This window comes from Actinomadura miaoliensis (assembly GCF_039536785.1).
GTDB lineage: Bacteria > Actinomycetota > Actinomycetes > Streptosporangiales > Streptosporangiaceae > Spirillospora > Spirillospora miaoliensis.
The window spans coordinates 172,563-230,233 of the sequence record NZ_BAAAZG010000052.1; the positions used below are offsets into that span (position 1 = coordinate 172,563).

Annotated in this window: 45 protein-coding genes (2 of these 45 cut by a window edge); 21 read left to right on the forward strand and 24 right to left on the reverse strand. The window is 71.5% G+C overall.

Features of this window, described 5'->3' with window-relative positions; translation table 11 throughout:
• The 4 genes from ABD811_RS33520 to ABD811_RS33535 all read left to right on the forward strand — a co-directional run.
• Positions 1 to 319: the end of an MFS transporter gene (locus ABD811_RS33520; protein ID WP_344955805.1), read on the forward strand. It extends 950 nt beyond the left edge of the window; the window shows 319 of its 1,269 coding nt (coding positions 951–1,269); its start codon lies off the left edge, out of view; its stop codon occupies positions 317 to 319.
• On the forward strand, positions 316 to 1,353 hold the full coding sequence (locus ABD811_RS33525) for a 2,3-butanediol dehydrogenase (RefSeq protein WP_344955806.1): 1,038 nt from the start codon (positions 316 to 318) through the stop codon (positions 1,351 to 1,353). Before ABD811_RS33520 ends, ABD811_RS33525 begins: the two co-directional genes overlap by 4 nt.
• 80 nt (positions 1,354 to 1,433) lie before the next feature.
• A complete protein-coding gene (locus tag ABD811_RS33530; RefSeq protein ID WP_344955808.1) occupies positions 1,434 to 2,393 on the forward strand; it encodes a helix-turn-helix domain-containing protein in 960 nt (319 codons plus the stop codon).
• A 51-nt stretch (positions 2,394 to 2,444) separates the two neighbouring features.
• Complete coding sequence (locus ABD811_RS33535) at positions 2,445 to 4,559, forward strand: sensor histidine kinase (RefSeq protein WP_344955810.1); 2,115 nt, start codon at positions 2,445 to 2,447, stop codon at positions 4,557 to 4,559.
• A gap of 10 nt (positions 4,560 to 4,569) precedes the next feature.
• Here the strand turns inward: ABD811_RS33535 and ABD811_RS33540 are convergent, their stop codons facing one another.
• Positions 4,570 to 5,175 carry a response regulator transcription factor gene (locus ABD811_RS33540; protein ID WP_344955812.1) on the reverse strand — a complete coding sequence of 202 codons (606 nt, stop codon included), beginning with the start codon at positions 5,173 to 5,175 and terminating at the stop codon, positions 4,570 to 4,572.
• An 86-nt stretch (positions 5,176 to 5,261) separates the two neighbouring features.
• Here ABD811_RS33540 and ABD811_RS33545 point away from each other — a divergent pair, with 86 nt between their 5' ends.
• Together ABD811_RS33545 and ABD811_RS33550 are read left to right on the forward strand one after the other, a co-directional pair.
• Entirely contained in the window at positions 5,262 to 5,993 is a 732-nt protein-coding gene (locus ABD811_RS33545) for an ABC transporter ATP-binding protein (RefSeq protein ID WP_344955813.1), read from the forward strand.
• A complete protein-coding gene (locus ABD811_RS33550) occupies positions 5,993 to 8,395 on the forward strand; it encodes an ABC transporter permease (protein WP_344955815.1) in 2,403 nt (800 codons plus the stop codon). Before ABD811_RS33545 ends, ABD811_RS33550 begins: the two co-directional genes overlap by 1 nt.
• Before the next feature lie 113 nt (positions 8,396 to 8,508).
• On the opposite strand, the gene ABD811_RS33555 is transcribed toward ABD811_RS33550, so the two are convergent.
• The 17 genes from ABD811_RS33555 to ABD811_RS33635 all read right to left on the reverse strand — a co-directional run bounded on the left by ABD811_RS33555 (position 8,509) and on the right by ABD811_RS33635 (position 29,106).
• The gene (locus ABD811_RS33555) at positions 8,509 to 9,405 is read right to left on the reverse strand and encodes a hypothetical protein (RefSeq protein WP_344955817.1); all 897 of its coding nucleotides are present in this window, start codon (positions 9,403 to 9,405) and stop codon (positions 8,509 to 8,511) included.
• 188 nt (positions 9,406 to 9,593) lie between these two features.
• Positions 9,594 to 10,487 (reverse strand): hypothetical protein, encoded by an 894-nt coding sequence (locus ABD811_RS33560; RefSeq protein ID WP_344955818.1) that lies wholly within the window; start codon positions 10,485 to 10,487, stop codon positions 9,594 to 9,596.
• Positions 10,487 to 11,962: an IPT/TIG domain-containing protein gene (locus tag ABD811_RS33565; protein WP_344955821.1), complete on the reverse strand. Its 1,476-nt coding sequence runs from the start codon at positions 11,960 to 11,962 to the stop codon at positions 10,487 to 10,489. The genes ABD811_RS33560 and ABD811_RS33565 overlap by 1 nt, the downstream gene beginning before the upstream one ends.
• Positions 11,959 to 14,046 (reverse strand): hypothetical protein, encoded by a 2,088-nt coding sequence (locus tag ABD811_RS33570; protein ID WP_344955823.1) that lies wholly within the window; start codon positions 14,044 to 14,046, stop codon positions 11,959 to 11,961. Before ABD811_RS33570 ends, ABD811_RS33565 begins: the two co-directional genes overlap by 4 nt.
• The gene (locus ABD811_RS33575; RefSeq protein ID WP_344955824.1) at positions 14,046 to 15,638 is read right to left on the reverse strand and encodes a baseplate J/gp47 family protein; all 1,593 of its coding nucleotides are present in this window, start codon (positions 15,636 to 15,638) and stop codon (positions 14,046 to 14,048) included. The genes ABD811_RS33570 and ABD811_RS33575 overlap by 1 nt, the downstream gene beginning before the upstream one ends.
• Positions 15,639 to 15,646: 8 nt before the next feature.
• On the reverse strand, positions 15,647 to 16,036 hold the full coding sequence (locus tag ABD811_RS33580) for a GPW/gp25 family protein (protein ID WP_344955826.1): 390 nt from the start codon (positions 16,034 to 16,036) through the stop codon (positions 15,647 to 15,649).
• A complete protein-coding gene (locus ABD811_RS33585; RefSeq protein ID WP_344955828.1) occupies positions 16,033 to 16,419 on the reverse strand; it encodes a hypothetical protein in 387 nt (128 codons plus the stop codon). The genes ABD811_RS33580 and ABD811_RS33585 overlap by 4 nt, the downstream gene beginning before the upstream one ends.
• Before the next feature lie 6 nt (positions 16,420 to 16,425).
• Positions 16,426 to 17,217: a phage baseplate assembly protein V gene (locus ABD811_RS33590; protein ID WP_344955830.1), complete on the reverse strand. Its 792-nt coding sequence runs from the start codon at positions 17,215 to 17,217 to the stop codon at positions 16,426 to 16,428.
• A 3-nt stretch (positions 17,218 to 17,220) separates the two neighbouring features.
• The gene (locus tag ABD811_RS33595; protein WP_344955832.1) at positions 17,221 to 18,351 is read right to left on the reverse strand and encodes a phage late control D family protein; all 1,131 of its coding nucleotides are present in this window, start codon (positions 18,349 to 18,351) and stop codon (positions 17,221 to 17,223) included.
• Positions 18,352 to 18,361: 10 nt separating this feature from the next.
• Positions 18,362 to 18,907 carry a hypothetical protein gene (locus ABD811_RS33600; protein ID WP_344955833.1) on the reverse strand — a complete coding sequence of 182 codons (546 nt, stop codon included), beginning with the start codon at positions 18,905 to 18,907 and terminating at the stop codon, positions 18,362 to 18,364.
• A gap of 2 nt (positions 18,908 to 18,909) precedes the next feature.
• Positions 18,910 to 19,545, reverse strand: coding sequence for a hypothetical protein (locus ABD811_RS33605; RefSeq protein WP_344955835.1), 636 nt, complete (start codon positions 19,543 to 19,545; stop codon positions 18,910 to 18,912).
• 71 nt (positions 19,546 to 19,616) lie between these two features.
• Entirely contained in the window at positions 19,617 to 21,575 is a 1,959-nt protein-coding gene (locus ABD811_RS33610) for an eCIS core domain-containing protein (RefSeq protein ID WP_344955837.1), read from the reverse strand.
• Positions 21,575 to 23,755 carry an ATP-binding protein gene (locus ABD811_RS33615; protein WP_344955839.1) on the reverse strand — a complete coding sequence of 727 codons (2,181 nt, stop codon included), beginning with the start codon at positions 23,753 to 23,755 and terminating at the stop codon, positions 21,575 to 21,577. Before ABD811_RS33615 ends, ABD811_RS33610 begins: the two co-directional genes overlap by 1 nt.
• Positions 23,752 to 24,588 carry a Pvc16 family protein gene (locus ABD811_RS33620; protein ID WP_344955841.1) on the reverse strand — a complete coding sequence of 279 codons (837 nt, stop codon included), beginning with the start codon at positions 24,586 to 24,588 and terminating at the stop codon, positions 23,752 to 23,754. Before ABD811_RS33620 ends, ABD811_RS33615 begins: the two co-directional genes overlap by 4 nt.
• A gap of 1,149 nt (positions 24,589 to 25,737) precedes the next feature.
• Positions 25,738 to 26,631, reverse strand: a complete 894-nt coding sequence (locus ABD811_RS33625; RefSeq protein ID WP_344955843.1) for a T4 family baseplate hub assembly chaperone — start codon at positions 26,629 to 26,631, stop codon at positions 25,738 to 25,740.
• Positions 26,632 to 26,638: 7 nt separating this feature from the next.
• On the reverse strand, positions 26,639 to 27,139 hold the full coding sequence (locus ABD811_RS33630) for a phage tail protein (RefSeq protein WP_344955844.1): 501 nt from the start codon (positions 27,137 to 27,139) through the stop codon (positions 26,639 to 26,641).
• A 20-nt stretch (positions 27,140 to 27,159) separates the two neighbouring features.
• Positions 27,160 to 29,106 (reverse strand): phage tail sheath family protein, encoded by a 1,947-nt coding sequence (locus ABD811_RS33635; protein ID WP_344955846.1) that lies wholly within the window; start codon positions 29,104 to 29,106, stop codon positions 27,160 to 27,162.
• A gap of 299 nt (positions 29,107 to 29,405) precedes the next feature.
• On the opposite strand from ABD811_RS33635, the gene ABD811_RS33640 reads away from it, so the two are divergent.
• From ABD811_RS33640 to ABD811_RS33670, 7 genes are all read left to right on the forward strand, one after another.
• Positions 29,406 to 30,413 (forward strand): pirin family protein, encoded by a 1,008-nt coding sequence (locus ABD811_RS33640; RefSeq protein ID WP_344955849.1) that lies wholly within the window; start codon positions 29,406 to 29,408, stop codon positions 30,411 to 30,413.
• The gene (locus ABD811_RS33645) at positions 30,410 to 30,745 is read left to right on the forward strand and encodes a GNAT family N-acetyltransferase (RefSeq protein ID WP_344955850.1); all 336 of its coding nucleotides are present in this window, start codon (positions 30,410 to 30,412) and stop codon (positions 30,743 to 30,745) included. Before ABD811_RS33640 ends, ABD811_RS33645 begins: the two co-directional genes overlap by 4 nt.
• Before the next feature lie 114 nt (positions 30,746 to 30,859).
• Positions 30,860 to 32,275, forward strand: coding sequence for a dihydrolipoyl dehydrogenase family protein (locus ABD811_RS33650; RefSeq protein ID WP_344955852.1), 1,416 nt, complete (start codon positions 30,860 to 30,862; stop codon positions 32,273 to 32,275).
• Positions 32,276 to 32,457: 182 nt separating this feature from the next.
• Complete coding sequence (locus ABD811_RS33655) at positions 32,458 to 33,339, forward strand: alpha/beta fold hydrolase (protein WP_344955854.1); 882 nt, start codon at positions 32,458 to 32,460, stop codon at positions 33,337 to 33,339.
• 608 nt (positions 33,340 to 33,947) lie between these two features.
• The gene (locus tag ABD811_RS33660; RefSeq protein ID WP_344955855.1) at positions 33,948 to 35,312 is read left to right on the forward strand and encodes a glycoside hydrolase family 10 protein; all 1,365 of its coding nucleotides are present in this window, start codon (positions 33,948 to 33,950) and stop codon (positions 35,310 to 35,312) included.
• A gap of 238 nt (positions 35,313 to 35,550) precedes the next feature.
• Positions 35,551 to 36,930, forward strand: coding sequence for a glycoside hydrolase family 43 protein (locus ABD811_RS33665; RefSeq protein ID WP_344955857.1), 1,380 nt, complete (start codon positions 35,551 to 35,553; stop codon positions 36,928 to 36,930).
• A gap of 135 nt (positions 36,931 to 37,065) precedes the next feature.
• Positions 37,066 to 38,319, forward strand: coding sequence for an MFS transporter (locus ABD811_RS33670; RefSeq protein ID WP_344955859.1), 1,254 nt, complete (start codon positions 37,066 to 37,068; stop codon positions 38,317 to 38,319).
• Between the two features lie 153 nt (positions 38,320 to 38,472).
• On the opposite strand, the gene ABD811_RS33675 is transcribed toward ABD811_RS33670, so the two are convergent.
• On the reverse strand, positions 38,473 to 39,396 hold the full coding sequence (locus ABD811_RS33675) for an SDR family NAD(P)-dependent oxidoreductase (RefSeq protein ID WP_344955861.1): 924 nt from the start codon (positions 39,394 to 39,396) through the stop codon (positions 38,473 to 38,475).
• 164 nt (positions 39,397 to 39,560) lie between these two features.
• Between ABD811_RS33675 and ABD811_RS33680 the strand changes: the two genes are divergently transcribed.
• From ABD811_RS33680 to ABD811_RS33690, 3 genes are all read left to right on the forward strand, one after another.
• Entirely contained in the window at positions 39,561 to 40,469 is a 909-nt protein-coding gene (locus ABD811_RS33680; RefSeq protein WP_344955862.1) for a LysR family transcriptional regulator, read from the forward strand.
• Positions 40,470 to 40,560: 91 nt separating this feature from the next.
• On the forward strand, positions 40,561 to 41,010 hold the full coding sequence (locus tag ABD811_RS33685; protein ID WP_344955864.1) for a group II truncated hemoglobin: 450 nt from the start codon (positions 40,561 to 40,563) through the stop codon (positions 41,008 to 41,010).
• A gap of 845 nt (positions 41,011 to 41,855) precedes the next feature.
• A complete protein-coding gene (locus ABD811_RS33690) occupies positions 41,856 to 44,003 on the forward strand; it encodes an ATP-binding protein (RefSeq protein WP_344955866.1) in 2,148 nt (715 codons plus the stop codon).
• A 582-nt stretch (positions 44,004 to 44,585) separates the two neighbouring features.
• Here the strand turns inward: ABD811_RS33690 and ABD811_RS33695 are convergent.
• On the reverse strand, positions 44,586 to 45,830 hold the full coding sequence (locus tag ABD811_RS33695; RefSeq protein ID WP_344955868.1) for a hypothetical protein: 1,245 nt from the start codon (positions 45,828 to 45,830) through the stop codon (positions 44,586 to 44,588).
• Between the two features lie 475 nt (positions 45,831 to 46,305).
• Between ABD811_RS33695 and ABD811_RS33700 the strand changes: the two genes are divergently transcribed.
• Positions 46,306 to 49,446 carry an AfsR/SARP family transcriptional regulator gene (locus ABD811_RS33700; protein ID WP_344955870.1) on the forward strand — a complete coding sequence of 1,047 codons (3,141 nt, stop codon included), beginning with the start codon at positions 46,306 to 46,308 and terminating at the stop codon, positions 49,444 to 49,446.
• 574 nt (positions 49,447 to 50,020) lie between these two features.
• On the opposite strand, the gene ABD811_RS33705 is transcribed toward ABD811_RS33700, so the two are convergent.
• Positions 50,021 to 50,857: an alpha/beta fold hydrolase gene (locus tag ABD811_RS33705; protein WP_344955871.1), complete on the reverse strand. Its 837-nt coding sequence runs from the start codon at positions 50,855 to 50,857 to the stop codon at positions 50,021 to 50,023.
• Positions 50,854 to 52,182, reverse strand: coding sequence for an FAD-dependent oxidoreductase (locus ABD811_RS33710; protein WP_344955873.1), 1,329 nt, complete (start codon positions 52,180 to 52,182; stop codon positions 50,854 to 50,856). The genes ABD811_RS33705 and ABD811_RS33710 overlap by 4 nt, the downstream gene beginning before the upstream one ends.
• Before the next feature lie 236 nt (positions 52,183 to 52,418).
• Between ABD811_RS33710 and ABD811_RS33715 the strand changes: the two genes are divergently transcribed.
• On the forward strand, positions 52,419 to 52,853 hold the full coding sequence (locus ABD811_RS33715; RefSeq protein ID WP_344955875.1) for a hypothetical protein: 435 nt from the start codon (positions 52,419 to 52,421) through the stop codon (positions 52,851 to 52,853).
• 129 nt (positions 52,854 to 52,982) lie between these two features.
• On the opposite strand, the gene ABD811_RS33720 is transcribed toward ABD811_RS33715, so the two are convergent.
• Both ABD811_RS33720 and ABD811_RS33725 read right to left on the reverse strand, forming a co-directional pair.
• Positions 52,983 to 53,585, reverse strand: a complete 603-nt coding sequence (locus ABD811_RS33720; RefSeq protein ID WP_344955876.1) for a superoxide dismutase — start codon at positions 53,583 to 53,585, stop codon at positions 52,983 to 52,985.
• A gap of 61 nt (positions 53,586 to 53,646) precedes the next feature.
• Positions 53,647 to 55,185 carry a penicillin-binding transpeptidase domain-containing protein gene (locus ABD811_RS33725; protein ID WP_344955878.1) on the reverse strand — a complete coding sequence of 513 codons (1,539 nt, stop codon included), beginning with the start codon at positions 55,183 to 55,185 and terminating at the stop codon, positions 53,647 to 53,649.
• Positions 55,186 to 55,367: 182 nt separating this feature from the next.
• On the opposite strand from ABD811_RS33725, the gene ABD811_RS33730 reads away from it, so the two are divergent.
• The 3 genes in view from ABD811_RS33730 to ABD811_RS33740 are tightly spaced (each overlapping or abutting the next) and all read left to right on the forward strand, a layout consistent with a single transcriptional unit that may run on beyond the window.
• Positions 55,368 to 55,862: a hypothetical protein gene (locus ABD811_RS33730; RefSeq protein WP_344955880.1), complete on the forward strand. Its 495-nt coding sequence runs from the start codon at positions 55,368 to 55,370 to the stop codon at positions 55,860 to 55,862.
• On the forward strand, positions 55,862 to 57,253 hold the full coding sequence (locus tag ABD811_RS33735; RefSeq protein WP_344955882.1) for a hypothetical protein: 1,392 nt from the start codon (positions 55,862 to 55,864) through the stop codon (positions 57,251 to 57,253). The genes ABD811_RS33730 and ABD811_RS33735 overlap by 1 nt, the downstream gene beginning before the upstream one ends.
• Positions 57,250 to 57,671, forward strand: partial view of a vWA domain-containing protein gene (locus tag ABD811_RS33740; protein WP_344955883.1) — the 5' end (the start) only. 976 nt of this gene lie beyond the right edge of the window; 422 of the gene's 1,398 nt are visible here — the first part of the coding sequence; its start codon is at positions 57,250 to 57,252; its stop codon lies off the right edge, out of view. Before ABD811_RS33735 ends, ABD811_RS33740 begins: the two co-directional genes overlap by 4 nt.

Sequence of the window (57,671 nt, forward strand, 5' to 3'; positions counted from 1 at the left end):
CCCGGTGCTGCTCGGCGCGCTGATGATCCTCACCTACACCGGGCTGGGCTGCTTCACGCTGTTCATGGCCACCATCCCGGCCGAGACCGTGCCGCGCGCCGCGCTCGCCACCGCGCTCGGCGTGATCATGGGCGTCGGGGAGCTGGCCGGAGGCTTCCTCGGCCCGCTGGTCGCGGGCTGGGCGTCCGACCAGTGGGGCCTGCGCACCGCGATGTTCATCGCGGCCGGGGGAGCGGTGATCGTGATGGCGCTGGCCGTGGGGCTGCGCGAGACCGCCCCCGCCGTCGTGCGGCGCGCCACCGCGAAGGCCGTGGCATGAAGGCGGCGGTCTGGTACGGCGCCCGGGACGTCCGGGTCGTGGACGTCCCGGCGCCCGTCCCCGGGCGGGACGAAGTGGCGATCAGTGTGGCCTACTGCGGGATCTGCGGCAGCGACCTGCACGAGTACGCCGACGGCCCGCACGCCATCCCGGTGCGGGCCCCGCACCCGGAGTCGGGCCGGATGGCCCCGCTGGTGCTCGGCCACGAGTTCTGCGGGACGGTGACGCGGGTCGGCCCGGACGTCAGGGGCCTGCGTGCGGGCGACCGGGTCGCCGTCGAGCCGCACTACCGGTGCGGCACGTGTCCGCGCTGCCTGGCGGGCGAGTACAACCTGTGCCGCCACTTCGGTTTCGCCGGGCTGATGGGCGACGGCGGCCTGGCGGAATCGGCCGTCGTGCCCGCCTACATGGTGCACCGGCTGCCCGCCGGGGTGTCCCTGGAGCAGGCCGCCGTGTTCGAGCCCGCGGCGGTCGCCCTGCACGCGTTGCGCAGGTCGGGGCTCCGGGAGGGGGAGACCGTCGCGGTCGTCGGGCTGGGACCGATCGGCCTGCTCATCGTCCAGCTCGCCGCCCTGCGCGGGGCGGGCCGGGTCGTCGCCGCGGACCCGTCCCCGCGGCGGCGTGCGCTGGCCCTCCGCCTGGGCGCCGCCGAAGTGGTGGACGACGCCGGCGGCGGCGCGCTGCGCGCGGCGGCGGGCGGCGAGGGCGTCGACGTGGCGTTCGAGGCGGTCGGCGCGGAGGCGACCCTGCGCGACTGCCTGGAGGCGACCCGCCGCGGCGGCCGGGTCACGCTCGTCGGCCTCGGCGGCACCCTCGCCATCGACGCGTTCGCGCTGGTCAACAACGAGCAGTCGATCATCGCCAGCGTCGGCTACCGCGGCGCCCACCCCGAGCTGATCAGGCTCGTCGCGGACGAGGGCGTGGACCTCACCGCCATCGTCACCGCCACCGTCCGGCTCCGCGACGTGGTCCGCGACGGCTTCGAGGCCCTGCTGACGACCAAGGAGGAGATCAAGGTGCTGGTGCGCCCATGACCGCCGGCTACCTGGCGGTGTGATGATCATCACAACGGGCTAGACTTCGCGGAACGTCCTGAACAGGGAGGAGTCTTACCGTGCCGGCGACCGCTCCCTCCGTGGTCTCCCAGGCGACGACCGAGGAGATCGCCCCCCGTGAACGCATCGCGTACTGGGAGGAGTACAACCGCAGGTCCCTGGTGGGCCTGTCGTGCACCTCCTACTCGGAACGGGGGCTGCTGGCCCGGCAGACCAACTTCGAGCTCGGCGGCGTGCGCCTGGCCGACATCAGCGGCAACGCCCACGCCATCGAACGCAGCCCCCAGGTCGCCCGCTCCACCCCCAAGGACTCCATCTTCGCGACGCTCCTGGTCAAGGGCGACGCGGTGTTCATGCACGAGAACGGCTGCCTGTCGGCCACGGCGGGCGAGCTCATCGTGTACGACACCCGTCGCCCCTACCTGTTCGGGTTCTCCGGCACGATGCGGCAGTTCCTGGTGGACATCCCCAGGGAACTGTTCGTCCAGCAATGCCTGTCCGGCGGCGTCGCCGCGCCGATGCTGTTCGGACGCGGCACCGCGCGCGAGGGGGAGCTGGTCATGACGCTGCGGTCCCTCCTCGCCGGGATGGTGGCGGGCACGCCCGGCGGCACCCGCGAGGACGTGCTCGAACTGATCAGGCTGCTGGGCCGGGAACGGTCCGGCGACCGGCCCGCGTCCGGCACCTACCAGGCCATGCGCATCGTCGCCGAGGACTACATCGAGCGCCACCTGCACGACCCGCGCCTGACCCCCGGCCAGGTCGCGGGCGTGCTGGGCGTCTCGGTCCGGCACCTCGGCCGCGTCTTCGAACCGACCGGCACCACACCGTCCCGCTACATCACCGACCGCCGCCTCCGGCGCGCCCACGAACAACTCACCGACGGCGACGCCCCCGGCACGACGATCGCCGACATCGCCTACAGGTGGGGCTTCTCCAGCCAGGCCCACTTCGCCCGCCTCTTCCGTGCCCGCTACGGCTGCACCCCCACCGAAGCCCGCACCCGCCTCCGCCCCTGACACCTTCGGTTCCGGGCCGCCAGCCGGGGGCGTGAGATCATCCGCTCCGGGGTGGGACGGCTGATCGGAGGGGGTTTGGGGGAGATCGGGGAGCTCGGGCCGCGGGCGGCGCACGTGGTCGTCGGAGCCGTGCTGGCGGGTCTCTCGGTCCTCTACGCGTTGACGGCGGTCGGGCGGCCGCTGCCGGAGGCCGTCCTCGCCGTGGCGTTGTGCGGGGGCGTGCTGCTGACGTGGTTGCGGCATGTGCTCAAAGGACGGGGCTGGACGCGGGCCGGCCTGGTCGTCCTGGCGGTGCTCGCATACGCGGCCGTCCTGTCGGCGGGTGTCTCCGTGGGGCTGCTCGGGATGCTCGGCGGGGCGCTGGTCGTCACGGGACGCTGGTGGGCGGCCGGGGCCGTCGTCGCGAGCGCACCGGTCGTCGCGGCGCTGCCCGGCGGTCCGGTCACGCGCGTGGTGGACGCCTCGCTGACGGCCGTGCTGACGGGGGTGCTGGTCGTCGGGCTGGCGCGGCTGGTCGCGGCCATCGACGAGCGGTCCGCGACCCGGATGGCGCTGGCGCTCGCGGCGGTCGAGGAGGAGCGGCTGCGGGTGGCGGCCGAGCTGGACGACAGCGTCGGCAAGGGGCTGGCGAGCGTCGCCGAGGCGCGGCTCGACGACCTGGACGGCGCGCTGGACGTCGCCCGGGAGTCCCTCGCCACGGCGCGGGCGGCCTCGGTCGAGCTGCGCAGCCTGTCGCTGGCACCGGAGATCGCGGCGGCCCGGGGGCTGCTGGCGTCCGCCGGGATCGAGGCGGAGGTCGCGGTCGGGCACACCGAGCCGCTCGGCGGCGCCGGGTCGCTGCTGGCGGTGGTGCTGCGCGAGGCGGTCACCGACGTGGTGCGGCAGGGCAGGACGCGACGCTGCGAGATCACCACCGCCGAACGCAACGGCCTGCTGGTGCTGCGCGTCCGCAACGACGGCGTGCGGACGGCCGAACAGGGCTCGGCGGCGCTGGACGGGGCGCGCGCCAGGCTGGAGGCGGCCGGGGGGCGGCTGAAGGCCGGGCTGGAACCGGACGGGCGCTTCCTGGTCGAGGCGTCGGTGCGGATGCCGAGAGAGCGTCCCGCCGCCGAACCCACCACCGAGCGGCGGCTGGCGGTGGCGCTGCTGGCGACGACGCTCGCCGTGCTGTGCGTGAAGGGCCTGCTGCAGGTGCGTCCCGGCGAGCTGCCGGTGGCGGTGCCGTGGCTGCTCGCCCTGGCGGCGATCCAGCTGCGGTGGACGCGCCCGCCCGGCCGTTGGCGGGGGTGGCTGCTGGCGGCGCAGGCGGTGATGAGTTTCCTGCCTCTGGTGGTGCTCAGGGAACCCTGGGGCACGCCGCTGGGGTTGCTGGCGGGGTCGCTGCTGGTGCTGCTGCCCGCGCGAACCGCCTGGCCGCTCGCGGCGGCGGTGACCGCGGCCGCCGGGGTAGCGGCGCAGGCGGTCGGCTTCGACCTGCCGCTGCTGGTGAACACCGTGGTGAGCGTGCCGGTGACCGGGCTGGTGGTCTTCGGGCTCGTGCGGCTCGCGCGGCTGGCCGACGAGCTGCGGGACGCGGCGGCGGAGCTGGCCCGCGCGGCGGTCGTCCAGGAACGGCTGCGCGCCGCCCGGGACCTGCACGACCTGCTCGGCCACACCCTCGCCGCGCTGCTCATCAAGGGGGAGCTGGCACGCCGCCTCGCCGACCGCGATCCGCGGCGCGCGGCGGCCGAGTTCGCCGGCATGGTGGCGATGGCCGAGCGGGCGCGCGGCGACCTGGCGGCCGTGGCCGGAGCCGCCCCGAGGCTGGAACTGGCCCCCGAGCTGGACTCGGCCCGCGGCGTCCTGGAGGCGGCGGGCATCGACGTGACGCTCACCCGGGACGGCGCTCCGCCGCGCGAGGCCGAACCCGTCCTCGGCGTCGTGCTGCGGGAGGCCGTCACCAACATCCTCCGGCACAGCGCCGCCCGGCACGTCGGGATCACCGTGGCGGACGACGGTCTCACGGTCGTCAACGACGGCGCCCCCGCCGAGGTCACCCCGCCCGGCTCGGGCATCGGCAACCTCGCCACGCGCCTGGCCGCCCACGGCGGCCACCTCCACGCGGGCCCCGCACCCGGCGGCGGTTTCCGCCTCACCGCGACGGTGCCCCGGGAGCCCGCCGAATGACAGGCGGCCGTCAGATCCAGCCGGACTCCTTCGCCACGCGGACGGCGTCGGTGCGTCCGCGCGCGTTCAGCTTGGCGACGATCGCGGTGAGGTGGTTGCGGACGGTGCCGGCGGACAGGTGCAGCCGGGCGGCGACCTCGGCGGGCTCGGCGCCTTCGGCGACGAGACGCAACACGTCCTTCTCGCGGGGCGTGAGGGGGTCGGCGGCCAGGTCCCAGGCGGTGACGGCGAGGCTGGGGTCCAGGACGCGTTCTCCGGCGGCGACCTTGCGGATGGCGGCGACCAGGTCGTCCGGCGGCGCGGTCTTCAGCAGGAACCCGGCGACGCCGGAGTCGAGGGCCCGGCGAAGCTGACCGGGCCGGCCGTGCCCGGTGAGGATGAGGGAGCGGCAGGCGGGGAGCCTGTCGCGCAGCTCGGCGGCGGCGGTCAGGCCGTCCACGCCGGGCATGTCCACGTCCAGCACCGCGACGTCGGGACGGTGGACGAGGGCGGCGTTCACCGCGTCGGAGCCGTTGCCGACGTCGGCGACCACCTCAAGGTCGGGTTCGAGGCCGAGCAGCGCGACCAGCCCGCCGCGGATGACGTGCTGGTCCTCGGCTAGCAGCACCCTGATCACGTCACGAGCGTACCCATGACGATGTCACGGGTGATCGGTGACGAGCGCGCTTCTGGACGAACCCGCTGTTCAGCAGAGTGAATGCCATGAGCGACGCGGTGGTGATGACCTCGGTGAGCAAGGTCTACGGCAGGGGCGGGGGCGCGGTGGCGGCCCTGCGCGAGGTTTCGGTGACGCTGCCCTCGGGCGGGTTCACGGCGGTGATGGGGCCGTCCGGTTCGGGCAAGAGCACGTTCCTGCACTGCGCGGCGGGGCTCGACAGGCCCACGTCCGGGTCGGTGCGGCTGGGCGGCACCGAGCTGTCGGGGATGGGCGAGACCGCGCTGACCGAGCTGCGGCGCGAGCGGATCGGGTTCGTGTTCCAGGCGTACAACCTGGTGCCGTCCCTGACGGTCGAGCAGAACGTCCTGCTGCCCCTCAAGCTGGGCCGCGCCAAGGTCGACCGGGAGTGGCTGGCGGAAGTGCTGCGGCGGGTCGGGCTCGGCGACCGCGCCCGGCACCGTCCGGCCGAGCTGTCGGGCGGGCAGCAGCAGCGGGTGGCATTGGCGCGGGCGCTGGTCACCCGGCCCGAGGTGGTGTTCGGGGACGAGCCGACCGGCGCGCTGGACACCATGACCGCCCGCGACGTGCTGTCCCTGCTGCGCGAGACCGTGGACGCCCTCGGGCAGACGGTGGTGATGGTGACGCACGACCCGGTGGCGGCCTCCTACGCCGACACCGTCCTGTTCCTGGCGGACGGCCGGATCGTGGACGCGCTCCCGGCGCCCACCCCCGCCGCCGTCGCCGACCGCATGACCCGGCTGGGGGCGTACGCCTGATGTTCTCCTTCGCGCTGTCCACGCTGCGGTACCGCCGTGCCGCGTTCGCGGGCGCGTTCGTCGCCCTCTTCTTCGCCTCCGCGCTGGTCACCGCCTGCGGGATGGTGATGGACACCGGCCTGCGCGGCACCGTCGAACCCGTCCGCTACGCGGGCGCCCCGGTCGTGGTGGCGGGCGACCCGCAGTCGCACTTCGTCAAGCAGAAGAAGAAGGGCAAGACCAAGCGCAAGTCCAAGCCGAACACCGCGCGGGCGTGGATTCCCGCCGACCTGGCCGACCGGCTGCGCCGCGTGGACGGCGTGCGCGGAGTCGTCACCGAGGTGTCGTTCCCGCTGGTGATGCCCGGCGCGGGACAGGTCGAGGCGCACGGCTGGGAGTCGGCGCCGCTGACCCCCGTCACGCTGCGGCAGGGCCGCGCCCCCGCCGCACCCGACGAGATCGCCCTGAGCACGCGGCGGCTCGGCGAACGCGTCCCCGTGCTGACGAGCCAGGGCCCCCGCACGTACCGCGTGGTGGGGGTGACCGGCAAGGACGTGGTGTTCGTCGCGACGGCCGAGGCGCGGCGGCTGGCCGGACACCCCGGCCGGGTCACCGCGATCGGCGTCTGGGGCGCCTCCGCGCGGGACGTGACGAAGGCCGTCGCGGGCAGCGGCGCCACCGTCCACACCGGCGACGACCGCGGACGGGTGGAGTTCCTCGGCAGCGACGCGGCCCGCACCACGCTGGTCAGCATGGGCGGCGCGCTCGGCGGCACGTCACTGATCGTGGCGCTGCTGGCGGTGGTCGGCACGTTCGGCCTGGCGATCCAGCAGCGCGAACGGGAGCTGGCGATGCTGCGGGCGGTGGCGGCCACCCCCCGGCAGCTGCGCCGGATGATCGGCCGTGAGGCGTTGCTGGTCGGCGTGGCCGCGACGGTGCCGGGCGCGCCGGCGGGCCTCCTGCTCGGGGGCTGGCTGCACGGCCGGATGGTCGCCGGGGACGTGATCCCGGCGAACCTGCCGCTGGTCACGGGCCCGTTCCCGCCGCTGGTCGCGGTCGTCGTCACCGTCCTGGCGGCATGGCTGGCGGCCCGCGTCTCTGCGCGCCGCGTGACCCGGCTGCGCCCCGTCGAAGCGCTGGGCGAGGCGGCGCTGAGCCCGCCGCGCGTTCCCGCACTGCGGCTGCTGGCGGGCGCGGCGACGCTCGCGGGCGGCGTCGTCCTGACCTTCGTGCTGCGCTCCGTCCACTCCGACGCCGCGGCCGGCCCGCTCACCCCCCTGACGGCCCTGCTGTTCGCGACCTCGGTGGCACTGCTCGGCCCCCCGCTCGCCCGTGCGGCCGTCGCGGTGCTCGGCCCGCCGCTGCGGCTGTCGGGCGGCGTAGGAGAACTGGCCGCCGCCAACCTGCGCACCGGGGCCCGCCGCATGGCGGCCGTGATCAGCCCGCTCACCCTGATGGTCGCGCTCTCCGGCACGCTGCTGTTCGCGCAGACCACCCTGGACGGCGCGGCCGAGACGCAGGCCGAGGACGGCACGGTCGCCGACTACGTGCTCGGCCCGGCCGTCCCGGCGCCGGTCGCCGAGTCGATCCGGCGGATGCCGGAGGTCCGGGCGGTCACGCAGGTCCTGCGCAGCCGGGTCCGCGCGGTCAACACCCCGTACAGCGTGCAGGGCGTCACCCCGGACGGCCTGACCCGGACCATGGATCTGGACGTGCGGCAGGGCTCGCTGGACCGGCTCGGCCCCGGAACGGCGGCGGCCCGCGAGGGCCTGGGCCTGAAGGTCGGCGACACCGTCTCGTTCGCGATGGCGGACGGCACCAAGGTCACCCAGCGGGTCGTCGCGGTCTACCGGCGCGGCCTGGGCTTCGGCGACCTGACCCTCCCCTACGACCTGGTCGCCGCCCACACCGACGCCCCGATGGGCACGCTCCTGGTGGCGGCGCCGGGCGTCTCCCAGGACACCCTGCGCCGAGCCGTCCCCCCGGGCGTCACCCTGCTCGGCCACAACGAGGCGGCGGGCGTCCGGCCCGGCACGGCGATCAACTACCTGGCGCTCGGCCTGATCGTCGCCTTCGCCGCGATCACGATGGTCAACACCCTGGCGATGGCGGTCGCCGGCCGCTCCCGCGAACTGGCCCTGCTCCGCCTGTCCGGCGCCACCCGCCGCCAGGTACTGCGCATGCTGCGCCTGGAGACCCTCACCATCGCCCTGATCGCCACCGCCCTGGGCGCCCTGATCGCCTCCCTGACCCTGACCGCCTACAGCACCGGCATGACCGGCTCACCCACGCCCCACGTCCCGCCGCTCGGCGCCCTGGCGATCATCGCCACGACAACCCTCCTGGCCCTCCTGGCAACCACCCTCCCCGCCCGCTCCCCCCTACGCGCAACCCCGCCCCACCTCACGACCACCGACATTTGACCAGTGACGGGTCTGCGGCGGCGGTGCGGCCGCCGCCGCAGATTCGCGGTGTGTCCAGGGGATGTGCGGGCGTGCGGGATCGCTGCTCGCATGGCGCGCGTCGCCGCCTTTTCTCACGCCATGTGCCTGGCGAGGTTATGGCCGCACTTTCTGCATTGGTTGCTCGGGTTGCCTTGCTTGCCGACATAGTTCAGGCAGCCGTCGCGGAAGTCGCATGGCAAGGGATCCGGGGGCGGCGGGGGTGGAGGTGGCGGAGGGGGTGCGCTGGTCGTTCGTGCGGTGAGGCGGATTTGGTTGTTGTGGTAGTCGGATTCGGTGGCCTGCGCGTCGTTGCTTTTCGCTGTGTAGCGGTCTTCGGTGGTGCCGGCTGATGAGGGGGCGGTGAAGGTTACGCGTAGTTTTCCGCAGTGGTTGGGGGCGATGTCGGCTGGGATGTCCACCTGGAATCTGGAGCCGGTGGGCAGGCCGCCGGGAGCCATGGTGAGCTTGCCGGTGCCGAGGTTGGGGACGTCGATCGAGCGGGTGGCCGTCTTGTTGATCTCGGTTTCGAAGCTGAGCGTTCGTGGCAGGTGGAGCCAGGGTTGTGCGGTCTCGGGTTCGTTGTCGGCGACGGTCCAGGTGAATTGGCGTAGGGCGGTGTCGTTGTTGGTGATGGCCAGGTGCCATGTGCTGCCCTGTCGGGTGAGGAAGATTTGGACCCGGGACACCCCGTCGCCCCGGTCGTCCCAGGTGGCGTCGGCGATGCGGGAGCCCCCCGCGTCCCGGATGGTGGAGAAGTCAGGAAACTTCAAGATCTGTGTCGGTGGGCCGTCGGCGGCGCTGAGCGTGATGCCCGGGTCTTTTCCGCCGGGGGGTGCGCAGGTTCCTGCCAGCTTGACCAGGCGCAGGAACATCACCCGGTCGTCCGGGGGGCCTCCCGCCAGTTCCTGGAAGGTGACCAACGGACTCTGCACACCGGCGGCCACCGTCAGCGGCCCGGCCGACGCCTTGGGATACACCTGGAACGCCATCATCCACTCCCGACAACGTTGAACTGCTCGGTCCTGACGATGTGACCACCTGCGCCGGCACGGCTCCTTGATCAAGAGTTACACCGGAACCGCGGCCGCTGCTGCAGACTCTGCACTTCGCGGTGTGTCCAGGGGTTTGTGAGCGCGTGCAGGGTCGCTGCTCGTATGGGGCGCATCGCCGCCGGTTCTCACTTGGGCAGGTGGCGGCTGAGGGAGTGATTGCACTTTTTGCACATGCGGTTTGGACCTGCAACGTAGTTCTGACAGCTGCAGCTGCGGCATGGCCGCCCATCCGGCGGGTCAGGCGGAGGTGGGGGCGGGGGTGGAGGGGCCGAACTGCTCGTTCGTGCGGTGAGGCGGATTTGGTTGTTGTGGTAGTCGGATTCGGTGGCCTGGGCGTCGTTGCTTTTCGCCGTGTAGCGGTCTTCGGTGGTGCCGGCTGATGACGGGGCGGTGAAGGTTACGCGTAGTTTTCCGCAGTGGTTGGGGGTGATGTCGGCTGGGATGTCCACCTGGAATCTGGAGCCGGTGGGCAGGCCGCCGGGAGTCATGGTCAGTCTGCCGGTGCCGAGGTTGGGGACGTCCACCGTGCGGGTGGTCGTCTTGTTGACTTCGGCCTCGAAGGTCAGTGTTCGTGGCAGGTGGAGCCACGGTTGTGCGGTCTCGGGTTCGTTGTCGGCGACGACCCAGGTGAACTGGCGTAGAGCGGTGTCGTTGTTGGTGATGCCCAGGCGCCACGTGCTGCCCTGGCGGGTGAGGTAGATCTGCACGCGGAACACGCCGTCGCCCTGGTCGTCCCAGGTGGCGTCGGCGATGCGGGTGCCCCTGGCGTCCCGGATCGTGGAGAAGTCGGGAAACTTCAAGATCTGCGTCGGCGGGCCGTCGGCGGCGCTGAGCGTGATCCCCGGGGCGTTCCCGCCGGGTGGTGCGCAGGTTCCTGCCAGCTTGACCAGGCGCAGGAACATCACCCGGTCGTCCGGGGGTCCTCCCGCCAGTTCCTGGAAGGTGACCGACGGACTCTGCACACCGGCGGCCACCGTCAGCGGCCCCGCCGACGCCTTGGGATACACCTGGAACGCCATCATCCACCTCCGACGACGTTGAAATCTTGGGTGCTGACGACCGCACCGACCCCCGTGCTGACCGTGATCTTGCAGCGGCTCGGGGCGCCCACCGGAACCTTGGTCTCGATGGTGGTCGCCGTGAAGCTGACCACTTCCCTCGCGGGCACGGTGCCGAACATGACCGCGATGGGCTCGATGTCGAAGTTGGTCCCCGACAGCGTCACCTTCGCGCCGATCCCGCCGCGTGTCGGCTTAATCGGTTCCGTCGCCGCGAAGGCGGGGGGTGCGCCGCCCCTGAACGTGTCGTGGCTGGTCACGGAGCCGGTGCGGGTGGTGACGGTGATGTTGACGGCTTGGGTCACCCCCGGGGGTACCGAGACGGCGATCTGGTTGGGGGAGGGGTGCACGTCCGTCGCGGGCACGGTGCCGAACTCGACCGACACCGGCGCGAGGTTAAAGTTGGAGCCGAACAGGGTCACGGCCGCGCCCGCGCCGCCGACCTTCGGCGTGAACTCGTTCGGCGGGTCGGCGAACTGCGGCGCGGGCCCGCCCTCCCGGATGGTGAGCTGGTCCTCGCTGGTCACCGTGCCGCCGGCGGTCGTGACCGTTACCGGCACCCGGCCGGAGGCGTCGGCCGGTGCCCGCACCTTGATCTGGTTCGGTGCCACGTCCTCCGGCGTGGCGGCGAAGGCGCCGAAGTGCACCGTGACGGGCTCCAGGTCGAGATTGCGGCCGAAGATGGTCACCTCCCCGCCGGGACCGATGTTCGACGGGTTGAACTGGTTCGGCGACGGCCGCAGCCGCGGCATGACGACCAGACTCTCGATCATGCTGATCCGGCGTTCGGCGTGGTCGAGGTTCAGCCGGGTCTGCCGCAGATCGGTGATCATGTCGGCCCGGATCTGGGCGACGTTCGTGCCGCGTCGCAGCTGCGCCAGCGCGTAGTGCGCGTGTCCCTGGGGCGGCGCGGGCGGTTCGGTGGCGTTCTCGGCGACCCGTACCGTCCACGACGGCTGCAGCCGCACGGACGTCTGGACGCCGACGTCACCCGCGTTCAGCAGCCTGTCGTCGGTGGCGCCGTCGACGCACGCCAGGAAGACGTCCAGGTACACGGTGTCGACGCGGGGGTTGCCCTGGGCGGTGGTGGGGGTCGTCAGCGGCGGCACTCCGGGTTGTGCGCCGTAGCGGACGTCGGCGCCGATGAACACCTCGATGCCGCCCACCAGGCAGGTGCCCGGCGGCTGGTCGCCGGCCAGGACGCGGAAGTCGTTGTCGGCGGGGATCGCCTGGATCTTGAAGCCCTGCCGCCCGGCGGGCACCCCGTCGCCGATGTACCGGGTGACGATCGACCGCACCGCCGTGGCGATCAGGTCCTGCAGCAGGTTCAGGTCGCGGTCCAGGATCGGCACGCCCTGCTCGAAGTACATGCCGACGTATCCCTGCCGGAGGTTCGCGGCCAGTTCCTCCTGCGGCGGTCTGGAAAAGTCGCTCATGGGCGGGCACTCCCCGGATCGTGGACGAACACGGCCCTGTTCGTCGCGGGCATGAACTCGCGCAGCACCTGGCGCAGCCGCGAGACGCGCCGGTCGTCGGTGCCCGCGGGCAGGTACACGCCGACGGTGTCGGCGGCGTACCGGTCGTCGTCGGTGCGGACGCCGTCGCGGCCGGCGTCACGGATGTAGGTTCCGAAGTCGTCGTACGTGCCCCGGAGGGCGGGCATGACCGTGTCGCGGACGTGCAGGGTCTGGGTGCCGGACCAGCGGGCGTCGACCGTCGTGGTGGCGCTGTAGACGCGGCTCTGGTAGCTCAGGCTGCGGCTGGAGCGGAAGACGAGCACCGTGGTGTCGCCGTGGGTGAACGCCACCGGGGCGCGGGCGGGCTGCGGGAAGTCCGTGAGCCGCTCCGCCGTTCCCCAGCCGCCCGTGGCCACGTTCAGGACGTTGTGCCACACGGCCCACCGCCCACCCCGGTGGGAACTCCAGAACACCTCCAGGTTCCCGTTGCCCAGTGGCAGCGCGCACGGCTCGCGGTCGTGGTCGCCGTCGTCGCCCTTCGGCAGGTAGCGGACGTCGCTCCAGTCGTTGGTGACCGCTGGGTTGACGCCCGCCTTCACGCTGTAGGCCACGGTCCAGCGGGTCTGCCGGGGCGACGCGGGGTCCTGGTCGGCGGGGACGGGGACCTGCCCGGCCCAGAACAACCAGAGCGGTTTCTGTGGGTTCGCGGGATGGAAGACGGCGAAGACGTCGTCGAGCACCGGCGGAGTCTGCGCCGCCGGGATCGGGACGGCCGGTGACGGGGTGATCTGCCAGCGGGTGCCGTCGTGGCGGTTGTACTTCACCACCCAGCGCCCCTGCGCCTTCTCCAGCCAGAACAGCCACAGACCCGAGGCGTCGGCCACGGCGACCGGCTTGCGGCGGTCGATGTCGACGCTCCCGCCGGGCGGGACGAACGTGTCGGTCTTGGACCAGGCGCCGTCCCGCCGCGTGCGCGACTGGATGCTCCACCGGCGGCGGGTTTCGTCGTACGCGCTCCAGAACACCACGATGTTCCCGCCCTGGACCGCGGCCGACGGGTCCTTGTACGTCAGCGGCCCGTCTGCGAGCGGCTCGCTGCCCGTCCACCCCTCGGCGCCCAGTTCCTTGGACCAGATCTGGAAGCGCCCGTCCTGCTCCCGCTCATGGAACAGCCACGGCGGCCCGGCGGCGGGCGCTGCGACGGCGGCCCGTCCGCCGAACGAGGCGTCCAGCGACAGCAGCTCCGCGTCGCTCCAGCCCTGGCGGCGGGTGCGCTGCCAGAGGGTGAGGCGCGCGGGCCGGTTGGTGGTCGCGACGTTGTCCACGAACTCCTTGACCCGGCTCCGCTCGCCGGCGACCCGCTGGACGGTCGCCTCGATGACCGGGACGAGGCCGACCGCCCGGTACAGCGCGGGCGCGTTGCGGATCTCGGTGCGCTGCGCCCCGAACTCCAGGCGGTGGTCGGTGCGCCAGCCGATCCAGTCGGCCAGCAGCGGCAGCAGCGCCCCGTCCACCCGCTCCAGGTCGAGGAAGCCCAGAATCGCGGTGGCGTACCCGTAGAACTGGTCGAGCTGCCCGCCGGGCAGGTCGAGGAACCGCCGGAGCGCGCCTCGGTGCCGGTCCTCGGGCCGCATGCCCGGCGGTACGCGCGGCGGCGGCGCCGTGTCGTAACGGTGGTAGATCGACGGCAGCAGCGCGTACATCTCCGCGGCCAGTCCGGCGGGCGAGGTGGCCATCGCCGACGTCCGGTTGGCGCGGTCCACCTGCTCGGCCGCGTTCTCGATGACGATCTGGCCGTCCGCGGTGACGCTCTTGTACGGGTAGAGGCCGTAGTAGTACACCGTCTCGCCGCGCAGCCCCTTGTCGACCGCCGAGCCGCCGTTGTCGGTGACGGGGACGACGGTGCCGTCCGCGGCCGACGCCGGGTTCGGCGTCGTGGGGTGCGTTTTCTCGCGGCGGACCACCCGCACGTGCGGGAACGCGGGCGCGGCCGGGAGCGTCCAGCGCACGTCGATCCGGTTGCCCTCCGGATGCGCGACGGCCGCCAGGTCGAGGAGACGCATCAGAAGCCCCCCTCCTTCACGATCACCTGGATCCCGCCCTCGTGGGCGGCGTCCCCGGGCGCGACGGGCAGCTCGTACTCGCCGAGCGCGAGCACCCCCGTCGGGTCCACCTGGCTCGCCGGGTCGTCGGGGTCGGCCGGCCGGTCCGCCCGCCGGAACCGCGACACGTTGACGTACAAGACGCCGTCGACCGCCTCGATGACCTCGTAGAACCGGCTGAGGAACAGCCGCTGCGCGAAGTCGGCGGCGGGAAAGGCCAGCAGCGCCCCCGCCGCGGACCGCACGTTGCGTTCGACGTCGGCCCGGGAGTAGTAGGGCAGCACACCGATCTCCGCGGTGACCTCGATGACGACGTAGGCCGCCGCCGCGATCTCGATGCGCGTCGCGATCGGCCGCCGGTCCTCGAAGTAGGCCAGCAGGTCGGCGCGCAGCACGTCGCTGACCGGCCCGCCCCCGGCCGGTGCGACGTACAGCGTCACGGTGTTCCAGCTCGACGGGCGGGCCCGCACCTTGCCGACCCCCGGGCAGTCGAGGGCGAGGGCCTCGTAGTCGGCGGCGGTGACGGCCCGCCGCTGCGAACGGAAGATCGCCGGTGCGTGCTGGACGGCCCGTTCGATGCTCTCCCGGTCGGCGCCGTTCCCCGCGGGCTCCGGGTTGGTGACCCTCGCGCCGAGCAGCGGCGCGGGCGCGGCCACGATCGTGCCGATCGCGCCGGCGGGGACGTTGCCCGCGGCGCCGCCGCCGACGCGGTAGGTGGCGCGCACCTCGGCGCCCTTGTCCGGGATCGAGCCCAGCAGGCCGTCACCGAACACGACGGTGGCGCGGTCGTCCTCGTCGATCTCGATGACATAGTCGAGCTGCGCCTGCTGCGTCCCGTCCGCGGCGGCGGTGACATGGCTGAACGCGAGCGTCTCGCGCAGCCGCCAGTCGACCGTCCCGCCTCCCAGGCGCGTGACCAGGGAGATGTCCTGCGGGCCGCGTCCGGTCGCGGCCCTGGAACGCAGGATGAGCGGTGCGTGGTGCAGGGCGAAGCGCTGGCCGGGGGAGCCGTCCGACACGCCCAGCAGCTCGTCGCGGACCAACCTGCCCTCCTCCACCACGAGCGTCAGCAGCTTGCGGCCGGTGGCGTCGGAGGGAAGCCCGGCCAGGTCGACCGTCTTCGGGGCGTCGTTGTACTCGAACCGCACGCTCGGCCTGTCCTTGCCGCTCCTGGTGGCGAACGCGACGCCCCGGTCGATGACGACCCGGCCCTGCGCGGCGGACGGCAGGCTGACCACCACGGTCGCGACGGCGGGGGCCGCGGTGGACAGCTCGTAGCCGATGAGCCGCAGGTGCTGGATCACGCTGCGGCGCGTGCGGGCCGTGCCGAGGAACGCCTCGTTCGCCACCCGGTCCTGGTAGTAGCCGAGGATGTCGCCCATGTGCGCGAACAGCTCCAGCAGGACGTTGCCGAAGTCGGCCTCCGAGGTGTAGCCGGTCCACTCGGGCAGCTTGTCGGGGATGAGCGCGCGCATCGCCGCCAGGAGGCCGTCCCGGTCGCGGGCCGTGTAGTCGATGCTCGGCAGGCCGTCGCCCCGCCGGATGCCGGTCATGGGCTCTCCTATCTGAACTGGACGCGGATGGACTGCCGGGCCCGGTCGGCCCTCCTGACCCAGGCGATCTCGACGGTGACCAGCTCGCCCGCCGGCTCGATGTCCACGCCGTCGACCACGATCCGGTCGCCGAGCCAGCGCGTCAGCGCCTGGCCGACGGTGAACTCCATGGCGGCGGCCAGGATCGGGTCGTTCGGCTCGAAGACCAGGTCGAACAGCCCGCAGCCGAAGTCGGGCCGCTCGACGCGCTCGCCGGGCGCGGTGAACAGGATCTGCAGGATCGCGCCGCGGATGCCGTCGTCCGAGCGGGCGGCGCGGATGCCGCCCGCCGGCGTCGTCGCGAACGGGAACGCCAGCGTGACGGGGTCGGTGGCGGGCGCGGCGGCCGGCTCGCTCATCTCACCCTGCCCGTGCCGTCGTTGCTCTGGACGAAGGTCACGCCGCTCTGGGTCGCGGTGAGCGCGACCGTGTGCGGATGGGGTCCGGGCGGGGCGGGGCCCGTCGACCCGGACACCGACGCGGCGACGTCCCCCTTCGTCTGCACGCCCGCCACCTCCATGTTCGCCACGATGTGACCGATCACCCCCCTGGCGACGGCGAACGCCAGCTTCCGCCAGCCGTCGCGCGCCGCGTCGAGCGCCTGCTGCGCCTTCACCTTCGCCTCGCCGGTGGCGTCGTCGACCGCCTTCTGCAACGGCGGCGACAGCAGGCGGTCGAGCAGGTCGTAGATCTCCTTGCTCATGCCCGAGTCCGCGTGCACCGTTCCGGCCTGCAGCGCCATCCCCGCTCACTCCACCCTGTGCCTGGACGACAGCGGCACCCGCAACCGCAGCGGCACCGTCGGCGGCGAGGTCGGCGCGCCCAGGTTGCCGACGTGGACGTGCGTGTTGAGGGCGGCCACGAAGGCGGCGACGTCCGCCGCGAGGCTGGTGCCGAGCACGAGCGACTCGGCGGCGCCGCCCCCGATCCGGATGCCGGACCGGTCGACGACCACCTCGTTGCCGCTGCGGTCGGCGATCGTGACGCCGCGCGCGTCCAGCGTGATCCGGTTGCCGAACCTGCCGTCGGTCAGCTTGATGCCGTCGCCGTCCAGCGTGATCACATGGCCGTCGGCGGCCTGCACCACGGTGACCGTCTCGGCGCCGTCGGCGTCCTCGAACTGCAGGGTGTGCCCCTTCGCCGTTTTGATGATCTTGCGGGTGGGGGGATCCTGGACGCCGGGCTGTACGCCGCCGTCGGCGCGGTTCGGCCGGGGCAGCTCGCTGTCGCGGCCCGGTCTGCTCCAGTACGTGCCGACCCAGATCGGGAACTCCAGGTCGCCCTCCTCGAACTCGACCCACACCCCGGCGCCGACCTCGGGGACGAAGAGGAAGCCCTGGTCGGGGTGCCCGCCGAACGGGACGCACGGCAGCGCCCACCCGGTCACCACGTCCGCGCCCAGGACGCTGGGGACGCGGACCCGCAACCGGCCGAGCCGCTCGGGGTCGGCGTTGTCCACGACGACGCCCCGGTACTTGCCGTGGTACCTGTTCTCCACCTGGGCCACCAGGTCCGCGAGGATGCGCTCGGTGGTGCTCATCGCCTACCTCGCCCCTCCCGGCAGGCCGGGCAGGCCCGCCGCCGCGAAGTCCTCGGCGCCGGTCGGCAGCAGCCCGTTGCGCTTGACCTCGAAGCGCTGCACGTAGCCGTCCTCGGAGAAGGAGTGGACGACGTGGGAGACCAGGTAGACCCCGCTGAACGTCTCACCGATCCCCTTGACGGTCACCGTCCCGCGCGGCTTCAGCACCGCGCCCAGCTCGTTCGCCGCGGCCTCTCCGCCGCCGGTGACGAACCACTCCTGCTGCTGGAAGATCCCCCGGCACAGGTTCGTCATCTCGGCCGCGCCCGTCGTCACGGTCTGCCCGAGGACGAGCGTCGCGGGCCCGGATCCCGGCCCGGCGCCGGGCCCGGCCGGCGGGCCCGTCGCCCCGAGCCGCCGCTCGTCGGCGGAGTCGACCGTGACGCTGAGCACCTGCCTGGTGTCGCGTTCCAATTGGTGCATCGCGACGTTCGCCGGCGTCATCCCGTTCACTTCGAGGGACAGCCGGTCGACGTTCGTCTCGTCGCCGAAGTGCACCGCCAGCAGCGCCTGCGGCCGCCGGTCCAGCCGCGGCGCCCGGAAGTGCCCGGTGGTGCCCTCGACGTAGCATTCGAACCCGTTGCGCCTGGCCAGGCGGCCGAGGAACCGCCAGTCCGTCTCCCGCTGGATGATCGTGGAGACCGCGTCGTCGTGGACGACCTCGGTGTCCTGCACCTCGCTGGACAGCCCGTACGCGCCGAAGATCTCGGTCGCGATGTCGCTGTCCTTCCGGTTGGGCCAGGCCGTCAGCCTGTCCTCGCGGTCGAGCAGGACGCTGCCGTCCAGCCCCCAGACGTCGAGCACGCACCGCGTGGGATCCGGGTCGAAGGTGGGCTTGGCATGCGTGATGTGGCCGCTGATGATCTCCTCCGGGGGGCCGTCGAGACCCACCGAGATCACCACCGGTGTCCAGGCGCGGAAACGCTCGTCGTCCAGGAACGTCCAGGAACCGTCGGGCCGCAGCAGCATCGGCAGCCGCAGGCGGAACATCCCGGGGAGCTCGTCGTCCAGCTCCACCTCGACGTACGTGACGTCCGGATAGATGTCGGCGGCCTCCCGGCCGTCGATCTCGATCTTGATGGTCTCGACGAGCATCGCCACCCCCTCAACGCGCCGTGTCCGGCGGCACCGTGATGCGCTTTCCCGCGCGCCCGACGACCTCAGGCGTTTCCGCGCGGAAACCCGCCTTCCCAGCCAGGCCCCTCAGGGCGCTCTCACCGACGACGAAGCGGTTGTAGGTGACGACGACGGCGAGGTCCTGGCCCGCTCGGGGATCGTCCACGAACCGGAACCGCTCGACGCCGGGCTCGGCCGCGAGAGAGACGGCCAGCGCGGCCCACCCGGGCTGCCCGCCGGCGGGAACGGCGAGCGGGACGCGCACCGTGCGCAGCGGCCCGCGCCCGAGCATCTCCAGCGGCGACAGGAACTCGGGGTTCGCGTCGCAGATCCGCCACCATTTCCCGGGCTGCTGGTAGTACAGGTACGCGAGCTGGTCCAGCCGGTCCCCGTCCACGATCGTGTGCTGGAAGGTCCCGTGGACGTCCGGCAGAACGCGCAGAGCCGTCGAGACCACGTTGCGGCCGGGCTTCCGTGGATCCTGGTCGACCACATCCGGAAGCCCGTAATAACGGGAGATCCTGGAGGACACCATAATTACTCCGGGATCATTACGTTCTGGGCATCGGCGATGTTGGCGAGATTCACCATTGACATCGCCTCCTTCATCGCGTTCGTGTACATCTGCGGGACGCTCTTACCCTCGATGACGGTCAGGCTCACCGAAACCGTGGCGCGAACGGGACTGAGATCAGCGCTGTACTCGGTCTCGACGATTCCCAGGCCGTTGATGTTCACCGGAACCACCCGTTTTCGTCCCCAGACGAACAGCACCAGCGGCGGATTCGGCCGTTTGGTGTAACTGAACCCGCCGGGCGACCCGACCAGCGCCCTCAGGCCCTGCTCGATGACGCCCTCGCCCTTGGGCCGCACCATCAGTTCGAGCGTCGACAGCCGCGGCGAGATGCCGAACCGCCCGGCGACCGGGTCGCCCTCGTTCAGCCCCTCACTGGCGTCCAGCCGGATGTCGAAGGCGATGTTCTCCTCATCGACCGACACGTCCTGCAGGTCGCGCAGCGTGGTCAGGTCGCTGTTGCGCTCGTGGAACCTCCGCAGCGAGTCGCCGCGGCCCCCGGGCTGGAAACCTCTCGGCGCCGCGAACCGCAGGCTGCGGCTGCGGCTCAGCTCCACCGGATTGAACTGGAACACCACCATTAACGGCGGCAGGCTCAACCCGAACTCCACGAACGCCCCCCGCAGAATCCGCGGCCGATTGGCGAACCCGTCAGGCATGCTCCCCCCGTCTAGTAACCCAAGATGAAGACATCGACGGGGGGCAGATCCGACTTGTACGCGGAATCCTCGACGGCCTTCTTCGCGGCTGCGTCGAGCTCCGGCGTCACGGCCCCGCTTCGCAGCCTGAGGAATATGGTGATGCGGTCCGGGGGGCCCGCGTAGGTGGTGCGGTAGGCGCTCTTCGGCCCGGTCTTCTCGAAGCTGTTGCGGCGTGCGAACTTCAACGCATCGGCCGCCTTGGCCATCGATTCGTCGACGTTCCTCCTGACCAGGTCGACGCGTGCCGCGGAAACGCCCTTGACCTGAATCCAGTTCCCACCCGAGATGCTCTCGTCGACGACGGTCGTGCCGCGCTCCTGGGTCGTCGTGACCCCGACGACCCGGGCGCCCTCATGGGCGTCGAATCCGATGGCCTTCGCGGACATCGGCCGGGCCCTCGGCCGGAGCCGGAGCACTTCCGGCTCGACCACCCGCTCGCCGTAGCTGGCGACGTTCCGCGCAAAAGGCACCTCGGGCGGCGGTTCGACATGCGGCGGCAACTGCCGTTCAGGAGGCGTGTACACCGGCTTGGCCTCCGCCGCGGGCACCGGCGGCGCGGTCGCGGCGGGTGCGGGAGAAGGCGGCGCCGTTGTGGTGGGCGCGGGTGGCGCGGCGGGTGCCGGTGGCGGCGGCGCGGTGGGGGCCGGTGGCACAGCCGTGCCCGGTACCGGCGGAGCGGTCGTGGTGCGGGGCGCCGTTGGTGGCGTCGTGGGTGCTGGTGGCGCGGTGGCGGGCGCTGTCGTGGGCATCGGAGGCGCGGTCGTCGTGGGCGCTGGTGGTGGCGTGGTGGGCGCCGGAGGAGCGGTCGTGGCGGGTTGCGGCGGGGTGGTCGCAGGTGCCGGTGGCGTGGTGGCGGTGGGTGCGGGTGGTGGGGTGGTGGGGGCTGGCGGTGTGGGCTTGGCGGTGGGACGGGGTGGGGCGGCGGGTTGGGTCTTTCTGGCGGCCATGCCTTTTGTGAGGCCGGCGGCGGCCAGGGGGAGGCCGGCTCCGACCACTTCCGCGGCCTCTCCCAGTGCCTCGGCGGTTTCGGGGCGGGCACCGGCCAGGAGGGCGGTGCCTCGTACCACGCCTGCCAAGGGGGTGCCGGGCGGCCGGTACTCCGCCACTCTGGCGGACCTCTCCTCGGCGACGGTGGACACACGGCCGCTCGGCCACATGTAGAGCGTCTGGTCCTCCTGGGGCAGGACGCGTTGCAGCAACGACCCCGGCAGGGCCCGGACCTGGTCGCGCGGGAAGTTCCACCAGAACCTGAGGCCGTACTTCCCGATGAAGTCGCCCTTCGGGAGGGTCGCCCAGTCGATCAGCTGCTGGCGGGTGATTCCCAGGGCGGCCAGCCGCCGGTCGTCCTCGGCCGCCACGTCGGCGGTGGACGGCGTCGCCGGTTGGCGGGCGACGGTTCCGGGGGCGAGGCGTTCGCGGATGCGGAACGGCCGTCCCAGGGCGGCGGCCTCGGCCGCGGCGTGGGCCTCCCGCTCGGCGGTGGCCGGGGGCGACGGCGCGCGCCGTCCGTCCGCGGTCGGCTGGGGGGCCTGCTGGACGACGTGGGCCAGTTCATGGGCGAGGACGCGCCGCCCGGCGGCCGTGCCGGGCGCGTACCCGTCCCCGCCCAGCACGACGGAGTGCCCGACGGTGTAGGCCGCGGCGTCCAGGTCGGCGGCCGAGCGGGCGGCGGCCGGGCCGTCGTGGACGCGGACGGCGCCGAAGTCGTGGCCGAAGCGGGCCTCCATCAGAGCGCGGGTCGCCGCGTCGAGGGGCCTGCCCGTCCGCCCGGGCGACGCGCCGGAGAGCGCGGCGACGAGGGTGTTGCCGAGCTGCCTCTGCAGCAGCCGGGGATCGGCGTGGTGGCGGTCCGCGTGGGCGGCGGGGACGGGCGGCGGCGCGGTGGTGCCGGTGCGCCGCCGGTCGCGGGTGGTCCGGGCGAGGGTCATCATCGCCTCCTCACGTCGTCACGTGTCTCGAGGCCGTCCCACCGTTTGCCGATCTTTTCGAACTCGCGCCGGATGGCGTGTCCGACATGGCGCCGGTCGATACGGCGGCCGTCCCCCGCGGCGAGGAACGCGGCGTTGAGCACGATGTTGCGAATGGTCCCGCCGGCGATCTTCAGTTCGTGCGCGAGCCCGTCGAGGTCCAGGTCCGGGCCGACCGGGGCCCGGTCGGGGAACTGCCCGGCCCATATCCGGCGGCGGCTCTCGGCGTCGGGGAAGGGGAAGTCGACGACGAAGCGGATCCGGCGGGTGAACGCCTCGTCGATGTTCTCCCGGAGGTTGGTGGCCAGGATGACGACGCCGTCGTGGGCCTCCATGCGTTGCAGCAGGTAGCCGGTCTCGATGTTGGCGTAACGGTCGTGCGCGTCGGACACCCTGGTGCGCTTTCCGAACAGCGCGTCCGCCTCGTCGAAGAACAGGACCGCGTTGCTGTTCTCCGCCTCCCGGAAGAGGCTGGCCAGGTTCTTCTCCGTCTCCCCGACGTACTTGCTCACGACCCCCGACAGGTCCACCTTGTAGAGCTCCAACCGCAGTTCGGCGGCCATCACCTCCGCGGCGAGCGTCTTGCCGGATCCGGGCGGGCCGGAGAACAACGCGCTGACGCCCTGGGAGCGGCTCGCCCCGCGGGCGAAGCCCCACCGGTCGAAGACCTCGTGCCGGTGGCGCACCTGGCCGCAGATCTCGTGGAGCTGGGCGAACCGGTCGTCGGGCAGGATGAGGTCCGCCCATGTCGCGCGGGGCTCGATCCGCACGGCCAGCTCGCCGAGCCGGTGCCGCGACTGGTGGCAGGCGGCGCGGGACAGGTCGTCCAGCCCGAACCCGTGCCCGCCCCGGGCCGCCGCCTCACGCGCCGCCGAGGCGACCGCGTCGCGGATCTGCCCCGGCGTGAGCCGGAACCGCCCGGCCAGCTCGGCGGCCCAGGCGTCCGGGACCCGGTACGGCCCCAGACTCTCCCGCCATACCGGCTCGCGCAGTCCGGGCCCCGGCATCGGCAGCTCCACGGCGTGGAACGCCATGCCGCGCACCGCGCGGGGACGGCCGTGCGGACGTTCCCCGGTGAGCATCACCAGCGGCGACCGCAGGCGCGTGACGGCCGTGAGCCAGGCAAGGGCGTCCTCGGTCATGAGCGCGTCGGCGTCCTCCAGGCAGACGACGGCGTTCCCCAGGAGCGCCTCCCGCGCCGCGAGCGCGAGAAGGTTCTCGGCCTCGGCGCCGCGCTGCAGCAGCTTCGGCACGTCGAGGGCGAGCAGGCGGCGGCCGAGGGATTCGCACACTCTGAGCGCCAGCCGGTGCTTGCCCGTGCCGCGCGGGCCGTGCAGGTAGAGGACGAGCGGTCGCCGGTCGGCCCGGTGCTGGGCAAGGCCGTGCCCCACCAGCCGGACGGTGCGTTCCTCGATCGCCGTGTGCACGGACGCGGCGGGCCCGGCGTCCGGTTCGGCGACGCGCGCCAGCCCCTGGAGCCGGACGTCGAGCGTGTCGTCGCCGAGGAGGAACCCGAGGATCCTGCCGTCCAGGCCGAGGAACCGTCCCAGGCCGCTGCTTCCCGAGGGGTTCGCCGGATCGCCGGTCTCGTGCAGGATGCCGAGGCGGAGCAGCGGCGCCTGCGGGGTGAGCAGCGCCCGGCCCGTCCGCCACTGCTCCCGGTCGTCGCACAGCAGGTCGAGCACCAGGTCGGCGCTCGGCCGCTTGCGGGTGATGTCGTCCTGGAGGTAGGCGTAGATCTTGTCGTACCGGCGGTCGAGTTCGGGCGCCAGGCAGATCACGACGACGCGGCGCTCGAACGGCGAGAGGCCGAGCAGCCGCGTCAGGCGCGTGAGCGGCAGGTCGCATCCGGCCTCGGCGGTGCGGCGGGCCCGCTCCTGGACGCGGGCCTCGGACGTGTTGGCTTCGAGCCGGAGGAACTCCTCCTCGTCCGAGGGGAGCCCCGCAGGGGACGCCGCCCCGTCGCCAAGGAGCCAGTCGATCTCCTCGTGGGAGATGTAGAGCGCCTGCGCCGCCGGGGCCGCCTGGAGCCGCCGGCGGAAGCGCGCGGTCCGCAGCCGCAGCACGGCGTCCAGCCAGCGCAGCTCGTCGGCGAGATGCTCGGCGCAGCCGCGATACGGTTCGGCGGGTGCCGGCGTCATGGGCTCACCTCGAACGCGAAGACCCGGCGGAACAGGCCCGAGACGTCGACGCGCACCTCGTGGAACCCCCGTTCCAGGCCTGCCGGGAGCGTCACGTCGAACGAGTCGCCCGTCAGCTCCAGCCCCTGGACCACGGACCGGCCCGTCACCCGCACCGCCGCCCGCCATCCCGACAGGTGCTCCCCGCTGAACCGGACGGCGGTGCCCGGAGGCCCGGTCATCGGCGTCATCGCCGTCACCGTCGGCGGATGGAACGGCGCCTGCGGATCCGGGACGCCGATCCGCCGCACCCGCTTGGACGGCGCGTGCACCGTGCCCTTCGCGTCGAGCTGGACGACGGACACCTCGTAGCAGGCCGACACGTGATAGGGCCGGGTGAAGGTGCTCCAGATCCGGCTCAGCTCCTCCAGGTCCAGCGGGACGTGCACGACCCGGATCTCCTCCGGCGCCCCCCGCAGCCCCCTGACCAGGAACTCGTCGGTGACGACCGGGTTGTCGTGGAACACCCGCATCGCCTCGCCGAGCAGCGCGTGCGCGGTGGCGTTGCCCGTGTACGGGTCGTTCGGCGCGTACGCGGTCAGCAGGTACGACAGCTTCAGCGACAGGGGCGGGGGCGTCAGCCGGTCCGCGGTCCCGGGGCGCACCTGCCAGTCGATGTTCTTCAGGAAGGTGTTCTCGGTGACCTTGTAGAGCAGCAGGTTGACGCGCCGGTCGGCGGCGGGCTCGTCCGGTCCGAGGACGGTGACCGGCACGCTCGGCGTGACGGCCATCTCCGTCACGAGCATGTCCTGCAGCGACTCGCTGACCATGCCGATCGCGGTGCTCGCGCTCATCGCCACCTCCGGACCCGCGTGCGGAGGTGGCCGAGGCGCCGCTCCCAGTAGGCCGCGCGGGGCCGGTCCCCGGCGTCCGGCCACACGGGTGCGGCGGCGTCGACGGGCGGCGCGGGGGCGGCCGCTTCCAGGGGCGTCGCATTCGGAGCCGACGCGGACGGGACTGGGGCGGGGCGTGTCGTTGCGGCCGTGGAGGAACGCGGCGCGTCGACCGACGCGGGACGGCTGGATGCCCTGACAGGCGCCGCACCGTCCACGCGGTGAGGAGCGGACGGTGGCGGCATCGCCCCGGCCGGTTCGCTGAACGCCGCGTCCGGTCGCCGTAGGACCTCCCGCCCCAACGCCGCCTCCGCCACGGCGGTCGCCGACCGGACCGGCACGGCGACGACCGTCCCCCGGCTTTCGACCGCCGCCCTCGACGGACCGGCACCAACACCAGGGCCCGGCTCGGCCCGGAAACCGGCGGGTGCGGCGGCAGAACCCGGGGCGGGCGCGGCCATAGGGACGAGCCGCACCTCGGCAACGGCAGCGGGGCCCGGCTCGGGCGGGCCCGCCATGCGGTGCGGTTCCGGACCCCGGGAGTCCGGGCCGGAGACGCGTTCAACCCCACGATCGGCTGGACCCCTCCGCGACACCCCCGGAACCCGCAGCTCGACAGGCTCGACCCGGCGCGTGACCGGCGGCCGATCCGCCCCCGGCGACGAGGGCAGGTCACGGCCCCGCCCAGGCCCGTCGTCGGTCGCCTTATCGTTCCCTGCCTCGCCGCGGGGCACCGGCTCGGCACCTGTCCCGCCCGGCCGACCGAGGGCGGCCGCCGCGGGCACGTCCCCCGAAGACTCCTCGTCCGCCGCCGAAGGCACCCGCTGCACGTCCGGCGGCGCGGCCACGTCGGCGAACGGCCGCGGCGCACCGTCGGCGGCAGGCCGTGGCCACCGTTCGAGAGCGTCCGCGAAAACCGGCATGCCGGTGTCGACTGCTCGCGGCGTCCCGGGCTGCGGGAACCACCCCACGGCCAAGCCGGGAGACGGCACGACGGGTGCCCCCGCAGGCGCGCCGAGCAACGCGCGCACCGTGCCGCGGTAGACGAAACGCGCCGCGCCGTCCCTCAGCACCCCCAGGAGGTAGTCCGGCGGACGCTGCCCCAGCGGCTCAGACGCACTCATTCGACCGCTCGATCTCGTCGGCGAGCACGGCGATGTAGCGGCCGCGCCGGGCCCGCGGCATCTCCATGATCTCCCGCTCGCTCCAGTGGTAGTGGTAGGCCAGATAGTGCACCTCGCGGCGCAGCAGATCGGCCGTCGCGCGCAGCTCGCCGAAGAAGAAGCCCTGCGGGTCGAAGGGGGCGCTGAACGCGCGCCCGCAGTGCGCGCACTCCGCCTCCATCAGCAGGTCCACGCGCGGGGCCGCCTCCTCCATCCGCCGCTCGATCTCCAGCCGCGCCAACGGCGACAGCCGCGCGACGCGTTCCTCGTCGACGCTCGCGTCCGGGCCGACACGCAGGAGGCAGCGCGCCAGGAGCCCCGTAAGGGCGGCCGCCTCGTTCTCCTCCAGCAGCCCCGACAGCGCCTCCTGGTCAGCCCCCGTCGGCAGCCGGAAGGCGACCGTGCGGTCCGCGTCCCCCGCCCCGGGCATCGCGTCGGCGGACAGCACCCCCGTGTGGACGGGACCCTTGTCCCGCGCGGCCCTGACCGGCACGTCCGACGTCGAGAAGGACACGGCGACGCGCCTGCCGCAGTCCGGCCAGGGGCACGGCACGCTGCCCTGGACCCGCTCGCCGAACGTCGCCTCCCGGACCTTCAGCAGGACGAACTGCCGGTCGGCCACCAGCAGCCGGCGCGTGACGTCGGCGTCGACCTGCCGGATGCCGCCGATCCGCCGCACACAGCGGCTCAGGAGCGCGGTGACCAGCGCGGCCGCGCAGGTCTCGGCGCCGCCGTCGCCCGCGAGCAGCTCCTCCTCGCGCCCGGACAGCCCGCGCAGTTCCACCTCGTCGTGCACCGTGCCCGCCTCGTCGACGAGGCCGCCGGGGAGTACGCACAGCATCCCGCGGTCACCTCTCCGGTTCCTCGCGGACGCTCGCGTCCCGCTCCCAGCCCTCGTTCTCCAGCCGGACCGTCGTGATCATCACGGCGTTGCCGTCGGCGGCCAGCTCCGGCAGGGCCTGGTACTCCGACACCCAGCAGTTGTAGACGTGGTAGCGCAGGATCAGCGTGCCCTGGAGGTTGAAGACGTCGATGTTGACGTTCTTGCGGAAGTTCTTCAGGGACATCGCCGCCTCGCCCTGGTAGTTGTGGACGGCGTTCGCCCATGCCTCGAAGGTGCGGTCGAACGTGATGCCCGCCTCCAGCGTGATGGGCTCGTACTTGGTCTTGCCCGGCAGCTGCCGCGGGCCCGCCTGGTCGCCGCCCTCGTACCAGGTGGTGACCTCGGTCGTCCGCTTCAGGGCGCTGCACCTGCTCAACCCGGCGACGTACTGGCCGTCCAGCATCACCTTGAACTTGAAGTTGAGATACGGGTCGAAGCGGTCGGTGTTGACCGTGAACCTTGGCATGGGACGTCTCCCGGATCGGATCAGTGCGCCTGGCCGGCCTGCTGGCTTACCTTCACCACGACGAACTCCGCCGGCTTCAGCGGCGCGAAGCCCAGCAGCACGTTGACGACACCGAGGTCGATGTCGGCCTGCGTGGTGGTCTCGCCGTCGCACTTGACGAAGAAGGCCTCGGACGGCGTCGCCCCCTGGAAGGCGCCCTGGCGGAACAGGGTCATCATGAACGCGCCGATGTTCTGGCGCAGCTGCGCCCACAGCACCTCGTCGTTGGGCTCGAACACCGCCCACTGGATGCCGTGGTAGACGCTGACCCGCAGCATGATCGCCATGCGCCGCACCGGGACGTACTTCCATTCCGGGTCGGAACTGATCGTCCGGGCGCCGAAGGCGACGATGCCGGCGGCCGGGAACCGGCGGATCACGTTCACGCCGAGCGGGTTCAGGTTGCCGTGGTCGACATCGGTCAGCTCCACCGCCAGGCCCACGGCGCCGCCGAGGCTCGCGCTCGTGCCCGCGGGGGCCTTCCACACGCCGCGGTTGGCGTCGATGCGCGCGTACAGGCCCGCGATGTAGCCGGAGGGCGGCAGGAGGACGGGTTCGGCCGAGACGCCGGACGGATCCAGCGCCTTGATCCAGGGGAAGTACAGGGCGCCGTAGGAGTTCGGCTTGGTGAGGCGCTTGCGGAAGGTCTCGGCAGCGTCCGCCGTGACGTAGTTCCGGGCCATCTCGCCCAGGTAGAAGACGTCCCGCAACGGCCTGTTCTCGCAATATCTCAGGCCCTCGTCCACCAGTTGCGGAGTGTTCTCGCCGGGCACGGCGAGCAGGCTGAAATCGGTCTTCTGGTCGAGCCGCGGGAAGGCGTCCGTGAACGATGGGGCGGCGGTGCCGTCTGTGCCCTGCCGGACGTCGGTGACGGGGCCGGTCCTGGCGTTGACACCGAGCCGCAGCGCGGCGATGCCGGGCGGACGCCGCACGGCGAGCGCGTTCTGTGAGACGCCGCCGCCCCCCTCGCCGAGCCGCAGCCTGACGGCGGCGTCGTTGCGCCGCGCGGGCTGGACGAGCACCGACGAACCTTTGCTGGCGGTCGCCGCGTCGGCGCCGGTTCCGGACTGCAGCAGCAGCGCGGCGTCGGCTCCGGTGCCCTCGACCGTGCAGGTGAAGGCGTTGAAGGCCGCGGCCGGCGTGCCGGCCTTCAGGATGGTGAGGTTCCGCACGGCCGTCTGGATCGCCGCGGCGATCTCGGCCGGGTCCGTCGACGCCGCGACCGCGTCCGGCAGATCGACCTGCTGGTAGCCGTCGTTGTCCACGTTGATCAGGAAGCTGCGGCGCTCCTGCAGCGGCAGTTGCGGATTCTTCCCGCCGCGGTGGCGACCGCGTTGGAGGCTGGTGTTGGTGCTCAGCACCTTGGCGTCGATGAGGTCGGAGTTCGCGCGCAGGACCTGTGTGACGAAGTTCGGCGCGTCGGGGTCCATGCTGAGGTTGTCGTGCACCTCCAGCGGCGGGGTGCCGGCCAGGTCCTCCGGGAGCGCGGTGTCGTCCTGGCGCCGGACGCTGATCCTGAACTCGTTGCCGGGATCGGCCGAGCCGTCCTCGGTGGTCAGCACCAGTCGGTTGGCCCAGGCGCCCTTGCTCCTGGCGGAGATCACGATCCCCGGGACCGGAGGGTTCGCCGTGTTCTGGACCGTCACGGACGCCGCCGCGGCGTCGCCGCGGGTCACCCGCACCACGTAGCATTGGCGGCCGCCGTTGTTGAAGAACTGGAACACGCTTTCGGCGAGATATCCGGGCTTGACGAACGACCCGTAGAACCGCTGATATTCGATCCAGCTCGTGACGCGGAGGGCCGTGTCGTCCGGCCCCATTTCGGCCAGCCCCACAAATGCCGGAGTGGACGTGCTGACGGCTTCTATCGGCCGCGCGCCCCCGGCCACCTCCTGAACGTACACGCCGGGATATGTGGGATTCGGCATCGTCGTCCTCTCGAATCCTGGACGACGCCAGGCGATCGGCAACATCTCGCGGCCTGTCCGCCGCACAACTCCACGTTGACTACCCGCCGTCCCTCACCGCGACCGCGCGATTCCGTCAAGAATTCGCCAGAGCCGGGCAGTGCGGCGCGCGGAGACGCCGCCTCCGCCGTCGCCTCGCCGGTCGGAACCCGAGCCGGCCGGCCGGGCGCCGCCGTCGTCCCTGGCCGGGGGCGGGTCGCCGCCCGTCAGCGAAGGCGGAGGATAGTAGTCGGGACAAGCCGAGTGGAAGGCGTCGTACGGTGAGCAATGTCGAGGTCGAACCCCGTGAACTGCGCTGCGGCGCCTCCGCGGACGGGCAGCCGGGGCCGCGGGAGCCGCAGGTCGAGGTGCTCACCGCCAGAGACGTCCCCCTGGGCGGCCCGCGGGCGATGACGGTCCGCCGCACGCTGCCGCAGCGGGCCCGGACGTTGATCGGCGCGTGGTGCTTCGCCGACCACTACGGGCCCGACGACGTCGCCCGGACGGGCGGGATGGACGTCGCCCCGCACCCCCACACCGGCCTGCAGACGGTGAGCTGGCTGTTCAGCGGCGAGATCGAGCACCGTGACAGCCTCGGCACCCACGCCCTCGTCCACCCGGGCGAGCTGAACCTCATGACGGGCGGATACGGGATCAGCCACTCGGAGGTCTCCACCGCCCGCACCACGATCCTGCACGGCGTGCAGTTGTGGGTGGCGCTGCCGGAACGGCACCGCCACACCGCCCGCGCCTTCCACCACCACGTGCCGCGCCCGGTCCGCCTGGACGGGGGCGAGGCCAGGGTGTTCCTCGGCTCCCTGGCCGGCGACACCTCGCCCGTCCCGACCTTCACACCGCTGCTCGGCGCCGAACTGATACTCGACCCGCACGCGACCGTCACCCTCGCGGTCGACGCCGGTTTCGAGCACGGCCTTCTGGTCGACCTCGGCGAGGTGCGGATGGCGGGAACGCCGGTGCGCCGCGGCGAGCTCGGCTACCTCGCCCCCGGGACGGGGACGCTGACCCTCGAGAACACGACCGACGCCCCGGCGCGGACGATCCTGCTCGGCGGGACGCCCTTCGAGGAGCAGATCGTGATGTGGTGGAACTTCATCGGCCGCGGCCACGAGGAGATCGTCCAGGCCCGGCGGGAATGGCAGGACGCCTCCGAACGGTTCGGCAAGGTCGAAGGGTACGCCGGGGACCGTCTCCCGGCGCCGCCCCTGCCGAACGCGACACTCAACCCGCGCGGGAACCCCGTGCGTCCGCCCTCGGAAGGAACACGGTGACAACACCCGCCGCCCCTGTGGTCGAACGAGCAGACGAGAAGAACCGCTACGAAATCCTGGTCGACGGCGAACTCGTCGGGCTCGCCGCCTATCTCGACCGCGGTGCGCAGCGCGTCTTCTACCACACCGAGATCAACGACGCCTTCTCCGGCAAGGGACTCGCCGCCCGGCTCGTCCAGCACGCCCTCACCGACACCCGCGACAACGGAAAACGCATCGTGCCGGTCTGCCCCTACGTGGCGAAGTTCGTCAAGAAGCACGACGAGTTCGATGACGCCACCGACCGCGTCACCCCGGAAATCCTGAACTGGCTGCGCGAGGAACTGGACTGACGGTCTCCCCGGCCGAAAGCACGCCGTCACGGGACCGGGCCCATGAGACGCTCGTGGCGCGTCCGCTGGTCGGCGGCGGAGTTTGAGCACGCGGAACATTGGAAGGACGGGCCGGTGGACGAATTCGACGTTGTGGTGCTGGGCGGCGGGCCGACGGGGGAGAACCTCGCGGAGCGCGCGCACGCGGGCGGGCTGACGGTGGCGTTGGTGGAGGCCGAACTGGTGGGCGGGGAGTGCTCGTACTGGGCGTGCATGCCCAGCAAGGCGCTGCTGCGTCCGGGCGCCGCCCGCGCCGACGCCGAGCGGGTCGCCGGCGCGCGGGAGGCGGTGACCGGGGCCCTGGACGCGGCGGCGGTGCTGCGGCGCAGGGACTCCTTCGCCTCCGACTGGAAGGACGACGGTCAGGTCGACTGGCTGAACGGCGCCGGGATCACCCTGGTGCGCGGGCACGGCCGGCTGGACGGGGAACGCCGGGTGGTCGTGGACACGCCCGACGGCGGGCACCGCGTCCTGACGGCCCGGCACGCGGTGGCGGTGTGCACGGGCACCCGCGCCGCGCTGCCGGAGCTGCCCGGACTGGCCGAGGTCCGCCCGTGGACCAGCCGCGAGGCCACCAGCTCGTCGACGGTGCCGGAGCGGCTGGCGGTGGTCGGCGGCGGCGTCGTCGCGGTCGAGATGGCCACGGCCTGGCGGGCGCTGGGCAGCGAGGTGACGATGCTGGTGCGCGGGCAGCGGTTGCTGCCGAAGATCGAGCCCTTCGCCGGCGAGCTGGTGGCCGACAGCCTGCGTGAGTCCGGGGTCGACGTGCGGTTCGGCGCGTCGGTGACCGAGGTGCGCCGCGACGGCCCGGTGACCCTGACGCTGGACGGCGGCGAGACCCTCACGGCGGACGAGGTGCTGTTCGCCACCGGCCGCGTCCCGGCGACCGCCGACCTGGGCGTGGAGAGCGTCGGCTTGGACGCGGGCAAGCCGATCGAGGTGGACGACACGGGCATGGCGGTGGGCGTCCAGGGCGGCTGGCTCTACGCGGCCGGGGACGTCACCGGCCGGGCGCTGCTGACGCACCAGGGCAAGTACCAGGGACGGATCTTCGGCACGGTGATCGCCGACCGCGCCGCCGGCCGCGAGCTGGACCTGGCGCCGTGGGGACGCAGCGTCGCCACCGCGGACGAGCGGGCGGTGCCGCAGGTGGTCTTCACCGACCCCGAGGTCGCGGCCGTCGGACTCAGCCTCGAACAGGCCGAACGGCAGGGCCGCAGGGTGCGGGCGGTGGACTACGACCTGGGCGGTGTCGCCGGGGCCTCCCTGTTCGCCGACGGCTACCGGGGCCGCGCCCGCGCCGTGGTGGACCTGGACCGCGAGATCCTCCTGGGCGTGACCTTCGTCGGCGCCGGCGTCGCGGAACTCCTGCACTCGGCGACCATCGCCGTCGTGGGCGAGGTCCCGATCGCCCGCCTGTGGCACGCGGTCCCCTCGTACCCGACCATCAGCGAGATCTGGCTGCGCCTCCTGGAGACCTTCCGAGGCTGACACTCCCGCGAGGCCCCGGGCGAAGGCCGGCGCCGCGCCGGATCACGCGCCCGGTCGGGCCCGGTCGAGCCGCTCCCGCACGATCGCCTCGGCGTCCTCGGTGCCGATGTGCCCGAGCAGCAGCTGAGCGGCAAGGCCCTGGATGCGGCCGATGGACGTCCCGGCTACGGAGGGGAGTGCTCATGGGGCATCGGGTCGGGCGGTTCACGTCCGCGGCGGCGGAGCGGCGCTTCCGGGCGGCCTACGCGGAAGGCATGCGGCTCCTGCCGGCGCCGACCGAGACGCACGATGTCGGCACCGCGTTCGGCGACGTGCGCGTGTACCGGTTCGGCGCGGCGTCCGGCGTGCCGCTCGTCCTGCTGCACGGCCGGAACGGGACGACGATCTCCTGGCGCCCCAACATCGAGCCCCTCGCCCGGCGGCGCACGGTGTTCTCCGTCGATCTGCTGGGCGAGCCGGGAGCCAGCGTCCAGACCGCCCCCATCCGCGACGCGGCCGACCAGGCCGCGTGGCTGGACCAGACGCTGGCGGGGCTCGGCCTCGACCGCGTCCACCTCGTCGGGGTCTCGATCGGCGGCTGGACGGCCTGCAACATCGCCGTCCGCCGCCCTCAGCGGGTGGCGTCGGCGACCCTGCTCGATCCCGCCGCCACCCTCGCCCGCATGCCGCTCGCCCTGGTCCTGCGCACGATCCCCACCCTCGTCCCGTTCCTGTCCCGGCGGGCGACGCCGCGCTTCCTCCGCTACGTCGACGGCCAGGGCGGCGAACCGCTCGCCGATCCGGTCGGCCGGGTCATCGACGCCGCGATGAGCGGGTTCCGCACCGCGGTGCCGCAACCGGCCCTGTTCGGCGACGACCAGCTCCGCTCCCTGTCCGTGCCGGTCCTGGCGATCGTCGCCGGCCGCAGCGTCATCCACGACCCGCGGACCGCCTACGAACGAGCGCGAACGCTGATCCCCGACGTCCGGGCCGAGTTGTGGCCCGAGGCGACGCACGCCGTCTCCGGCCAGTGCGCCGCCCGCGTCAATGACCGCGTCCTCGCCTTCACCGCGGACATCGGCTGACCCGCGGCCGGGCAGGTCGGCAGAGCGGACGGTAGGAGCGTTAACGCTCACATGGATGAGCCAACCTCCCTTTCAGCGCTTGCTCGGACTCGCGACGGGCTGCCAGGGCACTGATTGTTAGCGCTAACATTTCTGCGTCCAGTACGGCCTTTCTCGGGCGGGATGGCGTCGGTGGTGGTGCAGCGGAGCAAACACGACGCCGTGAGGCCCGTCAAGCCCTCTCTGGCATGCGGTCGCTTCCGTCGGCGGTGCCCACGCCGTCCTTGGCTGGTCAAGGCGGCGGAGCCTCGCTCCACACGCATGAAATTTCATGTATCGGGGTTCTCCGGGCCGGGCGTACGCACCACCGGAATTCGCGGCGGTCATGGCCGGCATCTGTCGAGCGTATGGACTTCCTACACCGACCGCCGCTTCGAAAGTCGTCGGAACCGGGCTTGACACGTTTCGAGGGCCGTTCTCACACTGAGGCTCCCACGCGGTTCCTCCTGCCGGGGTCGGTGGTGAACGGCAGGAGCTTCTGACGCAAGGCGTCGAGTGACCGCGCCGTCTCAGCCGCACGGCTTTCCGGCATTCCCTTATTTCCTTTTACGCAGCATGGAGGCTCAGGCATGGGCGAAAACACCATTCCCCCGACCGGTCGGCGGCGACCGCTGCGCCGCGCCCTGGTGGCGGGGGCTCTCAGCGTCCTCGGCGCCGCCACGGCGTTCGCGGTGCCCACCACCGCCGGCGCCGCCGCCGGCACGCTGGGCGCGGCGGCGGCGCAGAGCGGGCGCTACTTCGGCGCCGCGGTGGCGGCCGGCCGGCTCGGCGAGTCGGCGTACGTGACCACGCTGGACCGGGAGTTCAACTCGGTCACCGCGGAGAACGAGATGAAGTGGGACGCCACCGAACCCACCCGCGGCTCGTTCACGTTCGGTTCCGCCGACCGGATCGTCGACCACGCCCAGAGCAGGGGCATGAAGATCCGCGGGCACACCCTCGTGTGGCACGCCCAGATCCCCGGCTGGGTGCAGAACCTGTCCTCGGCCGCCGACGCGCGCGCCGCGCTGACCGGCCACATCAACGGCGTCATGGGCCACTACCGAGGCAAGATCCACACCTGGGACGTGGTCAACGAGGCCTTCGCCGACGGCGGCGCGGTCGGCTCGCTGCGCAGCTCGATCTGGACGCAGCGGATCGGCAACGGCTTCATCGAGGAGGCGTTCCGCGCCGCCCGCGCGGCCGACCCGAACGCCAAGCTCTGCTACAACGACTACAACATCGACGACGCCGACGCCGCCAAGACCCGTGGCGTCTACAACATGGTCCGCGACTTCAAGGCGCGCGGCGTGCCGATCGACTGTGTCGGCCTGCAGTCGCACTTCGGCCAGGTGCCGAGCAACTACCGGCGGAACATCGAACAGTTCGCCGCGCTCGGCGTGGACGTGCAGATCACCGAACTGGACATCGGCGGCTCCGGGACGGCGCAGGCCGACGCCTACCGGCGGGTCGTGGAGGCCTGCATGGCGGTCTCCCGCTGCACCGGCATCACCGTGTGGGGTGTCACCGACCGGTACTCCTGGCGCTCCGGTGACACCCCGCTGCTGTTCGACGGCAACTACAACAAGAAGCCGGCCTATGACGCGGTCCTGAACGCCCTCAACAACGCCACCCCGAACCCGCCGACCGACCCGCCCTCGGGAGCGTGCTCGGCCACGATCGCGACGACCAACAGCTGGCAGGGCGGATTCCAGTCGACGGTGACCGTCCGCGCGGGCAGCGCACCGGTCAACGGCTGGACGGTCCGGTGGACGTGGCCCGGCGGGCAGAGCATCACCAGCCTCTGGAACGGCGAGCCGACCGGCTCGGGCTCCACCGTGACCGTCCGCAACGCCTCGTACAACGGCTCCATCGCGGCGGGATCCTCCGTCACGTTCGGTTTCACCGCCAACGGCACCGCGGCCACCCCCACCGCCACCTGCACCAGCCCGTGACCGAGTCGACCCGCGTTCACGTGGCGACGCGACTTGGACCACCCGCCCTGCCCGCCGGGCACCCGCTGCGCCGCCGCGTCCCGTACCGCCTCGCCCCGGGCCAGGTCACCTGACCGGCCCGTCGCGCGAGCACGCCCCTCGGCTGCTCTGGCGACGGTGCGGCCCCCGCCCGCATCGAATGCTCCACCGCCCGGCGGGCCCCGGGCATGGCCCGCTCCCGAGAAGAAAGGTCAGCGCCGTGACGCTGTCCCGCAGAGAATTCACCCGGACCGCCCTCGCCTCCGCCGCGCTCGCCGCCACCGGCGTTGTGAGCTTTCCGCGCGCCGCGTCGGCGGCGACGTACAACGCCTACGTGATGGCCTACTTCACCGAGTCGCCGCGGTTCCTGGGCGCGGACTACGGCCTGCACCTGGCGGTCAGCCGGGACGGCCTGAACTGGACGCCCCTGAACCAGAACAACCCGGTCGTCACGCCGACGGCCGGTCAGCTGGGCCTGCGCGACCCGCAGGTGTTCCGCAAGCAGGACGGCACGTTCGTGGTGATCGCCACCGACCTCAAAGGCACCGACTTCAGCCTGAACAGCCAGTACCTGCACGTGTGGGACTCGACGAACCTGACCGCCTTCACCGGATACCGCCGTCTGCGGATGCACACCACCAACGACCACACGTGGGCTCCGACGGTGTTCTGGGACGCCTCCCGGAGCCAGTACGGCATCGTCTACTCCACCGCCAACGTCTTCTGGGTGAACTACACCGCCGACTTCCGGACCGTCAGCAATCCGCAGACCTATTTCAGCCCCGGATTCGGCGTCCTGGACGGTGACATCGTCGTCGACGGCGGAACCACCTACATGTATTACAAGAACCTGGCCGACGGCCGTATCTACGGAGCACGCTCCGCCACAGGCGCGCCCAACAGCTACACCACCTACACCAGCGGCCTGATCCAGGGCAGCGCCATCGAGGCGCCCCTGCTGCACAAACTCAACGACGGCAGCGGATGGCGGCTCTGGGGCGACTCGTTCAGCCCCGTCAACAACGACTACTACGCCTGGTCCTCGAGCAACATCGGCGGCGGCGCGTGGACCCCGATGAACCAGCGCGACTACACCCCGCCGCTGAACTCCAAACACGGATCGATCGCCGGTATCACCGACGCCGAGTACAACGCCCTGATCTCCCGTTGGGGAACGCCCAACTGGGTCCGGCTGAAGTCCTCCAACTACCCGGACCGGTACGTACGGCACCAGGACCGCGTCGGTCGGATCGACGCCTATCCGTTCGACCCCTACCAGGACCAGATGTGGCGAATGGTCCCCGGCCTCGCCGACGCGGCCGGCGTGTCGTTCGAGTCGGTCAATTATCCCGGCAACTACCTGCGGCACAACAACTACGCCATCCGGCTCGACCCCAACGACAACACCGCCACATTCCGCGCCGACGCCACCTTCTACCGCACCGCCGGGCTCGCCGACACGGCATGGTCGTCGTTCCGTTCCTACAATTACCCGACCTACTACCTCAGGCACAACAACTACGTGCTCCGCATCGACCCGCTCAGCACCTCCTCCACTCTCGCCGACCGCCAAGACGCCACCTTCCGCATCACCCCCTGACAAATCAGCCAACCCGACGTAGCAGACGAGTCCGGTACTGGCCGGGCATTCGTGCAAAACCGAAAAAGGATCCATTTCATCGGCAATCGGTATGGTGGGAGTCGATGTCCGCTGATGCGGTTGTAGGGTCCCATTGTGCTCGCCGCATCGTCGCCGATTCTTCTGCTCAAAGATGTCTCAGTCGCCCGGTTGTTCGTGGCTCGGGTGGCGGGAAATGCCGGGGACGGATTCGGGCAGATCGCGTTGTCCTTCGGGGCTCTGCATCTGGGCTACGGGGCGACCGGGTTGTCGGCGGTGGTGGCGTGCAAGACGGCGCCGACGCTGCTGGTCGTGGCGGGTGGCCTCGCCGGAGACCGGTTTCGGCGGCACCGGGTGATGGCGAGTGCGGAGATCCTGGCGGCCGGAGCGTGGACCGGCCTCGCGGCGTGCTTCCTGCTGGGTGCGGCGCCGCTCGCGATGGTGTGCGGGCTGGCGGCGCTGTCCGGGCTTGCCCGCTCCTTGTTGCTGCCCGCCGAGCGGGGGATCGTCGCGGACCTGGTCCATGGCGAGGACAGGCGGGCGGCCAACGCGTTGTTGGGCCAGTCGGTGGCGGCGGGGTTGCTGACCGGGTTGGTCCTGTCGGGGGCCGTCGTCGCGGCGGCGGGGCCGGGATGGGCTGCCGCGATCAAAGCGGGAACGTCCGCGCTCGGGGCGGTACTGCTGACGCGGCTGCGCACACCGCGATGGCGCCGGGACCGGCGGCCGGGCGTCATGACCGACCTGGGCGCGGGGTGGCGGGAGTTCACCTCCACCCAGTGGGTCTGGGCCCTCACCGCCCAGTTCACCGCCGTCGCCGTCGCGGTCACCGCCTTCTCGGCCGTACTCGGCCCGCTCTACATGGCCCAGGGGCATGGCGGCCCTGGAGGCTGGGGCATGGTCGCCGGGCTGGAGGCGGCGGGGGCGCTGGCGGGCGGCGTGGTCGCGGCACGGTGGCGGCCGGCTCGTCCGGTGTTCGCGATGGCCCTTCTCCCGGCGACCGCCACGACTCCGCTGCTGCTGACCGGCGCCGGGGCCGCCTGGTGGACGCTCGCGCTGATGAGCCCGGTCCCCGGCGCCTGCCAGACGATCTATGGGGTGCTGTGGACCACCACGGTGCAGGCCACGTTCCCGCCGCAGGTTCTGGCCCGCGTCAACAGCTGGAACCTGCTGGGCGGGTTCGCCTTCACCCCGGCCGCGGTGCTCGTGGCAGGCCCTCTGTCCAGCGGCTTGGGCGTCACCACCACGACGCTCGGCGCAGCGGCCCTGGTCATCGCGGCCACGCTGGCGACACTGACGTCCACCCAGGTGCGCCACCTCCACACCGAACCACGCGACAGCACGACAAGTGCGGCAACACCCGCCGCGCCCTGAATCAGGTGACCGAACGCGCTACTCAGACACGGACGGCGACCTTCCCTCACGTACGCACCGCATCGCCCACGGCGAGCGGCGGGTCCTGACCAGAGCGGCTGGGGCGCGACGATGGTGTCGCTCGGGCACCTGACGTTCGACCGGGCGTGGTGGTCAGCCGGTCAGGTAGCCGCCGGAGACGTCGACGTCGGTCCCGACGACGGGGGCGGCCTCGGCGGAGCCGAGCCACATCATGACGCGGGCCATCTCCTCCGCGCTGACGATCCGTTTGATCGGGTAGTCCTGGGCGATCTCCTCGTAGGTCATGTCGAACGCCTCGGCGGCGCGGCGCAGCATCGGGGTGTCGACGGCGCCCGGGGCGAACGCGGTGACGCGGACGCCCTCGGCGGCGTACTCCAGCGCGGCCACCTTCGTCAGCGACGCGACACCGTGCTTGCTGGCGTTGTAGGGCGCGATCGTGGCGAAGCCGACCTCCGCGGAGATCGACGCGGTGTTGACGATGACACCGCCGCCCTGCGACCGCATCTGCGGAATCTCGTATTTCATCGCCAGGAAGGTGCCGCCGACATTGGTCCGCCACACCTTCTCCATGTCGTCGAGGGACTGCTCGTGCAGGTGGACGGCACGCGGACTCTCGATTCCGGCGTTGTTGAAGGCGATGTCGAGACGTCCGTGGCGGCGGACGCAGGCCGATACGAATTCCCTGACGTCGCTTTCCCGGCGGACGTCGGCGCGCACATACGTCGCGTCCCCACCCGCCGAGCGGATCCGGGACTCGATGCGGCGGCCGAGGTTCGCGCGGCGGCCGCAGAAGAACACGCGGGCCCCTCCGGCGGCCATCAGTACGGCGGCGGCCTCACCGATGCCGGAGGTGGCACCGGTGATGAGCACCACCTTCCCCCTCAGCCGTCCGGCCGCCGGCGCGGCGGCGCCGGCGGCGGTCCCGGTGCCCAGGACGGCTCCGGCCGCCAGCCCGGCGGCGGCCCCGGCCCGCAGCACCGTGCGTCGGGACGAGAAGCGTTCGCGACTTTCCGGGCGGTCCGCCGCACGCGAACCTTGCTTCGGCAATTCCTGCATTGACGGGGTCTCCCTCTGGTGAGCAGCGCACGGTTGTGTCCGGCGGCCGGTCATATGGCCGGGCGCGCGCCTCCACGCAATCAACGGGGCGCCGATGGCGTCCAATGCCTGTCGCCATTCGTTCCAGGCATAGATGCTCCCGAGGGCGTGCAGGAGGCAGGCGAATGGACGTGGACACCCGGGTGCTGCGCTACTACGTCACCGTGGCCGAAGATCTGAGCTTCACCCGGGCCGCGCAGCGGCTGTTCGTGTCCCAGCCGTCGTTGAGCCGGCAGATCCAGCGGCTGGAGAACGACCTGGGCGTGCGGCTGTTCGAGCGCAGCAGCCGGGAGGTGCGGCTGACCGCGGCGGGGGAGCGGCTGCTGCCCGAGGCGCGCCGGCTGGTGGACGGCTGGCAGCAGGCGATGCGGGACGTGCGCGTCGCCGACGCCGCGCGCAGGAGGCTGCTGCGCGTTGGATTCGTGGCTACGGGCGCGGGCCCGCTGGGACGACGGGCCCGGACCGTCTTCGCCCGGCGCCATCCCGGCGTCACCGTCGAGCCCAAGCGCTTCGACTGGGGCGGCGAGGCGGAGGCGCTGCGCCGCGGCCTGGTCGACGTCGCGTTCGTCTGGCTGCCCGCCGACCTCGACGGACTGCACGCGCAGGTCGTCGCCGAGGAACCGCGCTGGGTGGCCATGGCCGCCGACCACCCCCTGACCGCCAGGGACGACGTCTCGATCACGGACCTGCGGGACGAGCCGCTGCTGTGGACGCGCCGCGCCCCCGCCGCCTGGGTGGACTGGTGGGCGGTCAACCCCCGTCCGGACGGATCGGCGCCCGTGTGGGGCCCGGAGAACGACAACGTCGAGGAAATGCTCGAACACGTCGCCGCCGGGACCGCCGTGTGCTTCGGCACCGAGTCGATGGCGGCCTACTACGCCCATCCCGACCTCACCTGGCGCCGCATCACGGACGTGGACCCCCTCCGCATCGCCATCGCCTGGCCCCGCGACGGCGCCTCCGCCCTGGCCCTCCGCTTCGTCCGAACCCTCACCACCACACGGCCCGCACTCCACGAAACGTCACCCGAGTAGAGGCGGGCCACTTGTGGCTAAGACCCTCGACATCGCGGGGGAGGTCTGGGATAACCGCCACAGGCACACGTCTTAACGTAACGGTGTAATTATGACAACACTCTATGAGCATGCCGGAGGGCATGGGGGGCTCCACCGCTTCATCACGATCTTCTACAACAACCTGCTGAGCGACCCGCTGCTCCAGCCCCTGTTCGGCGTGGGGCGGCCGACCCACATCGAACACCTGACGGCCTTCACCGCGGAGACCTTCGGCGGGCCCGACATGTTCTCCCGGGAAATGGGCGGATTCCCGTCGCTCATCGACGCGCACCGGCACCTGAAGATCACCGCTGAGCAGCGGCAGCGCTTCATCGACCTGTTCATGGCCGCGGCCGACGGCGCGGGATTGCCGGACGACGCGCCGTTCCGGCAGGCGCTGCGCGAACACGTGGAGTTCGGCGCGGAGGTGGCGATGCGGAACTCCCACGCCGAGACCGACGACCAGCTCCATCCCCTCCGCGAAGTCCCCAAGTGGGACTGGCCCTCGCCCACCCCATGAGACCAGGAAGCGGTGCATACCCGCAGCCGCTATTGCGGATGCCGAGGACACCCGCGGACACCGCCGCGCCCTGCGAACAGTCGAACGGAACGGCCTACTGGTCTTGCGTGCCTGGCACACCGCTCCGCGGACAACCGGACAGGACGCACGACGGAGTCGTCGCCACACCGGCCGCGATCAACCCTTCTAGACGGCGATGGGTGTCGTCTCCGTGTCCGCAGGGTCGTCCACGATGCGTGGGCGAATTGACTCAGTACCAGCTTCGCCACTCCCACCTCGGCGCTGCTCCAGAGGCGTTGGTCGTACTCCGGTGCCCGTGCACTGGTGTCGGTGACGTCGTGGGGCGCTTCGGCGAGCAGGACGTCGGCACTGGTGGGCGCCGCAGGATTCGGGCACGGCCGGTGGGAACCGGGCTGCCAAGAAAGATATGCGATCAAGACTTCCGCATGACATGCGGTACAACCGACTTTACGGTCACCACCAAGCTCGCCGCCGAATATCCGTGGCCACGGAAGAACTCGACGTTTGCTCTGACCAAGCTGCCCTGTGCCCCTGTCGCGTGCGCAGTAGGTTGGCTATCGGCGCCAATCCGATATATCGCCCGTTATCACCGGAGCTCCTCCCGTTGTTCATCGTTGGTTGCTGCATTTCATCACCCTCAGTGACCTCGGTAATGACTATAATCACGAGCATGTGCCCAGTGCGCATAAGAATGCGACTGGAAAATTGATGTCTCAATGTCCTCAGTGTCGAGGGTACGTCAACTGCTGTGATCGATTGGACGGAAGTTGCAGTCGTTCAACGAGCGAAGATCAGAAATATCTGGGAGTAATGAGCTCACTGGAGTGATTGCGGGATCGGCTGTTCAGGCCAGGACCATCGAAGGTGGCATCCACATCACCGCCGGTGACCAGACACCGCCGCTACCGGCCCCCGCGCAGCTGCCCCCGCCTGGGCTGTTCGCTGATCGCCGGGATGAGTTGGAGACGCTACGGCGGCTCAGCGAGCACGGTGAGGATGCTCAAGGCGGCAGCCTGGTCGTGATCACCGGCCCCGGCGGTGTCGGGAAGACCACGCTGGCCCTGCACTGGCTGCATCAGCTCAAGATCGACTACGAAGGACAGTTGTTCGTCGACATGCGAGGGTTCTCCGGGGGAGAGCCCCTGCCACCCGCAGAGCCGCTGGAACGTTTTCTGCGGGCTCTGGGCGCGAGGGCCGAGAGCATCCCCGTGAACGTCGACGAGCAGGCGGCCCTGTTCAGATCCATGACCACCGGACGGCGCCTGATCATCATGCTCGACAACGTGGTGTCGGCGGCTCAGGTGCGGCCCCTGCTCCCCGGCGATGGCCCCGCGCTGATTGTGGTGACCACCAGGCGGCGGTTGCCCGGCCTGCTTGTGGACGGGGCGTCTTTCTTCGATCTGAACCCGCTGGGCATGGCGGGGGCGCTGGAACTGCTGACCCATCTCATCGGCCCAGAGCGCATCGGGGCCGAACACGAGCATGCCCGCTCGCTGGTGCGGTTGTGCGGCCGGTTGCCGCTGGCGGTCTGCGCGTCCGGAGCACGTTTGGCCGTCCGCAGGAAGTGGCCGATCGCCCGCATGGTCGGCGAACTCGACGACGAGGCGGGCAGACTGTCACGACTTCGTACGGGCCAGGGCGACACCGGTGAGGGGGAAATATCGGTGACGACCGTATTCAACACCTCCTATCAAGCCCTTGACGACGAACGGGCGCGGGCCTATCGCCTGCTGGGCACCCATCCCGGTCCCGACTTCGACCTCGAGGCGGCCGCGGCTCTGCTGGGGCGGGAGCACGACCGCACCGCCGAACTGGTGGACGGCTTGGTGGACGCCAGCCTCCTCATGGAACAGCCAGCCGATAGATACCAGTTCCACGACCTGGTACGACTTCACGCGCAGGACAAGTCCCGGGAGATCGACCCGGAGGCCGAAAGGAGCGCGGCGTTCACCCGGCTCGCGGACTGGTACCTGCAGACAGCTGTAGCCGCCGACCTGCTCCTTCTGCCGGGCCGCTGGCGTCTCGGCACTTACTACCAGGCTGAACAGCGACGCGACATAGACGACCAGGGACGCTTCACCGAACGTTCCAAGGCCCTGGGATGGCTGGAGCGGGAGCAGGCCAACCTGGTGGCGGTCGCGCAGCGGGCACATGGCCTGAAACTGCACACCCTGACCTGGCAAATCTGCGAGGCGATGTGGTCGCTGTTCTTGCACCGCAAGTACTACCGGGTGTGGATTCAGGCCCATGAGCTGGGCTTGACGGCCGCCGAAGCTTGCGACGACCCAGCGGCCCAGGCCCGGATGCTGGAGGGCTTGGGCATGGCCTACCTGAACCTCCAGGACCACGCTGCCGCACGCGACCGCTTCCAGGCGGCACTCGAGCTGGAACGACGAGCCGACCATCGGATCGGTGAGGCGTCCGCACTCGAAGGCCTGGGCATCGCCGAACAGGCCGCTGGCCGGCATGCGCATGCCGTCGAGCTGTTCACTCGAGCACGAGATGTGCACGCCGAGCTCGGTCGCCCACGAGGGGTGGCCCTCATGCAACGCCACATCGGCCAGACGCTCAGCGCGACTGATCGTCACGCCGAGGCGATCGACAACCTCACCCATGCCCTGCAGTACTTCACGGACGCGAAGGAGCTTTACCACCAAGCCCGCACACTGGGCTGTCTCGGGCGAGCCCACCTGCGGGCGGGCCATCCCGACAACGCCGCCGCAGTGCTCCACCAGGCCCTTGAGGCCGCCCGCCATGCCCAAGCACAGCATGAGGAGGCCAACGTCCTGCGCGCCTTGGCCGAAGTGGCGGCACAGCACGACGATCCAGCGACCGAACGCCGCCATCTGCAGGAGGCGCTGGACATCTATACCGCCCTCGACGCGCCGCAGACGGAAGAGGTCCGAACCCGGCTCGCCGAAATCCCCGCTACCCCACCCGAGAGTGAGAGCCCCGCTGATCCTCCGGCATGACCCGCACCCCAGGCCGTACCGCCGCATGGCCACGGATAACTGTCAGCCGCGCCGTGTCCAGCGCGTCCAACGGCCGACCCGCGACGATCCACGCGTGAATCGCCGAAGCATACGACAGCACATCGTCCCCGACCCATGACCCGTGCCGAACCGGAACGAGTCGGGCCTTCCAGCCGGAGACCGTGGTCACCACGGCATGGCCATGCCCGTGTGGGGTCAGGGCCATGATGAGACATCCGGGGAAGCGGCCGTGGAGTTCGCCCAGACGAGTCGGTCTCGGGTCCGGCCCCTGGAAGCGGCGAACGATCACGTCCGCGCACGACAGCCACGTCCATGACCTCTCATCGGGGCCGGCTGCGAGATGCTCGTCCAGTAGGGGCTGCTGTCTCTCCGCTGTGGCGGAGAGCCGCTCCGGTGAAGCAACGTGGGTACGTACGGGAGACGACCGGCGGAGGTTGACGAGCATCGCTGACGTCAACGCTCCGTCGATCAGCACACGTTCCACGTCTCGGGTCTGCCAGTCGAGCATGTCGCGCGGGTCATGAGTCTCCCGGACGCTCACCAGCGACGTGTCCGTGCTCATCACGCCGCCTGTATTCCGTCGTGAGTGATCGGCCGCGGCAAGGGCACGGGGACGATTCGCGGCGGGCTCTGACGGTCCGGCAGCCGCATGAGCCGGTACATCTCCCGGCGAATGAGCCGAGCCGCCTCACCGGGCCTGGAACTGAGCTCCCGCCGGAAGTCGGCGTACGCGTCGGCGGAGAAGGAATGAACGGCCTCGTCGAGTTGTCGGCGCAGGGACCGGTCCCAGTCCACCCGCGCGGCCATCATGCCGAGTCTGGCGGTGTGAGAGCCGGGCGCCACGCTGTCCTCTGGGAAGGCGCCGAGGAGCACCGGTACGCCCAGGGCGGCGCCATAGCAGGTCACCGAGCCATGATCGCCCACGATTCGGTCAGCGGCGACGAGCGCCGCGCGCCAACCCTCCTCGGGAGGGAGCAACCGCAGCCCCAACCGCAGGCAGTCCGCGTACCACGAGGTCACCTGCCGTCTGCCGTACCAGGCCCAGACATGGGGGTGCAGTGCGGCGACGATCCGGTACTCGTCCGACGGCAGTTCGGCCGTCACGCGCAGTAGCAGATCGGGGTGCTGTCCCAGCAGGGAGTTCGTGTCCCAGGTTGAACTGAGAAAGATCATTTGCTGTCCGTCCTCCACACCCAGGGCCCGGCGGTAGGCGTCCCGGTAGGGAAGGCTCACCATCAGCCGGTCCAGGCACGGATCACCGGCGACGAAGGTCACCGGCAATGCTTCGGGACATTCCCGTTCGAGCATGGCCTGGTGCCGCTCATGCGCCATCGCGATCGACGACGGCACCACACGCCCGGCGACGACCAGCCGTTCCCGGATGAGGCCGGTGACTGGACGGGAGGCAGGAGGGCCGAGCCCCTCGCGTCGGTGCAGTAGCTTGCCCGGGCCGGATCCGTGCGCAACCGTCATGACGGGTGCGTGCAAATTCTCCAGCATGCCATGACTCGCGGCGATGGCCAGGTCGAACTTCAACTGGGTCGCCTGTCGCCACGGCAGCACCACCCCGCCGAGTCCGCGCAGGAACTCCTCCAGCCCACCGGTGAAGATGGACGCGGGTGCTGCGGTGTAGGCGACCGCCACCCTCCGGTCGCTCTCCAGCAGAGGGAGGACGTCCGCCAAACGCGTCGCCGCGGTGATGTGGTGCGCGACGGCGAGGACCTTGCGAGGGGTGGGGACCGTCGAGCCCTTGGACGCGTTCAGATCGAAGGGCCCGGGGATCCACGAGTCTGCGGAACAGTGCACTTCAGCCTCCTCGGCAGGGTTGCTTCGCTTCGGCCGGTCCCCGATGCGAAATGGTGGTGAGATCGGCGGTGGCCGGCGTGACATGCCGGGCCGGCCCGGCGTCGTCACTGTGCCCGCACCCGACCATCGGGCAACGAGGGCGTGGCGCCGCGTGGGTTGTTGTGAAAGCCCGGGCCGCCGCGCTACTTCGGGCCGACCCCTTCCATGCCCTCACGCCATTCGGAGCCGCACATCCCCGTCGAGTAACACTCTGTGCCGAGCGGGGGCGGCCGCGCAGTGCCCTCATCACGGAGCGATTGTGATCCGCCACGGAATCGAGGGTCGGCGAAGTGCCTTGACGAAATCTTGCAGTATCCCTGACGGTGGTGGTAACGATGTCCCATGTTGGCCAGGTGATCAGCGTTGCCGATTCTGGCGACTGCCATCTGTTGATGCAAGGATCAATCGAAGAGGAGTTTTCCGCAAAGGGGCGCTGATGATGTTCCGCGTCATGGGCCCCGTTGAGCTGTGGATCGACGGCCAGCGGCGCGACCTCGGAACGGCCAAGGAGCGATGCCTCCTCGCGGCCCTGCTGCTCGCCCCCCGACAACCGGTGTCCGTGCAATCCCTCATCCGTCGGGTCTGGGACGAGAATCCGCCGGCCAAACCACGGCAAAGCCTCTACTCCTACATAACGCGGCTGCGGCACCGCCTCGACGGGGTGGAAGGTGTCCGACTGAAATCCCGGCAGGGCAACTACATGATCGACGTCGAGGACGAGGCTGTCGATCTGCACCGCTTCCGCCTGTTGCGGGACCAGGCCCGTGCCATCGCTGCAAGCGGCGACGACGAGTACGCCCTGGAACGCTACCGCGAAGCTGCCAAACTCTGGAGGGCGGCTCCGCTGGCCGACCTTTCCGGTGACTGGGTGGAGCGTACGCGCCGAAGCCTGGAAGAGGAGTTACTGACCGCGACGTTCGAACGGATCGACATCCAACTACGCCGTGGCCACCACGCTGATCTGGTGGGGGAGTTGTCGGCCCTGGTCGAACGGCATCCGTTCGACGAGCGGCCCGTCGAGCGTCTGATGGTGGCGCTGTACCGCTCAGGGCGGCAGGCCGAAGCCTTGAACGTCTACCGGCGTACGCGTGATCACTTGGCGACGGAACTGGGCACCGACGCCGGGCCTCGGCTACAAGAGGTGCAGCGGCGAATCCTGCGGAGCGATCCGGCCTTGGCCCGCGTCCCCGGCCCGCAATCGGCCATCGACCGCCCCCCGAACAATCTGCCCCATGACGTGCACGCCTTCACCGGTCGCAACGGCGAACTCCAGGAGTTGCTGGAGGCGGTGTCCACCGGGGACGGGCCAGGGCCCTCGGGCGCGGCGGTCAAGGTGATCACAATAGACGGGATGCCCGGGGTCGGGAAGTCGGCGCTTGCCGTCCATCTCGCGCACCGCCTGACCGGGCGCTTCCCGGACGGGGGCGTCTTCCTGGATCTGCATGCACACGATCCCGGCCAGGAGCCGTTGGACCCCGCGAGTGCCCTTCACACGCTGCTCCGCCTGATCGGGGTCGCCACGGCACGCATCCCCAGAACGCTGGACGAGCGTGCCGCCTTGTGGCGGTCTCAACTTGCGGGCAGCCGCATGGTCGTCGTGCTCGACGACGCCGCGGGACACGACCAGGTCCGGCCTTTGCTGCCAGCCTCCGCCGGATGCCTCGTCATCATCACCAGCCGGCGCCGCCTGACCGGACTGCACGAGGCGCACACCCTGTCGTTGGACGTCCTGCCCGTCGAGGACGCCGTCGCCCTGTTCTCGCGCATAGCCGGAACGGGCCGAGTGGCGGATGACCTCTCCGATGTCACCGCGGTCGTGAGGCGCTGCGGCCGCCTGCCGCTAGCGGTGGGGATCGCGGCCAGCCGGCTCCGGCACCGCCGTGCCTGGACCGTCGCCGATCTGCTCGCGCGGCTCGGTTCGGACGATCGCCGCCTGCAGGAGTTGCGAACTGAGGGCAGCGAGATCACGTTGGTGTTCGAGGTCTCGTACCGGGGGCTTGCGCCGCCGCTGCGCGAGGCGTTCCGTGCTCTCGGCCTCCACCCCGGGCCCGATCTGACCGCCTATGTCGCAGCGGCGATTCTGGGGTGCTCAGTCGACGAGGCCGAGCGGATCCTCGAGGAACTACTGGACCGGCACCTGATCATCGAATCCGTTCGCGGGCGCTACCACTTTCATGACCTCGTGCACGACTACGCCCGGCGCCTTGGCCGGCAGTCAGACACCGACGCCGAGCGCGCCCGCATCCGCCATCGGATTCTCGACTTCTACCTCGCGACCGCGGACAAGGCGGACCGGCTGCTCTCCCCGCACCGACGTCGGCCCCGGGTCCGCGTCGCCTATCCGCCAGCGGAACTGCCCCCGTTGCACACAGAGGAGCAGGCGCAGGAATGGTTCTCCGTCGAGCTTGAATGCCTGTTGAATGCTATTCGCCACGCTTCCCCGGGCCATGTGGCTCAGCTGGCCCAGGTGCTTGCCGGCTTCTTGGAGGCCCAGGGTCACTGGGAGGTGGCGGCCGAAATCCACGAACGTGCCATTGTCGCATGGGGGCAGTTGGGGGATCGGCGTGGGATGGCCGTCGCGCTTGCGGATCTCAGTCGCATCCGGCTCCGCAGCACCGAGTACGAAAGTGCGTTGGACAACGCTGAAAAAGCCTTGCAGATCTATCGGTCGCTTTCCGAACGGCATGGGGAAGCCGACATTCTCGACCACATCAGCCTCATTCGATGGCACCAATCTCGCTTTGCGGATGCACTGGCCCCCTGCCAGGAGGCGTTGGAGATACGCCGTTCGCTGGGGGATCGCCGTGGTGAGGCCAAAAGTCTCGATCACGCGGCGATTTTCTGTGAGTATATTGGCCGCTACGCGGAAGCCGAACGACTGCGTGAGAGTGCGCTCACGCTTTTTTCCGAGGTCGATGACCTCCCCGGCCGGATGATGGCGCTGAACAACATGGGCGACCTGGCCCTGCGCATGGGACGGGTGGAGGCGGCGGTGCGTTTCTACGAAGAGACTGCGGCGGCCGCCGCGAAACTGGGCCGCCAGTATCAGGCAATCTGGCTCAGCAACATGGCGAACATCCACCGACACACCGGCCGTAACGAAGATGCTCTCGAAAGCTATCGCAGGGCACTGGCGGTCTTTATGGAGATCGGTGACCGGCGCAACGTGATAGAGACTCTGATTGGAATAGGTGCAGCTTTTCATGAGGTTGGACGTTACGGGGAGGCCCTCGTTCACCATCAGAAGGCGAGGGCCCTCGCCCGTATCGTGAACGGTCGTTATGAAGAAGCAATGGCTTTGCGTCGAATGGGAGATGCTCTGACGGGGGCCGGACGATATCGGGCCGCCGTCGACTGCTTCCGGCAGGCCCATGACCTGGCCGGCCGGATCGGTGTTCCCTACGAGACCGCCAAGGCGTTGGAGGGCATGGGCCGGGCGCTTCTGCATCTGGAAGGCCGGGAGGCGGCTCGTAGGTGCTGGCGCCAGGCTATGGGCATTCTGGAATCATCTGGTCTCCCCGAGGAGGAAAGGGTCAAATCCTACCTGCGGGAGACAGGCGGTACTTTTGGGGCATAGTGAGGCATGGCGCATTGAGGTCGCTGCCTGCGCTAGACTGCCAGCTTGGTCTCGTGTGACAGTTTAGAGGAAGATCGTTGACCGTCCTCTCCGCGCCCGCGTTCGCTGTAAGCTAGCGCGCGTTCGGCATTCGGGCGTTCGCCGGTGCCGGTCTTGGAACGTTCATCTTTGGAGAGGATGAGATGCTTCGCCGTATTGGGATCATCGCTATGGCGGTAACCATCAGCGTCATTGCCGGCGCTGGGCCGGCGAGCGCAGCGGTCTCCATTATCATGTGGTGACCGAATATTAAGGGGGGTGGCGCTGGCCGCCCCCCTTAATATTTTGAGGACTGCCGTGGGCCGGCGCTTCGAGGATGTGACGGCCCGCTGGGGTGGGGCCGTCCGCGACTGCGTTCGCCGAGGTCGTGGGACTGCGGTGACCAGCAGGTTGTTACACCTCCATGACAGCTACCTCCAGAACACCCCCAGCCTCGCACACATGGCCGACGGGTCATGAGCGTCGTGGTGGCGGGAAGGCGCCCCAGGTGTGGTCGCTCGCTGGAACTTCGTGCACCGTTCGCCGCGCGTCTGTGTCAGGTGGGGATGGTCTTTTGCCAGAAGGTGGTGGTTGCCTGCTCTACCTCGGAGGGGGCGTCCACGAAGGGCCAGTGGCCGCTTTCGGGGAGGACGACGACTTCGGCGTGAGGGAACGTGGCGCGCTGGACCAGGGCCTGCGCGGGCCCCATGTACGGGTCGTGGGCGCCCCAGACGACCAGGACGGGGACGTCCAGCCGGCCCAGCACCGGCGACACCGCCGCCGACCAGCCGGCCGGGTCGTCGAACGAACGGTAGAGCCGCAGGACCGCCCGGCGCGTCGCGCGGTCGAAGTCGTCGAACATGCGGTCCAGGAACGGGCGGGGAAGGCCGCGCGGATTGCCGCGCCTCCCGACCAGGAGGTGGAAGGCCCGGCGGGTCGTCGTCGCCATGAAGACCTCGCCGACGACCGGCGTCCGCCACACCCGCGCCAGGACGTGCCAGCGGTAACCGAGGAGAACCCCGGTGTCCACCAGGACCAGGCCGGTCAGCCGGTCGGGATGGCGGACGGCCCAGGCCAGCCCCCACGGGCCCCCGAAGTCGTGCAGGCAGAGATGAGCCTTCCGTATGCCCAGGTCGTCCAGCACGGCGCCGAAGAACTCGGCGTGCCCGTCCACGCTGTGCGGGAAGCCACGCGGTTTGTCGGCCCGGCCGAATCCGGGGGCGTCCCAGGCGACGGCTCGCGTGTGGCGGCCGGCCTGGAGCAGCAACCCCTCCCAGTCGGCGCCGGACCCCGGGTTCCCGTGGACGAAGACGACCGCCTCCCCGTCGCGGCCCTCGCCGTGTTCCCGGACGACGGTCCGGATGCCGTTGACGGTGCGTTCGTAGACCTTCACGGCCGGGCCGCCTTGCCGTCGGAGCGCCGTGGACGCAGGGCCCGCCAGGCCATCGAGGGCCGCAGCAGGCCGCCCGGTGGTTCGACCAGGCTGGTCACGCGGAAGAAGCGGGAGGCCGCCGCCTCGTCCAGGGAGACGGCCCGCTGGACCCGCTTGACATAGGCGTCGGTGACACGGAACGACAGAGGACGCGGGGCCTGGATCTCGGGGATCGCCAGGTCGGCCTGGACCGCCAGCCGCCAGACCGGGGCCACCACGCGCGCCACGGCGCGGAAGTAGCGGCGGGCCAGGTCATGGTCGCCGTCCATCAACGTGCGCCGGAGCGCACCCGCCTGCAGGGCGGCCACGGACATGCCCTGGCCGTAGATCGGGTTGAAGCTGCACACGGCGTCGCCCGCCACCAGCAGGCCCTGAGGGAACGAACGGAGTTTCTCGTAACGTCGCCGGCGGCTGGTCGGGAACCGGAACCGCCGGATCTCGCTCAGCGGTTCGCTGTCCTTCAGCATGGCGAACGTCTCGTCCGGAGCCACCGTACGGGCGAATTCCATGAATCCCTCCTCGTCGGTCGGAGGGTGACCCGCGTACCCCACCAGCGTCAGCAGCCACCGCGCATCGCCCTCGACCTTGAACAGCGCCATGCCGCGCGACAGGTCGGGCCTCGGGCCGATCAGCATGCCCTTGTCGCCTCCGAGAGCGTCGTCGGGGGCGCCCACCAGCCTCGACGAGTAGCCGACGTCGACGTGGAGTTCGTCCGCGGGCGGGGCCGGGAAGCCGAGTTCGGCCAGCCACGCGGGGCTGCGCGCGCCCCGTCCCATCGCGTCCACGACGAGGTCGGCGTCCAGGATCCGTTCTCCTTCGCCGCCGTTCACGCGTGCCCCGGTGACGCGGCCGCCGTGGAAGGTCAGCCCCACCGCGGCATGGCCGTCGAGGAACGTGACGCCTCCGCGCGCCTCCATACGGCGGCGGACGTGGCCTTCGAGGAACGGCCGGGTCATGGACACGAACTCGCCCACATGCCCCCGGCGCACCTCGCGTCCCGCGACCTGCGAGCGGAACCGCTCCAGCGCCGGCATGGAAACGGCCCCGTCCTCGATGAGCTCATCGGTGAGGCCGGGGAACATCCGCTCCATCAACTGCTTTCCCCGGGTCAGCAGCAGATGCGCGTGTTCGCCCTGCGGCACGCCCCGCCTCCGTTCCGCCGGAGCCGCCGGCCGGTCCCGCTCGACCACCGTGACGGTCTCGTACGACTCCGCGAGCGCCCGCGCCGTGAACAGCCCGGCCATTCCGGCCCCCAGAACGACGGCATGCTCACCCAAAACCGGCATTCGATGCGCCTCCCCGCAATCGGCAATGCCGCGAGCATGTGTCACGGGACCGGCCGGGACCATCCGCCAGATTGCTCGGCCGACGACCACAACAGGCCGCGCACTTCCTCCCGCCCATCACTGACCGGAGTACATGGCGTGGGACGGGTGGCCACATGGATTGGTCTGTTGTGGCCATGGGGGGTGCGTGTTGGACTGGTGCCATCCCCCCTGTCCCCGAGGATCGGGAGCGATCGATGACAGACCCGTTGACCCTGGCGATCGCGGCGGCGGCCGCCGGCAAGGCGGTGGAGCTCACCGGCCAGCCCGTCAAGGACGGCATCGTCGCGATCAGCCGGAAGGTGCGTGAGAGGTTCCGCGGACGCCCGGCCGACGAGGAGGTGCTGAGCGGTGCGATCGCCGATCCCGACGACGCCGAACGGGTCGCCCGGCTCACCGAGGCGCTGCGCCGGGCCATCGAGGAGGCACCGGCGTTCGCCGACGACCTGCAGAGCGCCGTCCGCCACGCCATGGACCAGGACCCGGACTTTCGTGCCCACGTGGAGAACCGGCTCCAGCAGGCTAGGACGGCGACCGCGACCAGCGGCGACGGCGTCACCAACATCTTGAACGCCCCGGCCGAGAAGGTCGTCCAGATGCGCGATGTGGACGGCGGCATCCACTTCCACTGATGCAGCCGCCGCGCCCTTGCCATTTGTGTGGGCGGATAGCGTGAGTGGCGCCCACCAGGCCGTGAGGGAACGTGTTCTGAGCATGATCCCGGCCTGGTGGGCGCCACGGTCGGGCGGCCCCGGGCGTGTCTAGGCGTTCTTGGCGGCGGTGTAGCGGGCGGCGACGTCGGCCCAGTTGACCAGGGACCACAGCTTTTCGACGTAGTCGGGGCGCACGTTGCGGTACTGCAGGTAGTAGGCGTGCTCCCAGGCGTCGAAGACCAGCAGCGGGGTGGTGCCCATGCCGACGTTGCCGTGGTGGTCGTAGACCTGCTCCACCACCAGGCGTCCGCCGACCGGTTCCCAGGCCAGCACGCCCCATCCCGAGCCCTGCACGGTGGACGTGGCCGTGGACAGCTGCTTCTGGAACGCCTCGAACGATCCGAAGTGCTCGTCGATGGCGTCGGCCAGTTCGCCGTCGGGGCGGTCGCCGCCGTCGGGGGACAGGTTGTCCCAGAAGATCGAGTGCAGCACGTGCCCCGACAGGTTGAACGCCAGCGTCTTCTCCAGCCCGACCAGGCCGCCGTACTGCTCCTTGTCGCGTGCCTCCGCCAGTTTCTCCAGGGTGTCGTTGGCGCCCTTGACGTAGGCGGCGTGGTGCTTGCCGTGGTGCAGTTCGAGGATCTCACCGGTGATCGCCGGTTCCAGGGCGGCGTAGTCGTAGGGCAGATCGGGCAGCGCGTAGGTCGACATGACGACCACTATTGCAAACGAGTCGCAGTTGCATCAAGCATGCAGAAAGGGGGGCCGGGACCTACTGATCCAGGGCGCGCAGGAAACGCGCGGCCAGTGGGGCGGCCGTCCTGCCGCCCGAGCCGCCGGACGCGACGAGGACGGCGAACGCCACGTCGCCGCGGAAGCCGATGAACCAGGCGTGCGGTTCCCCGCCGTCGCCGACCTCGGCGGTTCCGGTCTTGCCCGCCGTGCCCTCCGGCAGGCCCGCGCCTTTCGCGGTGCCGTCGGTGACGGCCGCGCGCATCATGTCGCGCAGCGCGCCCGCGGCCGGAACCCGGCGGGAGGGCTGCCGGTCCTCACGGATCAGCTTGGCGTCGACCAGCCGCGGCGGCCGCCACCGCCCGTCCGCGGCCGCCGCCGCGACCATCGCCATCACCAGCGGGCTGGCCTGTACCCGGCCCTGGCCGATGGCCGCCTCGGCGAGTTCGGCGCCGCCGTCCGGCTCGGGGAAGCCGCCCCGGACGGCCGCGATCCCGGGGGTGATGGGGCCGCCGAAGCCGAACGACTTCGCGGCGTCGGCCAGCTTGCCGGCCCCCAGCCGGTCGACGGTCAACTGCGCGAACGTGGTGTTGCAGGAGTGGGCGAAGGCGTCCCGCAGCGCGGTGTCACCGAGTGAGAGGTCGTCGGAGTTGCGGATGGTGCGCTGCGCGGTGACCACCGACGCGGGGCAGCCGACGCCGCTGCCGGCGGACATGCCGTCCGACAGCAGGGCGGCGGCGGTGACCACCTTGAACGACGAGCCGGGCGGGTAGGAGCCCAGGAACGCGTTGCGTCCGCCCAGCCTGTCGGCGACGGCCAGCACCTCCCCGGTGGACGGGCGCACCGCCACCAGGGCGGCGGTCCCGTCGGAGATCGTCTCCTCGGCGGCGGCCTGGATCCTGCGGTCCAGGGTCGTCTTTATCCGTTCGGCCGGGTCGGCGCCCAGCACCGCCAGCCGCTGCGGCGGCCTGCCGCCCGTGGTGACCTCGACGGCCCAGCCCATGGTGTCGGCGCCGGTGTTGCCGAAGCTCTCCGACAGGGCCGCGATGTACGGCTGGAGCAGGCCGGCGTCCGGCAGCGCCCGTCCGCTCCGGTCGGCGAACGTCACGGGGGCGGTCTCGGTCTCGGTGAGCTTCCAGGTGGCGGGTCCGGTCAGCGCCGGATGCAGGGTGGCGGGGCTCCACAGCACTCGCCAGCGGCCCTTCACCAGGCCCAGCTCGAGGGTGGACCGGTAGGTCCAGGTGACCCGGCTTCCCAGGTTGCGGGTGACCGTGAACTCCTGGCGCGCCCGATCCGGATCGGTGGAGGGGCGCACCAGCGGGGCCGGCGCCAGCCTGATCGAGTACACCAGCAGGCCCTGGGACAGCGCCCGGTGCTGTTCGGCGAAGTCGTCCGGCGGGTCGGCGACCAGCTCGGCCATGCTGGTCAGCGAGCCGTTCCGCCAGGCGGCGAAGTAGTCGCGGGAGACCTGCTCGGGGCTGCCCGGGCTCCGCCGCGACAGCCTGTACGCGGAGACGACTCCGGCCGCCAGGACGACGGCCAGCACCCCGGCCAGGACGAGGACGCCACGAGCTCGCAAAGCCGCTCCCTCCAGAGGCCGCCCTTGATCTTCGCCGATCCCGGGCGCCGCCGGGTGACCGGATCCGGCCGGGCGGCCGGGGCCGCCGCCGAGCAGCCAAGATCGCGAAAGGCGCCCATTTGTCGGTGGAGGCCGATAGAACTTCGCCATCCGACGGACCGCGAGGGTGGAGGACGAGACTCATGAGTTCCGGCGACGCCGGGTGGGAGGAACGGAGCGCGGTGCGCGTGGTGCCGCCCGTCCAACCACGGAAACTGGCCAAGGTGCCGTTCGTCGAACTGGCGGAAGGCCGGTTGCAGGGGGTGGTGTCGAGCGGTTCGGACATCGCCCGGGTGTACGTCTCGTCGATCGCCGCCGAGACGCACAACTTCAGCTGCAGCACCAACAACAACCGGCCGTGCGGCGGTGCCGGGGGCTCCTACCGCTGCAAGCACCTCAAGGCGCTGATCGACGAGGCGGTCAAGCAGTACGGCCTCGAACGCGTCGCGCGCTACCTGAAGGTCGAGGCCTCTGAGGGCGACGACCTGCACTTCCTGCTCCAGGGCACGCAGGAGAAGGCTCCGGCCGCCATGGTGTTCAGCCGGTTCCTGCGGCACCTGACCTATCTGGAGGTTCCGGCCACCCCGGAGCCGCTCCCCGAGATGCACTGGTACCCGGCATTGAAGGCGGTCCGCTGATGCAGGGAGTACAGCTCGCCGAGTTGCTCGCCGAGACCCCGCCCGGCGTCGCGGAGGCGCTGGAGGTGGTCGGCGGGTTCGACGCCGCGCTGGCCAACGGCCTCGCCCGGCTCGGCCCGCGGCACACCGAGGCCCTCAACGCGCTGGCCGGCGCGCTCAGCGCGTCCCCGCTCGGCACGGCGCTGACGGACGCGTCCGCCAAGCTCGCCGGCGGCGCCATCGGCGACGCCGAGCTGACCGCGCTGGCCGGGGCGCGTGCCGCGCTGCTCGGCGCGGCCCACGACGCGCTGCTCACCCGGCTCGACGGCGCGCTCGGCCGGTCCCGTACCGCGTGGGAGGAACGTCCCGCCGAGGGCGAGCCGGTGCCCGCCAACCTGCTCGCCGCGGCCCGGTCCTGGCTGCGGGACCTGGCCATCGCCGGCTGGCTGGGCGTCGACGACGCGCTGGTGTCGGCCGCCGACCAGGCGGTCGAGGCGGTGTGGGGCGAGCCGCGGCTGCGCCGCCTCGCCGTCCTGCTGGACGGCCTCGCCGCCGAGCTGCGCGTCTCCTCCCCGGTCGCGACGATGGAACGGCTCCCCGAACGCCGCTGGGCCGACCTGTGGACGCGCGCGGTGCTGCTGTCGCATTCGGGCAGCTGGACGGGCGGCACGACCACCGTCTCCGGGCGGCTGCTGCCGCTGGGCGTCGACGTCCACGAACACGGAACGGCCGTCCAGGCGCAGCTGCACGCGGTGCTGGAACCCGAGGGCGAGGGGCCGGTGCGGCTCGTCCGCGTCGCCGTCGCCGCCGCCAAGGTCGACACGATCCTCGGCCCCGAGGTGTGGAAGCTGCTGACGGCGTACCCGACGCTGCTGGCGGCCCTCGCCGAGCACCGCGCCGTCGACGTCGCCGACATGCGGCTGACCGCCGGCGGCGACCTGCTCTGGGACGAGGAACGCGCCGAGGCCGGTGAGCCCGCCGACCCGTTCGCCACGGCCCGCGTCCGGCTCCCCGGCGCCGAGGCCCCGGCCGTCGCGCCGCTCGACCGCCACCCGGTGCGCATCGCCGAACCGGTGCTGGTCGAGGGCTACAAGGCCAGGCGCGACGGCACGTTCGACCTGAACGGCGAGGCCCTCACCGTCGACCTGGACCGGCTGCCGCCGAGCGGCCCGCTCACCGCGCAGCTCGTCACCGCCTCCACGGCGTGCATCGGCCTGCTCCGCTGGGACGCCGGGCGCTGGACGCTGCAGCCGCTCGCCGTGCAGAGCACCGTGAAGAAGCAACCGGTCGAGGCGCACAACGGCGACTGGGCGCTGGGCCCCACCGACCCGAAGATCGTGAAGGCCCAGGCCCGCTCCGGCGACCCCGTGGCCGTCCTCACCGAACGCGCGGGAAGGCTGCTGCGGAAATGAACGACGGCGACAGCGACGACGTCCGCCGGCAGGTGCTGCTGTGGCGGCTGCTGGGGCACGTGTTCGACGCCGAGGAGCAGCCCGCACTAGAGGCGGCGAGCCTGGCCGTCGTCGAGGAGCGCGGACTGCCGGGGGCGCTGCTCGACCCCGGCGTCTCGGTCGACACCGTCCTGCAGCGGTTCCCCGACCTGGAGCCGGAGTTCCGCGACCCGCTGGCCGGCGGTGACGACGGCGACCGCGTACGGCGGACGGCCCTGGTGTCGAAACTGCTGCTCAACGCGTTCCGCACCGGCTCCGGCGACGTGTCGGCGGAGCGGCTGGCCACCTGGCAGCGCGACGCCGAGTGGCTGCGCCGCGCGCTCGGCGCGTGCGCCGGCGGCGGCCTCGGGCAGGGCGAAGCGAGCGACGATCCGCGCGG

What these genes read in the sequence shown, in the direction of transcription:
- ABD811_RS33610 (WP_344955837.1), bottom strand. Translation starts at nt 21,575, where the DNA reads ATGACCCTCGCCCGGACCACCCGCGACCGGCGGCGCACCGGCACCACC.
- ABD811_RS33620 (WP_344955841.1), bottom strand. Translation starts at nt 24,588, where the DNA reads ATGAGCGCGAGCACCGCGATCGGCATGGTCAGCGAGTCGCTGCAGGAC.
- ABD811_RS33545 (WP_344955813.1), top strand. Translation starts at nt 5,262, where the DNA reads ATGAGCGACGCGGTGGTGATGACCTCGGTGAGCAAGGTCTACGGCAGG.
- ABD811_RS33715 (WP_344955875.1), top strand. Translation starts at nt 52,419, where the DNA reads ATGACAGACCCGTTGACCCTGGCGATCGCGGCGGCGGCCGCCGGCAAG.
- ABD811_RS33615 (WP_344955839.1), bottom strand. Translation starts at nt 23,755, where the DNA reads ATGACGCCGGCACCCGCCGAACCGTATCGCGGCTGCGCCGAGCATCTC.
- ABD811_RS33700 (WP_344955870.1), top strand. Translation starts at nt 46,306, where the DNA reads ATGATGTTCCGCGTCATGGGCCCCGTTGAGCTGTGGATCGACGGCCAG.
- ABD811_RS33550 (WP_344955815.1), top strand. Translation starts at nt 5,993, where the DNA reads ATGTTCTCCTTCGCGCTGTCCACGCTGCGGTACCGCCGTGCCGCGTTC.
- ABD811_RS33660 (WP_344955855.1), top strand. Translation starts at nt 33,948, where the DNA reads ATGGGCGAAAACACCATTCCCCCGACCGGTCGGCGGCGACCGCTGCGC.
- ABD811_RS33585 (WP_344955828.1), bottom strand. Translation starts at nt 16,419, where the DNA reads ATGGCGCTGCAGGCCGGAACGGTGCACGCGGACTCGGGCATGAGCAAG.
- ABD811_RS33595 (WP_344955832.1), bottom strand. Translation starts at nt 18,351, where the DNA reads ATGCTCGTCGAGACCATCAAGATCGAGATCGACGGCCGGGAGGCCGCC.
- ABD811_RS33720 (WP_344955876.1), bottom strand. Translation starts at nt 53,585, where the DNA reads ATGTCGACCTACGCGCTGCCCGATCTGCCCTACGACTACGCCGCCCTG.
- ABD811_RS33565 (WP_344955821.1), bottom strand. Translation starts at nt 11,962, where the DNA reads ATGAGCGACTTTTCCAGACCGCCGCAGGAGGAACTGGCCGCGAACCTC.
- ABD811_RS33675 (WP_344955861.1), bottom strand. Translation starts at nt 39,396, where the DNA reads ATGCAGGAATTGCCGAAGCAAGGTTCGCGTGCGGCGGACCGCCCGGAA.
- ABD811_RS33730 (WP_344955880.1), top strand. Translation starts at nt 55,368, where the DNA reads ATGAGTTCCGGCGACGCCGGGTGGGAGGAACGGAGCGCGGTGCGCGTG.
- ABD811_RS33570 (WP_344955823.1), bottom strand. Translation starts at nt 14,046, where the DNA reads ATGCGTCTCCTCGACCTGGCGGCCGTCGCGCATCCGGAGGGCAACCGG.
- ABD811_RS33685 (WP_344955864.1), top strand. Translation starts at nt 40,561, where the DNA reads ATGACAACACTCTATGAGCATGCCGGAGGGCATGGGGGGCTCCACCGC.
- ABD811_RS33735 (WP_344955882.1), top strand. Translation starts at nt 55,862, where the DNA reads ATGCAGGGAGTACAGCTCGCCGAGTTGCTCGCCGAGACCCCGCCCGGC.
- ABD811_RS33630 (WP_344955844.1), bottom strand. Translation starts at nt 27,139, where the DNA reads ATGCCAAGGTTCACGGTCAACACCGACCGCTTCGACCCGTATCTCAAC.
- ABD811_RS33625 (WP_344955843.1), bottom strand. Translation starts at nt 26,631, where the DNA reads ATGCTGTGCGTACTCCCCGGCGGCCTCGTCGACGAGGCGGGCACGGTG.
- ABD811_RS33560 (WP_344955818.1), bottom strand. Translation starts at nt 10,487, where the DNA reads ATGGCGTTCCAGGTGTATCCCAAGGCGTCGGCGGGGCCGCTGACGGTG.
- ABD811_RS33590 (WP_344955830.1), bottom strand. Translation starts at nt 17,217, where the DNA reads ATGAGCACCACCGAGCGCATCCTCGCGGACCTGGTGGCCCAGGTGGAG.
- ABD811_RS33575 (WP_344955824.1), bottom strand. Translation starts at nt 15,638, where the DNA reads ATGACCGGCATCCGGCGGGGCGACGGCCTGCCGAGCATCGACTACACG.
- ABD811_RS33680 (WP_344955862.1), top strand. Translation starts at nt 39,561, where the DNA reads ATGGACGTGGACACCCGGGTGCTGCGCTACTACGTCACCGTGGCCGAA.
- ABD811_RS33600 (WP_344955833.1), bottom strand. Translation starts at nt 18,907, where the DNA reads ATGGTGTCCTCCAGGATCTCCCGTTATTACGGGCTTCCGGATGTGGTC.
- ABD811_RS33580 (WP_344955826.1), bottom strand. Translation starts at nt 16,036, where the DNA reads ATGAGCGAGCCGGCCGCCGCGCCCGCCACCGACCCCGTCACGCTGGCG.
- ABD811_RS33635 (WP_344955846.1), bottom strand. Translation starts at nt 29,106, where the DNA reads ATGCCGAATCCCACATATCCCGGCGTGTACGTTCAGGAGGTGGCCGGG.
- ABD811_RS33710 (WP_344955873.1), bottom strand. Translation starts at nt 52,182, where the DNA reads ATGCCGGTTTTGGGTGAGCATGCCGTCGTTCTGGGGGCCGGAATGGCC.
- ABD811_RS33555 (WP_344955817.1), bottom strand. Translation starts at nt 9,405, where the DNA reads ATGGCGTTCCAGGTGTATCCCAAGGCGTCGGCCGGGCCGCTGACGGTG.
- ABD811_RS33655 (WP_344955854.1), top strand. Translation starts at nt 32,458, where the DNA reads ATGGGGCATCGGGTCGGGCGGTTCACGTCCGCGGCGGCGGAGCGGCGC.
- ABD811_RS33525 (WP_344955806.1), top strand. Translation starts at nt 316, where the DNA reads ATGAAGGCGGCGGTCTGGTACGGCGCCCGGGACGTCCGGGTCGTGGAC.